The organism is Planctellipticum variicoloris (assembly GCF_030622045.1).
Classification (GTDB): Bacteria; Planctomycetota; Planctomycetia; order Planctomycetales; family Planctomycetaceae; genus Planctellipticum; species Planctellipticum variicoloris.
In genome coordinates this window covers 5,708,201-5,765,871 of the sequence record NZ_CP130886.1, presented here as the reverse complement: position 1 = coordinate 5,765,871, position 57,671 = coordinate 5,708,201, and the positions used below count along the sequence as shown (strand labels likewise).

Below are 57,671 nucleotides of genomic sequence, written 5' to 3'. Positions count from 1 at the left end.
CGCCTGATTTTGGCCTCGCTCGTTTTTCCGGAACGCCCCCGACACTTCGGGGGCGTTTTCATTCAAACCGGCGACTGGCTGCTGGCGGCCCGCTTCAGGGCCGCCAGTTGGACCCACAGGTCGCCGCTGAAGAGGTCGATCAGCTTCGCCAGACCGGCTTCCGCAAGATCCGCTCCCGTGACGAATCGTCCGGGACGGGACCATGTTGTAATCAGCTCGACGCTGCAGCCGAACAGCCGGGCGAGCAGCTCATCCTGGTCTCGCTCCATCACCCGAAAGTGCCGGGCCCACTCTTCCGCCTCTTCCAGCTTCACCTGCTCCTCGCTCTGCCAGCGGATCGGATGAAACAGCAGCGACGAATGAACTGTCGCATAACGCTCGTCGCAGGCCGCCAGGGGCATCAACGCGGCCGAACTGCATTCCCCGGTCACCACGCCGATCGCTTTCAGCCCGCGCAGCCGGATGATCGTCGCCAGCGCCAGCCCAATGAAGGCGCTCCCGCCGCAGGAGTCGAAGTAGATCACCCCGCGCGACGACCGCGGCACCTCGATCAGCCTCTGGTGCAGCTCTCCCTGCCGATCCGTCAGTTCGCCGCTCAGGATCAGCTCCCACTGTCGGGCGTCGCCCGGCTCAAACTCACCCGGCGACTTGCCACCCCCCGGAGCCGGGTAAGGCCGCACCGGTCGCGGCGCCGGCCCCGCAGGCTTCTTCTTGGCGAATCGATCCGGGGCACGACGAATGGGGCGGGACATGAAGTGTTCCAGCACGAATGGCGAATGAGCGTGAATCTCTTTTCCTGAGGCCGACGCCTTTTATCCCGCCGGAGGCTCCACGGCAATCGTCCGACGCGGTTACAATCTCAATCATCGAAATCGGCCGATGTCACCGGGCGTCGGCCGACCACATTGCCCTTAAGGCCTCGGCCAGCAGGAGAACGCATCGTGCAGCGCAGCTCGTGGACGTCGTGGATGGGTCGGTGTCTCGTCGGTGTCGGTCTTCTTTTCGCCGCAGGGGCGACTCAAGCACAAGTAACGCTTGAACGGCAGGACCAGACCGTCGCGGTCAAAATCGACGGCAAGGACTTTACGACCTACCACTTTTCCAGCGATCTGCCGAAGCCGTACTTTTCCCCGGTGATGGCCGCCGACGGCGCCGTCGTCACCCGGCCGATCAATGATCCGGCCGACAAGGACCACCCCCACCACAAGGGGATCTGGACCTCGGTCGACGAGGTCAACAAAATCAAGTTCTGGGCCGAGAAAGGGAAGATCGTCAACGCCGGCGTCGAACTGGTCACGCCCTCCGGCAACCCCGCGGTCATGAAGGTCGTCAACCACTGGCTCGGCGAAGACGGCAAACCGGTGCTCGTCGAAACCACGAAAATCTCCATCCACGCCAACCGCCTGATGGTCTTCGAGATCGCGCTCGCCAAGGGCGAGGCGCCGGTCGAATTCGAAGACACCAAAGAAGGCCTGTTCGGCGTCCGCGTCGCGACCAGCATGCGGGAAAAAGTCGGCGGCACAATCCTCAACGCCGCCGGCGAAACGACGATGAAAAACTGCTGGGGCAAACCCAGCCCGTGGGTCGACTACAGTGGTCCCGTCGCGGAGAAGACCTACGGCGTGGCGATCTTCGATTCGCCGAAGAACTTCCGTCCGTCCCGCCACCACGTCCGCGACTACGGCCTGTTCAGCGTCAGCCCGTTCGGCGAAGGCGCCTACCAGAACGACGCCTCCAAGAAGCAGCTCGTCCATCTCGACGATCAGCACCCGTCACTGAAGCTGACCTACGGCATCTACATCCACTCCGGAGACGCCGCCGCCGGCAAGGTCGCCGAGACCTACGGCGAGTTCGTGAAGCTCCTCAAGTAGGGCCGGGCGCGCCCGGCCGTCTTCTTGTTTTAGATGGTTTTCCCATGAACGCCGACGAGCTCCGCGCCCTGCAGGCGCCCCTGAAGGAGCGGTACCGGGAAAATCCCGAGACCGCTCTGATCACCTTCCATGCCGTGGGCCGGCTGAGCGACGGCGTGCGCTGCCAGCTCAATACGCCGCATGGCACAGTCACCTCCGGCCTGCACCCTGCGGCCGGGGGCGACGGCCGCGACCTCTGCTCGGGCGATATGCTCCTGGAGGCCCTCGTCGGCTGCGCCGGGGTGACCCTCCTCGCCGTCGCAACCGCGATGGGAGTCACCCTGCGCGACGCGACCATCCGGGCGGAGGCCGACGCCGACTTCCGCGGCACGCTCGCGGTCAATCGCGATGTGCCCGTCGGCGTCCAGCGCCTCCGGCTCAGCTACGAACTCGACACCGACGCCACTCCCGAACAGATTTCCAAGCTGCTGCAGCTCACGGAACGCTACTGCGTCGTCTACCAGACGTTGATCAACCCTCCGCAGATCGAAGTCTCGCACCGCGTCGTCACGTGAATCGGTCCGGTCCTGCTGCGGGAGTTCGGCACAGTGGTCAGATCGCATCTGGAACGACACAACACCGAACGGATCGGCTGGCTGCGGGCCTCCGTTCTCGGAGCCAACGACGGCCTCGTTTCAACCGCCAGCCTGATCGTCGGCGTAGCCGCTGCAAGTTCTCCGACAAGCGAAATCCTCGTCGCCGGCGTGGCCGGGTTGATGGCCGGCGCCATGTCGATGGCCGCCGGCGAATACGTCTCCGTCAGCTCTCAGTCCGATACCGAACGGGCCGACCTCGACCGCGAGCGCCAGGAACTGACCGACAACGTCGAATTCGAACGGAACGAACTGGCGGCGATCTACGTCGGTCGAGGGCTGGATCAGTCCCTGGCGATTCAAGTCGCCGACCAGCTCATGGCGCACGACGCCCTCGGTGCGCACGCGCGCGACGAACTCGGCATTTCGGAACTGACGACAGCCCGTCCGGTCCAGGCGGCTTTCGCCTCGGCGGGATCGTTCACGCTCGGTGCGATTCTCCCGCTGCTGAGCGTGCTGGTCACCCCCCGATCGGCCGTCATTCCGGTCGTCGTGACGACGTCGATCGTACTTCTCGCAGTCTTGGGCGCACTCGGCGCTCACGCCGGCGGCGCTTCGGTGGTGAAAGCCGCCGTGCGAGTCACATTCTGGGGCGCCCTGGCAATGGCCGTCACCGCCGGCGTCGGAGCCCTGTTCGGGGCTGTGGTGTAGCCACCCGCCGTCAGACCTGTTCCGCCCAACTGGGCCGCTTCGCCTCATACCCCACGCGAAGCCTCGTCAGCGGATGCACAAACTCAATCGCCGCGGCATGCAGACACAACGGCGGATCGCCGACCGACAACGTCTGCGAAGCGCCAACCTGCCCGTCCCGCAGATAAATCGGGTCTCCCACGATTGGCAATCCGAGCTGCCACAGGTGCGCACGGATCTGGTTCGTCCGCCCGGTCAGCGGCGTGACTTCCAGCAGCGTCGTGTTGTCGTCGAACTCGCGAATCGCCCGAAACCGCGTAATGGCCGCCGAGCCGCAGTCGTCCGGCAACCGCACGCCCCCCGGACCCGGAGTCGCGCTCAGCGGCGCATGGCACTCGAACTCCGATTGTGCCGGCCGTCCATGCACTCGGGCCAGATACGTCTTGCCGACCTCGCCCGTCTCGAACTGCGGCTGCACCCGCCGGGCGACTTCGCGCGTCTTGCTGAAAACCACCACGCCCGAAGTGTCCGCGTCCAGGCGATGGGCCGGCCGCAAATGGATCGGTGCAAAGACCTGGTCGAGCAGCCACGACAGCGAATTCCGATGAAACCGCCCGCAGGGATGCATCGGCAGCGGAGCCGGCTTGTGCACGACGACCAGCGCGTCGTCCTCGTACAGGATCACAATGTCCGCCGAGACCTCCGGTTCGAGTGCCGCCGGCAGCTTGTGCAGCAGCCGTTCCCCCGCTCGCAGGATCCGTCCGGGCCGCACAACGTCACCCCGGCAGACCAGTCGGCCCTCCGCACACGCCCGCTCCCAGTCCGCACGCGACAGATGCGTCCGCATTGCGTCGAGGAAGTCGAGCAGCTCGGTCCCGTCCAGCCGCAGCGGCACGCTCAGCGGCCGCACGTTCTCATACGGCACGCTGCCAGGCAGGGGCGAAGTTGCCGCCCGAAGGGCTCCCTGCCGCCCCGCGAGCAGCGCCGCCTGCGCCTCGGCGTCTGGCCGATAGCAGTGCGGACACGAGATCCCCTCGACGTACGCGGACGACGCCTGATCCTCGGGCGTCAGAATCGCCTGGCAGGCGAAGCACTGTTCGAGATCCCCTTCCGACAGATCCGGCGTCACGGAGACCCGCCGGTCGAAGACGAAGCAGTCTCCCCGGTAATGCGCTCCGCCGCACTCTTCGAAATATTTCAGAATACCGCCGTCGAGCTGGTAGACATCCGCAAAGCCCGCCTGCTCCAGGTACGGCGCCGCCTTTTCACAGCGGATGCCCCCCGTGCAGAAGGTGACGACCGGCTGCTGTTTCAACTCCGCCGGCAGCCCCAGCACCGCCTGCGGGAAGTGCCGGAAGTCGTCCAGCGGCAGCGCCAGCGCTCCCTCGAACGTCCCCGCGTCGACCTCGAACTCGTTTCGCGTATCAAGCAGCGTGACCGGCCGCCCTTCGTCCAGCCACCGCTTCAGCGCGCGCGGCGGCAGTCGGCGCGACGTATATCGCCCCGGCTCGATCCCCGGCATTCCGAACGCAATGATCTCCGCCTTGATCTTCACCAGCATCCGGTTGAACGGCTGCTCGCGACTGAGGCTCTCCTTGACCGGCAGCTCCGCCAGCCCCGGAATCTGCCGGACCCGTTCCAGCAACGCTTCGATACCCGGACGCTCCCCGGCCACGAACAGATTGATCCCTTCCGGACTGAGCAGAATCGTCCCACGCAGCCGGTTCGCTTTGGCCAGCTCGCGCAGCTCAGTCCGCAGCTCCGCCAGGCTGGTCAGCGGAGCGAACTTGTAGGCGGCGATGTTGAGGATCGGGAGCGGGTCGGCGGGCATGGTCGTTCGGGGGGAGGTAAGTTGCGGAGAAAGAACGTCACACGCCTGTAAACTACCACACGCCGGTCAATCCGTCGTTGCTTGGCGAAGATGACCAGGCTGCCGTAGGGCCGGGCGCGCCCGGCCGTCTTCGTTACGGTACCCCTGACGCCCAACGTTGTGTGCACTCCGCCCTCTCCGCCTTCCGGCACGCTCCCTCTTGCCGGAATGTTCAGTTTGCGGGACACTTTGACACCAGTCCACAACGCGCCCGCCGATTACTGCCGTTGCCGGTGCAACTCCGCGAGGGAGGCCCCCCAATATGCTCGCACGCTTCATCGTGATGCTCTTCCTCGGGATGTGCGTTGCAATCGTTCCTGCGATCGCCGCGGAACCTGATACCGCGGAAGCCAAGATCGTCGTTCTGACGGAACTCAGTCGCCAGAACCGGGAGAACCGCCAGAAGCTGCGGACGTGGGAAGGGACGCTCGCCTACCGCATGGCGTTCCGCATCCCTCCGCTCGTCAACGTTGATCGCAAGGCCACCCGCGATCCGGATTCCGAGTTTGTCCGCGGCAGGGGAGAGGCTGATCAGGTCGACCGGTGTCGGACCGGCCGTGTGACGTTTCGCCGTGCCGTCGAACCGGATCGGCTTGCCGAGGAACTCAAGGACGACGGACCGATTGTGTTCGTCCGTTCGCCGAGCGGAACGAAGTTCTCCGAAAGTCGGACCGTCTACGAAGAGCGGATCGTCGCCTTGCCCGACGAACTGCTGTCGTTTCAGGCAAATCGCTACTACACGGTCGAGGGGGACGACCAGCGACTGAAGTCGGTCCTCGCCGTCCGGCATTCGCCCCGGACACGCGAGCGATACCTTCCTGTATGGTCGCTCGACACGAACCCCTGGACCGGCGAATTCATCGATCCCATGAGTTACTTCGGCCACGACCGTCCGACCGAAGATTACCTCGATCTCTATGTCGCGTCACTGCGCGGCGATCATGGTCCCGAGGACGCCGCGCAGGTCGATCGTGCTGTGAAGATCACTTCCCGCGTGGTCGACGGCGAAACGCTGCTGACGCTGGAAGGTGACTTGCTGGGACGGGTTGATCGGCTGGAGTTTCGCAAAAGGACCGGCCAGCTCGTTGCACAGCGCCGCTGGTTAAAGGAACCAGGCAAGACGCCGTGGATCGACTTCGAACTCACCTGGGAGTACGAAACGTCGGGAGACCTCTGGACGCCGAAGAAGATCGTCAATCTGCAGCACAGTCCGCGCGGGGCGGGCGTCTCCACGCGGATCGAATACGAGATGCTCGCGTCGAAGGTCAATTGCCCGCTGCCGGAGGACTCCTTCACCGAGTCCTTCCTGCGAGCCCCCGGCGACGCCTGGCGGGCGACTTCGGACGACAAGGGGATCCAGGTTGTTCGACCTGAGGCCTCGACGACTCCGTAGGGCCGGGCGCGCCCGGCCGTCTTCACGCTATTCGTCTTCGCCAGCCCATCGCCTCCTCCCCGCCAGGTAGCGGCGGCTCCCCGCTCCGAATATAGTTGCCGGGAGGGAGTTTGCGTCGTTTTCCGCCCGCCCTCGGCGCCGCAGGCGATTCCCCGCTCGGAGGCACACATGGTTTCCGGACCCGCTCAGGACCGTTCGAATCTGGCGATCATCGCGAAGCTCCGTAGCGCCCTCCTCTGCGGACTGCTGGCGGGCCTTACTGCTGCCGTTTTCGCCGACCGGGTCGCGGCGCAGGATCAAGCGCAGCCTGCGGAGGCCGCGGAAGTTCCCGCCGACAAGGAAGCACCGGCCAAACCTCCGGCGCAGGCGCGGCCGGCCCCCGGCGGCGGGCTGTTGAACAACCTGCTGAAAGGCATGCTCCGACCAAATCCGCGCGGCGGTCGAGCGCCCGACCAGGCGGGCGATCCTGCGACCGCCGAACAGCCCGGAAGTCTCGATCCGGTCGACTCGCGAGCCGCCCGCGACGCCCGCAACGAAAACATGCTCAAGATGGCCGAGCAATCGGTCCGCCGTAACGACTACAAAGCGGGCATCGAATTCCTGCAGCGATTGCTCGACGAACCCGGCGATTCTTTGCATCGCGCCGGGAGAGACCGCTGGCAATCTCTCCGTCAGACCGCCCAGGAAACTCTGGGGAGAATGCCCGCGGAAGGACGTGCGCTTTACCGGGAACAGTACGAAGGTCTGGCGCGTCAGGAATGGGATGCCGCCCGCCAGCAGGGAGATGCCCAGGCTGTTGCCCGTGTGGCCGATCGCTTCCTGCACACCGCTGCCGGCCAGGAAGCCGCCGACTGGCTCGGCGCCCTGCACGCCGACCGTGGAGAATTTGGCCTGGCGGATCACTGGTACCAGCAACTCCAGCGCGACAACGCCCCCGTCACACGCTCGGCCGCGTGGAAGTGGAAAGCCGCCTTCGTCGCCCGCCAGTCCGGTCGCTCGGCGGAATCCGCGCCTTGGCCGATGGAGCTTCCTCCCGGTCGCACAGGAGACCGGTACGCGAGACTCAAAGACCTCGCTCCAGCCGCCGAATTCACCGCAACTCCGCAGTCGGACTGGCGGCAGAACTACGGTTCCGAGCGACGACTGGGGGTCTCTGCGGCGGGCGATCCGTTGCTGATCCCCCGCTGGGAGAACCCGTTGACCGACAGTCCCGCAGTCGCTCGCCGCATCGAGCATCTGCAGCTCGATCTGCGGGATCAGGGACTGGCGCCGATTCTCGCCTGGCAGCCGCTGGCCACGCACGGCGTCGCCCTGTTTCGCGGCCTGCGGGGCGTGCGCGCGGTCGACATCGCCACCGGCAGCACCCTCTGGGAAACCGAAGCGACAATGACTCCCGAGGGGATGATCGCCGGACTCCCGCCCGCCGGCGTCGATCCGCAGCAGGCCTGGCGGTTCCGCATGAACAATCTCCAGCAGGACGGCGAATACGCCGGACCTTCCGCCGAATACCACCCCGTCGCCAGCCTGCTCTTTCGCGACGGCGTCTACGGCAGCATCAGCAGCGACGGCGAGCACGTGTTTCTGCTGGAAGATCAAGCGGTTCTCTCCCGCTCTCAGCCCGGCTGGCAATGGGGCGAACAGGAAAATCAGGATCTCTACGGACTCGACTGGACTTCCAACCGGCTTTCAGCCTACGACCTCCGCAGCGGTCGCCTGCGCTGGACGGTCGGCGGCTCTGCCGCGGACGAGTCGCTTCAGCTTCCACTCAGCGATGTCTGTTTCCTGGGCTCTCCGGCGGTCGATGGCGACGAGCTGTTTGCCATCGGCGCGCGCGGAGACGAAGTTCGGCTCTGGTGTCTGGAAACCATCAGCGGCCGGCTCCTCTGGTCGCAGCTTCTCTGCTATCAGGATGCGAAGATCGACAAGGACATCGGCCGCCGCTGGCTGATGTTGCAGCCGTCGCTCGCCGAGGGACTGGTCGTCTGCCCGACGGCTCTGGGCTGGCTGGTTGCCATCGACCGCCTGAGGCATTCCGTGTTGTGGGCCCAGAGATATGCGGAACCCGATGCGTCGGAAAGCCGCGAGAACGGCGGCAATCTTGTCCCGCAACGCAGCCTTGCCGCCACCTGGGGACCCTCCGCGCCGGTCATCGCCGGACGCTCAATTGTCTATGCGGCTCCGGAAGAACCGTTGCTGCATTGCAGCGACCTGCTGACCGGCGAGGTGCAATGGCGCGTCCCCCAGGACGACATGCTCTATCTCGCGGGAGTTTTCGACAAGCGCGTCCTCCTGGTGGGCAGCCACCAGATCAAGGCCGTCAATCTGACCGACGGCGCCGATCTCTGGCTGCAGCCGCTGGAACTGGACGACAATGGGAAGTCGTTTCGAAGGTCTCAGGTTGACGAACCGGCCGGTTCGCTCAATCCCGATCCGGCCCATGCCGATGGGGCTGTTGATCGATCCTCCACCAGCCCGGCGCCGGCCGGTCGCGGTCTGGCCGTCCCGGGAGAGTATTATCTGCCTCTCACGACGGGCGAGTTGCGCGTGATCAAGCTCGACGACGGCGCCACGCAGAGGCGATTCTTTACCGGTCCGAGTGCGTTTCCGCTGGGAAACCTGGTCTGGCACGACGGCACGCTCGTGTCTCTGTCGAGTGCCGGCGCGACCGGTTTTGGTCTGCGGAGCGGCGTGCTGGCCGAGGTCCAGCAGCGTCTCGAAAAGAACCCCCGCGACTCCTGGGCGCTGTTGCGAGAAGGCGAAATGCTCGCCATGAGCCGGAATTTTGCCGAAGCCTGGCAGAAACTCAAAGACGTTGAACTGGAAGGACTGAGCTCAGCCGATCGGCAGCGCTGGCGGGGACTGGGGCTCGAAACGCTGGAGCAACTGGTTCGCCAGGATCCCCGGCAAGCCGAGCCCTGGTTGGCCGAATTGCGAACGCTCGCCGCCACGGAGTCCAACCGGTCGCTCCTCGCCGAACTTGAAGTGACCCGACTGCAGGCGATCGGAAACTCGGTGGAAGCGTTCGAGCGGGCCTGGCACGATGCCGAGCGTGACGGGAGTCGCGTCCCCCGCACCCGGACCGAGAACCGCAAGATCGAGGTCCAGCCGGGCGCCTGGCATCGCGGCCGGCTCCAGGATCTGTGGGAATCGTCAGTCGAATCGGAACGGACGAAGATCGACGAGTTCGTCGCGGAACTGCTGAAGGACTTGCCTGATCGCGATCCGGCCTCGCAACAGGCGATGCGCCGCTTGCTGGCGTTTCACCCGGCGATTGTCGAGATCACACTGCATCACGCCGTCGAATTGTCCGATCAAGGCCATCTGGCCGGAGCGGAACTCGAACTGCTGCCCGTGATCGATCTGTCTCCGCGGAATTCCTCGGCCCGTTGTCTGCTGGAGCTGGCGCAGCGTTGCGCAGCGGCCGGACGCATTGACGACGCCCGGCTGCTGGCGCGTCGTCTGACGTCTCGCTTCGGTCCGGAACTGCTGCCGGATGGTCGGACCGTCGCCTCCGTTGCCGAAACGATCGCGCCGACCGCTGCGGCGGAACCTCCCCGACCGGGTGAGAAGCCGGCGGCGCTGAAGGTCGAGCAGGGCATGGTGGAATTCTCGACGCCGGAGCAGGAAATTCCGACCGACAGTGCGTGGCCGTCTCTGCAGTCGCTGGACCTGGTGATCCAGACCGGGGAACGACGGCTGGTCGTCTCCGAGCGTCAGACCGGCCGTCGGCTGTGGCTCGCGCCGCTGCGCAGCGGCCCGCACGAGCAGGGCGACGGCTATATCACGACAGCGTACTGCGGCAGCACGTTGTATCTGGTCCATCAGGGAATCCTGCATGCCATTGCGCCGCTGGAACAGCGAGTCCTCTGGACTCAACCGGTCTCCCCCGAACAGGCGGATGCCGGGCATTGGCGGACGGCGGAACGGGAACCGCTGTCGCCGCTGGTTCGGGCCGAGGAGCTGCGGGGATATGGCTCCCCCGTGCTGGGACGCGGCCTGCGATCGGGATCGCTGGCCGCCGTGACCGCGCACTATGTCGCCGTTGCCAGCCGACGGACGTTGCGGGTTCTGAGCCCGGAGACCGGCGAGGAACTCTGGCAGTACCACGGTCTGTCTCCCGAAGATGTCGTCCTGCCGCTCGCAAGTCGCCTGGTCGTCATGGACCTGGATGGCGGGATCAACGCCGTCCTGCGCGCCTGCGACGGCCGGCCGCTCGACTGGGACGACGTGACCGACGATCTCGCGGAGCGGGCCATTGCCGTTCAGGGAGACGCGGTGCTCGTGTCGAGCTCCCGCCAGAAACCCGGCCTGTTCTCGTTTCTGACCAGCACCACGACGACTCTGCAACTGCGCGATGCCATCACCGGAGCAGATCGCTGGTCCTGCAAGTTCGATGGGCCGGGGCTGTTGGGCCTGCTGTCTCCCGACGAAGCGGTCTTTGCGCAGTCCAGCGGCAAACTGCAGCTCGTCGATGTGGCGACGGGGGCGATGCGGACCTTTGAAGCAGGCGTGAAGTTCTCGCTGATGGAAGCCTCCGAAGTCCACGCTCTCGCGGACGGAGAACGACTCTATCTGCTGATCAACAGCGGCGACGGCCGGCGGTTCGATCACTATTCCGAAAGCGTCCCTTCCGTCGAAATGCACGGCGTCGTCGTCTGCTGGGACCGCGCCTCCGGCAAACTCCTCTGGAAACGCGACGTCAAGAAGCAGCACCTGGTGGTCGAGCACTTCCGCTCCTCGCCAGTCCTGATGTTCGTCGCCAGAAGCTGGGTGACGAAAGAGAATCTGAATTACACGCTGCTCAATCTGCTGGCGGTCGATAAAGCCACCGGCGACATCGTGCATCAGTCCAGCCTGCCGACCATGTTCAATGGCTTCCATTCCATGAAGGTTCTGCCACAAGGCCGGTCCGTCGAATTGCGGTCTTACAACTATCGCATCCGCCTGGTTCCCGATGCCGGCGCTGATGCTGACGCCGCAGCCGTCCAGGCAGTCGCCGCACCTCCCCAACCCTGATCTCGACGCTCCGAATTTGGATTCCTCTCAGCGCGACACCATGCTCAACCACATTCCCTCCGTCATTTCACCCGATCTGCTCGCCGTGATGATGCGCATGGGCCACGGCGACACGATCGTCTTTGCCGACGCTCATTTTCCGGCGGATTCCCATGCGCAGCGCATCGTCCGCGCCGACGGCATCGCCGCCCCGCAGCTCCTGGAAGCCGTGCTGCGGCTGCTGCCGGTCGACGATTTCGTCCCCGACCCGATCAATGTCATGCAGCCCGTCGATCCCCAGACCCCCGAACCGCCGATCTGGTCCGACTACCGCGCCGTCGTTCGCCGCTCGACGGGCCGGACGATCCCGCTGACCCCCGTCGATCGCTTCGCCTTCTACGACCTCGCCCGCCGGGCCTACGCCATCGTCGCCACCGGCGAGACCGCCATCTACGCGAACATCCTGATCAAAAAGGGCATCGCCACGCTGACGGACTGACGGAAGTGGTCAGTTGTCAGTGGCCCGTGGTCAGTGGTCAGTGGGGTGAAGTCGCTGCCTGCGTTTGTTTTTCGCAACTGACAACTGACCAATAGTAATTCCCCCGGATGTCCCCCATGCCGACCGCGACTGCTCTCGCCGATCTGCAGGCCCGTCTGCTCGCCGGGTATCCGCTGCTGTTCCTGCGGACCCACGAAGAAGACCGCTGGGAGCGGGCGATTTCCGATCTGTCGCTCGAAATCGAGCGCGGGCTGGTCACCTGGACCGTGACCCGCGGACTGGAACCACCCCCTTCCACGGAGTCCGCCGGTCCGCTGACGCCGATTGAAATGCTGCGCTGTCTCGAAAGCTACCCTCCCGATCACGTCTTTCTGCTGAAAGACCTGCAACCCTATCTCGACGATCCCGAGCTGCTCCGCAAACTTCGGGACCTCGCCCCGCTGCTCGAAGCGTCGCGTCAGACGTTGCTGCTGATGAGCCCCGTCGCCGCAGTTCCCCCCGACCTGGAAAAGGCGTCCGTCCGCATCGACCTCCCGATGCCGGACTACGAAGACCTGAAGGCCGAACTCGACGACGTCGTCACACAGCTCGGCGAAGATGTCGAAACGCCGCTGTTTCTGTCAGCCGACGACGAAGATCGCCTTCTGAAGGCCGCGATGGGCCTGACCGTGGCCGAGGCGGGGAAGGCCTGGCGGCGGGCGCTGATGGGCAAAGCCGTGCTTGACGAGGAAGTCTTCACCACGCTCATCGCCGAGAAGCGGGCGCTCGCTTCGGGGTCGGATCTGCTCGACTTCTACGATCTCGACGAAGGAGTCGCCGACGTCGGCGGCCTCGATCAGCTCAAAGACTGGCTCCGACGCAGGTCCGAAGCCTATTCCCCTCGCGCCCGAGAACAAGGAATCCCCCTCCCCAAAGGCGTCATGCTCCTCGGCGTCCAGGGCTGCGGCAAAAGCCTCACCGCTCGCGCCACGGCCCGGTTGTTGAGTTTTCCCCTGATCCGGCTCGACATCGCCAATCTGCTCAGCAGCGGCCGGGGCGAGTCCGAACGTAACCTGCGCCAGGTGCTGGCGCTCGTCGAATCGATCGCTCCCATCGTCCTCTGGCTCGACGAACTCGAAAAGGGCTTTGCAGGGCTCGAAGGGGACCAGAGCGCCGACGCCACCATGTCCCGGCTCATTGGCGGCTTCCTGACCTGGATGAGCGAGATCAGCAAGCCGGTGTTCGTCGTCGCCACGGCCAACTCGGTCCACCAGCTTCCCCCCGAACTCCTCCGGCGCGGCCGGTTCGACGAGCTCTTCTTCATCGACCTGCCGAACTATCACGAACGCCGCAACATCCTGGAGATTCACCTCAGCAAGCGGGGTTGGAAGCCGGATCTGTTCGACCTGCCCGCCCTCGCCCAGCAGACGGAAGGCTTCAGCGGCGCCGAACTGGAACAGATCGTCGTGACCGCCCTCATCGAAGCCTTCGGCCACGGCCGCGTGGTCGCCCAGGAAGACCTCGAACGCGCGCGACGCAGCACCGTGCCCCTGTCGGTCACGATGGAAGAAAAGGTCTTCGAGCTGCGGCAGTGGGCGGAAGCCCGTTGCCGTCGGGCGACCTCAGACAGCCGCGTCACCGAAATGCTTGACGAAGAAAAGCGGATCTTCGGCGACGACGAAGAAGCCGTCGCGCCGAAGGATCTGCCCCCCTGGGCCCAGCTCGCCGTCCACGGTCAGCTCAAAGGGGCTCTTGTCGAGTTCGTTCGCAGCAACGGAGAAACTCTGCTGCCCGAACTGCAGCGGGCGCTGGAGCCCTACATGCCCGTCGCCGCCGATTTCGGCCTGGCCCTTCGCAGCAACCCGAATACCGTCCTCTGGACCGGTATGAGCCAGGACCTGTGCGAGCTGATCAAGGATCTGGTCGCCTCAAAACGGCTCTACTTTCACCCGGTCGACATCGAACGCTACCAGGCGATCCCCGCCGGACTCAAGCTCCCGCCGATCGTCGAGCCGACCGACGAAAAACTCCCCCGCCCCTGCTGGCTCCCGGTCTCGCTCCGCACGGCCCCGCACCCGGTCCACCATCACCGCCTGGCCCGCATCGGCCGCATCAAGCTCGCGGGAGCCGCGGAGTAAGGGGGGCATCGTTGATCGTCAGATAACCGGAAGTCTTCCTCCCGTCTTTCCATCAACGATCAACCATCAACGCACCTACAGCACAATCGTCTGTTCGCGATCCGGGCCGATTGAGATGAAAGCCACCGGCTTGCCGATCAGTTCGGAAACCGTATCGACATACTGGCGAGCCCCGGTCGGCAGGTCCGACAGCTTGCGGGCGCCGGTAATGTCCTGCTTCCAGCCGGGGACCGTCCGATAAACGGGCTTCGCGGCCTCCAGATCGTCCACGTGGCTGGGAAAATCGGTCGTCCGTTCGCCCCGGATCTCGTAGGCCTCGCAGATCTTCAGCTCGTCGAGCTGCGCGAGCACATCCAGCAGCATGACCGAAATCTGGTCGACGCCGCTGATCCGTGCCCCGTAGCCGCACGCGACCGCATCGAACCAGCCGCAGCGTCGCGGCCGGCCGGTCACCGTGCCGTATTCGTGGCCGACGTCGCGAATGTGCTGGCCGATGGGGTCGTCCAGTTCGGTCGGGAAGGGACCGCCGCCGACGCGCGTCGTATACGCCTTCACGACGCCGATCATCCGGCCGATCGCCCGCTCGGGGACGCCGCTGCCGGAGTGAATCCCGGCGGCAGAGCTGTTCGAAGATGTCACGTACGGGAACGTGCCGTGATCGATATCCAGCAGGCTCCCCTGAGCTCCTTCGAACAGAATGTTCTTGTTCGCCGCCAGCGCTTTGTGCAGCCAGGCGGTCGTGTCGACGACGTGCGGACGGAGCCTGTCCGCCGCGGCGATCGCATTGGCGTAGATCTCGTCGGAATTCAGCGGCGTCGCCGACGGATCAAACGCCTGAATCACGGTGTTCTTCTGGGAGACGATTTCCGCCAGCCGGGACTTGAGCGTCTCCCGCCGGTACAGGTCGCCAACGCGGATCGCGTGCGTCCGCCCCGCCTTGTCCCTGTAGCAGGTCCCGATCCCGCGCATCGTCGTGCCGATCGCCTCGCCCTTCCGGCTCTTCTCCAGCACAGCCTCTTCGGCCATGTGATAGGGCAGAATGACGTGCGCCCGGTCGCTGACCAGCAGGTTGTCCCCGGAAACCGGCAGGCCCCGATCGGTCAGCCCCTGCATCTCCTTGAGCAGCGCTTCCGGATTGACCACCACGCCGTTGCCGATCACGGCGGTCACGCCCGGCCGGAGAATGCCGGTCGGCAGCAGCGACAGTTTGTAGGTCTGCCCCTCGAACTTGACGGTGTGGCCGGCGTTGTTCCCTCCCTGATAGCGGACGGCAATCTGGTGCTCGTCCGTAAGAAGGTCGACAATCTTGCCCTTGGCTTCATCACCCCACTGGAGCCCGACGACGGCAGTCACTGACACGGAAAACGCTTTCTGCAAGAAGCCAACCAGGGATGCACTCGCACGAGCGCGCAACCGAACGACTATAACCGATCGGCCGGCGGGACGGGAGCGTCACGTTCGCGCAAAATGGTCTGGATCCCGACAGACTCGGCCCCGGCGATTTCTCCCGATTGTCGCAAGTGCCGCAGCGACCACGCGGCTCATACCGCGCCTGACAGAACGTCTGGCTCGGTTGCGGCCCGCTGGCTGAGTCTGCGGAATCGTTCCGAGCTGCCGACCGTATCGGCTGCGAAAACTCTTCGCCCCGCGGCGCACTTCGTGATCGCCGATCATGGCCCTCCCCTCAGGGCTGAAATCGCCCAGCTTGAATCAATCTCGATCCGACCGCAGGCCGCACAACTTCGGCGCGTCGCGTAGAGGCCGCAGTGTGCCGGCCACGTTTTCGGGGAACAGCCACAGATTGTCGCGGCGAGTCAGTTGGCAGCGGGTAGACTTTCCTCACACACCCGGGACTTGTCCCCTGCAGTCCCGCAGTTTCCTGACTCGAAATGGAGCAAACGACATGAAGCATGTGACTCTTGCCCTGACAGCAACCGTCGTGCTGGCCAGCACGACCCTGTGCGAAGCCGGCCTCCGGGCGCGAGCGAGCCGCCAGGCCACCTCTCAGCAACAGCCCGTTGCACCGCAGTACAGCCCGCAGCAGGCCGCCGTGCAGCCGCAGGAAGTCCAGTCCCAGGGCTTCTTCCAACGGCTCATGGAAATGGAGCGCCGCAAGAACGAACGCCTCCGCCAGATGTTCTTCGGACGCTAAGACGATCGGAACCGACAGACCAGCCAACACTTTTATGGGCCGGCGGAACCTGTTTCCGCCGGCCCTTTGGCATTCCCCTTTTCCCACCCCCATTCGTCCGCTAGACTTCAGTAACGCATCAAAATTCGCTTACGAGACCGGGCGTCGTTCCTATGCTGACTCTCCGCGACCGCGGCCCCCGACTGTGCGACGGCCTCACTCGCCGGGACGTGCTCCAGGCTGGCGGTCTCGGCGCACTCGGGCTGTCGCTGCCGCAACTGCTGGCCCGGGAAGCCCTCGCCAAAACCACCGAGTCGGCTCCCCGCTCCGCAAAGTCCTGCATCGTCCTCTTCCTGATGGGGGGCTCCCCACAGCATTCGACCTTCGACCCCAAGCCCGAAGCCCCGCCGGAAATCCGCGGCATCTTCTCCCCGATTGCAGCCGCCGTCCCCGGCACATATTACAGCGAGCTGCTGCCGGGGCTGGCCCAACGCGCCGACCACCTGGCCGTTCTGCGGGCCGTTTCGACGACCGACAACGCCCATTCGTCCAGCGGCTACTACATGCTCACGGGGCATCCGCACGTTCCCATGAATGCGGAAAACGCCAACCCCGGCGCTCCGAACGACTGGCCGTTTCTCGGCACGCTCGTTCAGCAGGCCGCTCCGCCGCGCGGCGATCTCCCCGGCTGCGTCCGCCTGCCGTGCCACATCTTCAATACGGACAACTCGGTCTGGCCCGGACAGGACGGCGGTTTCCTGGGGCCTTCGGCCGATCCCTGGCTCTTCCGCTGCCGACCGGCTGACCCGGATTTCCGGATTCCCGAATTCAGCCTCCCGGTCGAAATCACCTCCGACCGCCTGCTCCGCCGGGGCTCGCTCCTGGAAAGTGTCAACCAGCGGTTCGAGCAGGTCGAACGGGCCGGCCTCGCCGCACGCTACAGCGAATTGTCCGGCCGGGCCTTCAATCTGCTGGCGACGCAACGTTCCCGCAGCGCATTCCGCCTCGATCTGGAGACGCCCCAGGTCCGCGAGCAATACGGAATGAGCGAGTTCGGCCAGAGCACGTTGCTGGCTCGCCGGCTTATCGAGGCCGGCGTCCGCCTGGTCCAGGTCAACTGGTATCGCGGCCCCGACGAGCCCTCCGACGCCCCCTGCTGGGATTCCCACGCCGGCGAAGCCAACCGACTGAAGAATGTCCTCTGTCCCCCGATGGACCAGGCGTTCTCGGCGTTGCTCGACGACCTGTCGCAGCGCGGCATTCTCGATGAAACGCTGGTCGTCTGTCTGACCGAATTCGGCCGGACGCCCCGTATGAACGCCCGCGGCGGCCGCGATCACTGGGGCTCGGTCTTCTCCGTCGCTCTTGCCGGCGGGGGCATCCGTGGCGGCGTCGTTCACGGCGAATCCGACGAAATCGGCGCCTTTCCCAAGTCCGGGCTCGTACGACCCGAAGACATCACCGCCACAATCTTTCAGTGTCTGGGACTGCCTCCCGGAACCGAGTACCACGATCCCTTCGGACGTCCGCTGCCCCTCAGCCGCGGCCGAGTTCTCAGCGAGATCCTCGCCTGACCGGGCTGGTGCCTCGCTCTGCGTGTCCGATATCGTGTCGCGAGACGCGAGGAATCGGACATTGCCGCTTGCAACCATGCCCGCGAGAAACCGCGAGGATGGGGATCACGTCATTCTGGAGAATCAACATGGATCAGCGCCTCTATCGTCCGGCGGTCATGGGCATTCTGCTGCTGTTCGGACTTGCTGCGGCGACGCGGGCGGAAGACCTGAAGACTCGCAACATCGTCCTGATCACGACCGATGGCTTGCGCTGGCAGGAAGTCTTCACCGGCGCGGAGAAAGAGCTGATCAGCAAAGAACACGGCGGCGTGGCCGATGCGAAGGCGCTGGAGGAAGCCTACTGGCGCGAAACCCCGGAGGAACGACGGGCTGCGCTCATGCCGTTTCTGTGGAGTAAATTCGGCGGCGAGGGGCAGATTTACGGCAACCGGCTGCGGGGAAGTTCTTCCCAGATCACGAACACAATGAAGTTTTCGTATCCGGGTTACAACGAGATTCTGACCGGGTTTGCCGACCCCCGGATCGACAGCAACGCCAAGAAACCGAACGAGAACTTCACCGTCCTGGAGTGGCTGCATCGCAAACCCGCCTATGACGGCAAAGTCGCCGCCTTCAGTGCCTGGGACGTCACGCCATTCATCATCAACCGCGAGCGATGTGGGTTTCCCGTAATGGGCGGCTGGGAATCGGTCCCGGAACTCGATCCAAACCCTCGTCAAATGCTGTTGAACGAACTGATCACCGATACGACCCGTCCGAACGCGGCCGAGGTCATCGATTCCATGCTCTATCAGGCGGCCCGCGAGCATCTGCTGCGACACAAACCCCGCGTCCTTTTCGTGGGGTTCCTGGAGACGGACGCCTGGGGACACGCTGGACGCTACGACAATCTGCTCCACTCGGCCAATGCCGTCGACCGCTACATTCAGCGGCTCTGGGAACAGATGCAGTCGATGGACGAATACCGGGATCGGACAACGTTCATCCTGACCACCGATCACGGACGCGGAACCGGCCCGGTCAACTGGCGCAACCACGGTAAAACAATCGAGGGCGCCGAGGAGATGTGGATGGCGTTTCTCGGCCCCGACACGCCGCCGCTGGGAGAACGCAAAGAGTGCGAGCCGGTCACTCAAAGCCAGGTCGCAGCGACTCTCGCCGCCTTGCTCGGCGAAGATTACTCCGCGCATGAGCCGCGCGCCGGAACAGCGATTCGGGATGTCCTTCCGCAATCCCGATAGCACGCACTCCCCAGGGCTGAGTCCTGCTGTAGACTCGGCCGGCGTACTGACGACGCACGCATAATTCTGCCAGATTCCAGGCTGTTGACGAGGCCGGCCGATGCGCGACACCGGACAGTCGGAGAACTCCACGCCAATCTCGCTGCGCACACTCCGTTTCACGGGTCAAGCGCTGCTCCGCTTGCTCCTCGTCGGGGCGATCAGCGCCGCGGCCTGCAGCGACGAACCGCCGGCCGACGCCTCGGCTCCCGTCAAGACCGAGCCGAAATTGACACTGATCCTCGAAGGCCCGGTCGACGCCGAGTTCGCTCCGATCGCCGGCCGCTTGACCACGCTGTACTACGAGTGCTACCCGAAGCTGCTCACACGGTTCGAGCACCCGACCCGGAAGGCTCCGCGCAAGATCCGGCTGACCTTCGATCCGAAACTCGACATCCCCGCCCATTGCAGCGGCGATCGCGTCACGGTCAGCATCAAATGGCTCAAAGCCCACCCGGACGACATCGGCCTGCTGACGCACGAATTGACCCACGCCGTCCAGGCCTATCCGGATTCCAATCCCGGCTGGCTCACCGAAGGGATCGCCGACTACGCTCGCAAGCAGTATGGACCGGAGAAGCAACCCGGCTGGAATTTCCCCGATCGACTGTCATCCCGGCAGAGCTACACCAACAGCTACGGCGTCACCGCCCGCTTCCTCGTCTGGATCGAGGAAAAGCATCCGGGAACCGTCGACACGCTCCACCGCCACATGCAGGACCGGGAGTTCCGGCTGGAGGACTTCCAGACGGCAACCGGCAAGACGGTGGATGAACTGTGGGAGGCTTGCGTCGAAGAGCTGAGCCAGTAGGGTAGGCTCCCGCCCACCATCTTCTGACGATCCGGTTCTTGCGATCCCACACGGCTGCCCTACAGAATCCCCGAACTCTTCACGTCGATCCCCTTGAGCATCATCTTCAGCTCTTCCGCGTTGGGCGAGATTTCAAACGCGTCGGCCCGGCTGATGTATTCCAGCTTGAGGAAGTGGTGCAGGCTGTCGTTAAACTGCTGCATGCCGTCCGCCTTGCCGATCCGCATCGCCGCCGGCAGCTTCTCGTCTTCGTGCTCCAGAATCAGCTTTTTGACGATGCCGGTAAAGAGCATGATTTCGCAGATCGGCACGCGTTTCGGCTTGTCGACGATCGTCTTCAGCAGCTTCTGGGCCACGATGGCCTTCATGTTGAAGCCCATCGACGACCGCAGGGCGTTGTGCATGCTCTGCGGGAAGAGGTCGAGAATACGTCCGATCGTCGATGGCGCGCTCGAAGCGTGAATCGTTCCATACACGAGGTGCCCCGTTTCGGCGGCGTGCATGGCCGTTTCGAACGTCTCCCGGTCGCGCATTTCGCCCACGAGCATGATGTCGGGGTCCTGACGCACGGCGTGCTTCATCGCCGTGTGGAAGTCGCTCACGTCGGGCCCGATCTCGCGCTGGTTGATCAGAGACTTGTCGGGCGTGTAGACGAATTCGACCGGATCTTCAATCGTCAGAATGTGCTTGCCGTAGTTGTGGTTGATCCAGTCGAGCATCGACGCGATCGTCGTCGACTTGCCCGATCCGGTTACGCCCGCCAGCAGCACCATCCCCTGATCGTAAATGCACAAATCCTGCATGATCGGGGGAAGGTAAAGTCCCTCGAAGTTGGGAATCGACCGTTCGACCTTTCGGCTCACCATGCCCATCTTGCCGGTCTGGATGAACATGTTCACGCGGAAACGCCACGTTTCGCCCTTGTGCTCCACGACGTGCGCATAGTCCGCCCCCCCCGTCGTGAAGAAAATCTCCTTGTTGCGTTCGTCCAGCATCGGCAGGCAGAGCTCTTTCATCTGCTCTTCGGTGATCGGAGGCATGTTCAGAGCTTTGAGGTCGCCCCGCGCACGCAGAATCGCCGGCTTTCCCACCTGCAGGTGCAAGTCGGAGCCGTTGTTCTCAATCAATGCCCGGAAAAGCTTGTTGACCGGCAGGTCGTTGTTGGCGGTCGAACCGAGACGGATCGTGCTGAACTTCGACGCGACAGGAGCTGGAGAACCACTCATCGACGAATGCCCCGGGAATTGGACGGAAAAGAAGTCGAGCGCCGTCGGCGGAATCCGACGACTCTCTCCAAAGATTGAACCACATCCGCTCGGCAATCAGCAAGGTCGGGTGAACGCCGCCTCAAGGCCCTTTCCAAATTCACCCTGCATAAGCTGCAGGGTGAACTCGGACAGTGCCCCGTCTTCTCACGCCCGCGGCCTTTACGGCCCCCCGGTGACGCATCAAAATGGATTGTTGCGATTTTCGTCGGGAAACCGGCGGTCGATCGCACGTCGTCACGTCCGCGCCTCGGGGATTCGCCGTCATGCTGCGCCTGGTCGGAATGCTTGCAGTCGTCTTGTTGAGTTCTTCCGGTAGAGCGTTCGCCGCTGACCCACTGGACTACAACCGCGACATCAAGCCGATCCTGTCGAACAACTGCTTCCAGTGCCACGGCCCGGACGCCGCCGAGCGCAAAGGAGGAACGGACGGATTGCGGCTGGATACGGCCGAAGGGGCGACCGCCGACCAGGGGGGCTCTTTCGCCATCGTGCCGCGGCATCCGGAACAGAGCGCACTGGTGGCCCGGGTGCTGTCGCGCGATCCGGACGAGGTGATGCCGCCGGCGGCAACCGGGAAGAAGCTGACCGAGCGGGAAAAGGAATTGCTGGAGCGCTGGGTCCGTGAAGGGGGAGCCTACGCGACTCACTGGTCGTACGCCGCGCCGGTCCGGCCGGCGATTCCTGCAGTGAAGAACGCCAAGTGGCCGCGGAATGACATCGACCGCTTTCTGCTGGCCCGGCTGGAACGCGAGGGGCTGCAGCCGATGCCGGAGGCGGACAAAGCGACGCTGATCCGCCGGGTGTCGCTGGATCTGACGGGGCTGCCGCCCACGATTGCCGAGGTCGACGCCTTCCTGCAGGACGAGAGTCAAAACGCCTACGAAAAACTGGTCGACCGGCTGCTGGAGAAGCCTGCGTATGGCGAGCACTGGGCGCATCAGTGGCTGGATCTGGCCCGGTATGCGGACTCGGCGGGGTATGCCGATGACCCGCCGCGGACGATCTGGCTGTATCGCGACTACGTCATCAAGGCGTTCAACGAGAACAAGCCGTTCGACCAGTTCACGGTCGAGCAGATCGCGGGCGACCTGCTGCCGAGCCCGACGAACGACCAGCTCATCGCCACGGCGTTCCATCGCAACACGCTGACCAACAGCGAGGGTGGGACGAACGATGAGGAGTTCCGCAACGTCGCGATCGTCGATCGCGTCAACACGACGATGGCGGTCTGGATGGGAACGACGATCGCCTGCGCCCAGTGCCACAGTCACAAGTACGACCCGCTGTCGCAGGAGGAGTTCTTCAAGCTGTTCGCGTTCTTCAACCATTCGGAGGACGCGGACCGGCGCGACGAGAGCCCGCTGCTGTCGATCTTTACGCCCGAGCAGCAGCAGCAGCGGCAGGCGTGGGAGGCTGAGATCGCCGGGCTGCAGCAGACGCTGCAGACGTTGACGCCGGAGCTGGCAATCGAGCAGCAGAAGTGGATGGAGCGACTGTCGGCGGAATTCACCTGGATCGGGCTGATTCCTTCCCAGGCGAAGCGGGAATCCGGGAAGCCGATCGAGATCAACAGCGATGCTGTGGTGTCTGCGTCCGAGAAGGCGGACACGGACGTCTATCGACTGGAGCTGCCGGCGCTCGAAGGGACGCTGCGGGCGCTGAAGCTGGAAACGGCGAGCAATTCGGGGCTGGCCGGCGGAAACTTTGTGTTGACGGGCGTGAAAGTGAACCTGGTTCCGCCGGGCGGAACCGCCGCAATCGGGCGTTACGTGCGTGTCGAGCTGCCGGGCAAACAGCGGATTCTGCACCTGGCGGAAGTTCAGGCGTTCCGCGGTGACGAAAACCTGGCCCTGAAGGGGCAGGCGTCGCAGAGTTCGACCGACTTTGGTGGCGACGCCGGGCGGGGCATCGACGGGAACACGGACGGAGATTACGCGAAGAACTCGGTCACGCACTGCGCGATTACGGATGATCCATGGTGGGAAGTCGATCTGAAGGCTGATCAGCCGCTGGAGCGGATTGTGATCTGGAACCGGACCGATGGCGACACGGAGAGTCGGATCAAAGGATTCAAAGTCTCCGTGCTGAATGCGGCGCGGGAGACGATCTGGCAGCAGATGGTCGACGAGATCCCGAATCCGCAACAGGCGTTGTCGGTCAGCGGCGTGCGCGAAGTGGCCTTTACGTCGGCCATCGCGGACTACATGCAGCCGGGCTTCAATGCCCAGGAAGTGCTGAAGAACGACAAGCCGGCTGAGAAGGGCTGGGCCGTCGGCGGGGCAATCGACGCTCCGCATGTTCTGACCCTGCTGACATCGACTCCGGTGTCCGTCCCGGCGGGAGCGACCCTGCAGGTGACGCTGGAGCAGCAGTCGAAGCATGCGGGGCATCTGCTGGGTTCGTTCCGGCTGTCGGTGACCGATGACGAACGGGCCGGCGAACGGGCGGCCACGCCGGCGGCCGTCCTGCACGCGATCACGGCGAGGTCGGAGGCCGACCGGACGGCCGAGGAGCGGGCGGCGATCACGAAACAATTCCTGGCGGTGACGCCGGCGCTGGCGACGCAACGGTCGCGGGTGGCGGAGTTGCAGAAGTCGCTCAACGACATGCCGCCGGTCACGGTGCCGATCATGCGGGATCTGCCGGCGGACAAGCACCGCGTCACGAAGCTGCAGCACCGCGGCAACTTCATGGATCTGGGGCAGGAAGTATCTGAGGGGACGCCGGCGGTCTTTCCGTCGCCACCTGCGGGCGAACCGCTCAACCGGCTGGCGCTGGCGAAGTGGCTGGTGACCGAGCAGAACCCGCTCACGGCCCGGGTGATCGCCAACCGGTACTGGGAGTCGATCTTCGGGACAGGGATCGTGGCGACGAGCGAGGAGTTCGGCTCACAGGGAGATCAGCCGTCCCATCCCGAATTGCTCGACTGGCTGGCCACCGAACTGCATGCGATGCACTGGGATTTGAAGGCGTTCGTAAAACAGATCGTGACCTCTGCGGCGTATCGGCAGTCGTCCCGGGTGACGCCCGAACTCGTGCAACTCGATCCCGACAACCGGCTGCTGGCGCGCGGCCCGCGGTTCCGCATGTCGGCCGAGATGATTCGCGACCAGGCGCTCGCCGTCAGCGGGCTGCTGAGCCACAAATTGTATGGCCCGCCCGTGAAGCCGCCTCAGCCATCGCTGGGACTGTCTGCGGCGTTCGGGAGCGGGATCGACTGGCAGACGAGCGGCGGGGAAGACAAGTACCGGCGGGGGCTCTATACGACATGGCGGCGGTCGAGTCCGTATCCTTCGATGGCGACGTTCGACGCTCCAAACCGCGAGACGTGCACGCTCCGTCGGGTCCGGACGAATACGCCGCTGCAGGCGCTGGTGACTCTCAACGACCCGGTTTATATCGAAGCCTCTCAGGCACTGGCCCGGCTGGCGCTCGCTGAGGGGGGGGCGACGACGGAAGAGCGAATGCGATTCGCCTTCCGGCGTTGCACGTCGCGGGAGCCGCATCCCGCAGAGCTGGCACGGCTGGTTCGATTGCACGACGAGACCGCGGCCGGGTTCCGGGACCATCCGGACCTGGCGATGAAGATGGCGACCGAGCCGCTCGGCCCGTCCCCGGCGGGAGTGGATGTGGTCGACCTGGCGGCGTGGTCGGTAGTGGGGAACGTGCTGCTGAATCTGGATGAGATGCTGATGAAGCGGTGAGAGAAGAAATGTCGAATGTCGAATGTCGAAGGCGGAATGTCGAAAGAGAGGAAAGCTTCGGACCACAGTTTCGTACGATGGACGTCCTCGTCCGTCGACCTCTTCTCAGCGTCTCACAAGACCGACGGACGAGGACGTCCATCGTACGGGCCTCGAAGACTCGGCCTGCCGGACAACTGTCGGCTCCCGCGACAGACAACTGACCACGGACAACTGACAAACCACCAATAACCAATAACAGAGTTTCTCCCATGCATCCCTGCCTCGAACACTTGCAGCTCGGGACTCGTCGGCACTTCCTGCAGCGCTCTTCGATGGGGCTGGGGGCGCTGGCTCTGGCGACCCTGGGGGGCGAGACGGCCGTCCGCGGCGAGACTGGCGGGGTCATCAACCCGCTGGCGCCGAAGGATCCGCCGTTGCCGGCGAAGGCCAAGCGGGTGATTTATCTGCACCTGACCGGTTCGCCGCCCCACCTGGATCTATACGACTACAAGCCGGAGCTGGTGAAGCACAACGGCGAGGAGTGTCCGGAGCAGTTTCTGAAGGGGAAGCGGTTCGCGTTCACTTCGGGGACGCCGAAGCTGCTGGGGACGCCGCGGACGTTTACGCAATGCGGTCAAGGGGGCGTCTGGCTGTCGGACGCGATTCCGCACCTGCAGACGGTCGCTGACGAGATGTGCGTGATCCGTTCGATGACGACGGACCAGTTCAACCATGCGCCGGCGGAGCTGCTGCTGTATACGGGTTCGCCCCGTTCGGGCCGGCCTTCGCTGGGAGCCTGGGCGACGTATGGCCTGGGTTCGGAGAACGAAAATCTTCCGGGATTCGTGGTGCTGATTTCCAGCGGCGTGCAGCCGAACGGCGGCAAGAACTCGTTCGGGAGCGGGTTTCTGCCGTCGGTCTACCAGGGGGTGCAGTGCCGGTCGAAGGGGGATCCGGTGCTGTATGCGTCGGACCCGGCGGGGATGGATCGGGACCTCCGGCGGAAGAGTCTGGATGCGCTGCGGGATCTGAACCAATTGCAGGCGGAAGAGCTGGGGCATCCCGAGACGCTGACCCGGATTGCGCAGTACGAGCTGGCGTACCGGATGCAGATGTCGGTTCCCGAGGTGATGGACATCACGAAGGAGTCGACCGAGACGCTGGAGGCCTACGGAGCGCAGCCGGGCGGAGCAAGTTTTGCGAACAACTGCCTGCTGGCCCGCCGGCTGGTGGAACAGGGGGTGCGGTACGTGCAGCTCTTCGACTGGGGCTGGGACTTCCACGGAACCGGCCCCAACGAGGACATCCGGGACGGCCTGACCCGCAAGTGCGCGACGATGGACAAGCCGGTCGCGGCCCTGATCAAGGATCTGAAGCAGCGGGGGCTGCTGGACGAGACGCTGATTATCTGCGGCGGCGAATTCGGGCGGACGCCGTTCCGGGAAGGCCGGACCGCGGGGGGGAACATTCTGGGTCGGGACCATTACCCTGACGTGTACTCGATGTGGATGGCGGGGGGCGGGATCAAGGGAGGCTATACGCACGGAGCTTCGGACGATCTCGGGTTCTCGGTGGCGGAGAACAAGGTCCACATTCACGACCTGCAGGCGACGATTCTGAACCAGTTGGGCTTCGATCACACGAAGCTGGTCTACCGGTTCCAGGGCCGGGATTACCGGCTGACCGATGTGCATGGGAAGGTGGTGCGGGAGGTTGTGAGCTAAGGACTTTCCTCGTTCCCAGGCGGAGCCTGGGAACGCCCTCTTCCGAGGCTCCGCCTCGTCTGCTGCGAGTGAACGAGCGATGAAGAGAACGCAGAGCGTCCAAAGAGGCATTCCCAGGCGGAGTCTGGGAACGAGATGTGCAATGAACCTCTCTTGCACTTCGGCGGTCAAAACCCTGCCAGGCGGCCGAAGTTTGGAGTCCGAGGAAATCCGCCATGCGAGTCAAATTGTTCTGGAAGAACCGTCCTGAGCATTCTTTGAATCCCAAGGGCGGGGTGGACAAACTTCAGTCGTTTGGAAACGCGCAGGAGCTGGAGGACGAGATCAACGTCTGGTTGTCGCAGAACCCCAAGATCAAGATCGTTGACGTCCGACAATCCGCGAGCGGCGACATGGGGCTGTCCCTGTGGCTGATTTCAGTCTGGTATGAAGAAGTCGCCTGACAAGACGCTCGATGGTCAGGTAAACGGGGACGTCTTCTCATTCCCAGGCCCCGCCTGGGAATGAGAAGAAAAGTTACGGACGGACGAGGACGTCCGTCCTGCGGAAGTCGCCCTGCGTACGGTGGACGTCCTCGTCCGCGGATGGAATCGTTTCCCGCGGGTGGGATTTGTATTGGAACGGCGTGAATGATTCGGGCTAATCTTCATCCGGCAGCGGGATTGCGCCGGGGGCAGGTTTCCCTTTGCCGGCTTTGATGTAGGCGGCACGCTGCCTGGCGTACTCGGCGGGAGTCAGGCCAGCGGCGTCGGGAGCGATCCCGGCCTGGGACTCGGCAAAATAGCGCTTCAGATAGGCGACGCACCAGCCGCAGCCGGTTCCCGCGCCGCCGCATTCGCTGAGCTGGCTGGCCACGCGCGGCTTATGCACGCGGATAAAATTGACGATCTTCCGCTTCGAAATGTGGAAGCAGTAACAGATCGTATCGTCGAGTTCCACGTCGTCTCTTCCTGGAGGGAGCAGCACGAACTCCGAAACTCGAAATCCGAACACGCGCCCGGAGATCGAGTCCCGTCGGCCGGCTCTCTTGCAGTGCCGCTGAACCGCGAGAGCATACTGTGGGGTGGCCGGGGTCGAGTCTTCGAGCCCCCGGTATTTCGCGATTTTGCTGGGGGCGGCCTAAAGCTGCCGACCCCGGCCACCCCGATATAAGATCTCATCTGCTTGAATTGCTGCACGAGTCTAGGGTTTACCGACCGAATCGGTTGGATTCGCAATCTTGAGCCGTAGACCCTCGGCTTCGACTTCATAGCGCACGCCGGCTTCCTGCAGCACTTGGGCGAGAAGATCGCCGACGGTCACTTCGGTCAGCGAGATCGCGAGGAGTTTGTCGAGCAGCGGGGCGATGTCCGGGTCGTCGACGCCGCGGATGGGAGCGCCGACCAGCTCTTCGAGCAGGAAGACGAGTTCGCGGGCAGCGACCGGCTGCGCCTGCTCGAACTGCAGCAAGGGCTGAGCGAGAGCCGCCTGGAGGTCGAAGACTTTGACGGGCTGAATCATCTGCCGGGAAGGCGTCAGCGCGTCGGCGGGGGGGGACTCGGGGTTGCCGGCGTAAGCGATCGCCCATTGGAGATCGTGCGTCAGCCGTTTCCGATCGCCGGGTTCGCCAGGGACCGCGAGATCGAGCGGCAGGCCGTCGCCGATCGCCGCCATCCGCCGGAGCAGTCCGGGTTCCATGTTGCGGGAGACGGTTTTGACGCTGCCGTCGGCGAGCAGAATCAGCATCGACTCGGCCTGGCCGGTCCCGAGTCCGTCGGGGCCGTTGACGTAGGGTTCCTGGGTCAGGCTGCGGAGCGTCGCATTTCCGGCGGCGGCCCACGAACCGAGCTGCCGGGTGGCGCCGGCCACCATCCAGGTATTCGCGGCGCCATCGACGAGATCATCCTGCGTCACGCGCCGGTCGTAGCCGAACATGCCGGCCCGCGGATCGACCAGCGGCAGTTCGGCGGCATCGGGGCCGATGCCGGTCATGCCGACGAAGTGCGTTACGGGCCGGCGATCGCCATCGACCACTTCGCTCACATCGGGATTGAGAAAGTCGGGGATCTGCCGACGGACAAACGGATCGTTGGCGGGATCCGACCATTCGGTTGATGGGTGCGGGGCGGCGATCCGGGGGGATTGCTGAAGCTCAAGCTGCGCCAGCCAACTGAATCCTGCTTGCGGCGGTCGATTGTCGGTCTTGCGCGTCGCCAGAGGATAACTGCCGGTCTGATCGACGTAGCTCGTGACACGGGACAGTAAATGTCGCAGCCGCCCGGCGGCCGCGGGTTCCGCGAACTCGGAAACCACAGGTTGATCGGGCTCGGGCGCGATTTTGGGAGCCTGCGGCCCGGCGAGCGGGGGGGCGACGGCGACGACCGTCGGGCGGCTCTGCAGGACGACGACCGTCACGGCGACCCCGGCGACGAGAAGCGCCGAGAGCCAGGCGACAACGATCGGGCGATCACCGATCCAACCCAGTCCCCGTCTCAAGGATTGCCGCGAGCTGGCGAGGGGGGCGAGGACGACGGCGGGAGTCATCGCCGCTGTCGGCGTTTTCACGTGCAGGTCGGCTGCAAGGCGGACATCCCAGCCCTGTGAGGAAAGGCCAAGGACCGCCAGTCGGGTTTTGCATTCCGGGCAGTCGATTTCGCGCCCGACCCACGACCGATCCCGCACGCGGAGCACCGCATGGCAGGCGGGACAGGGAAATGTCGGGATGGTCATGGCGAGCGAGCCTGGCGTGATGCCGCGGGAGTTACGGTTCCAGCGGGAATTCCTTGAGTCCCTTGTCGGCGGCGAACGTCCGTGTCGTCAGAGTCACCTGCTTCTGTTCTTCATCGACGACAATGCAGATCAGCGGCGCGTCGTTCTGCTTTGCAATCTCCAGAATCGCGGCCATCGGGGTCGCCTGATCCATTTTGAACGTGGCAGGCATGTTCTGCGTATACCCGGCAGCCTTCAACGCGTCGCCGTCGATGCGGAACTCCACCTTGATCTCGTCGGCGATGAAGGCGATCGCATCCTGCAGCGGCGACCGGCGGTAGTCGAAGTCCATTTTGAGCTTCAGCCGGTCGGCGACTTTGTCGGGGAGCTTCTTTTCGACAAACGCCGGGGGAGCCGACATCGTCCGGCTGAAGTCGGTGCGGGTCGATTCGTCCCAGGCCAGCAGCGTCCCCAGCGCGAGGTTAGGACCCGCCTTGGCGGGCAGCGATGTAATCAGCTCAACGTGTCGCGGTCCGATGTCCGTCTGGGTCGCCAGCGCCACGACCTTGGTCATGGCCGGGACGCGACCGATGACCGTCCGCGGGCCGGCCTCGCGCGGCTGCATGTAGCGGATCAGCGTGACAAGTTCGTGCGGCAACTCGTCGAGCCGACCTTTGAGAATCGTTTCCAGCTTGCGGGGCTGGATGACGGTGCGATTGCGTGCGAGCAACTGACTGTAAAAGACGTTTTCCGCCTGGTGGACGCTCCACGCGACCGTTTCGACGTCGTCCCCGAACCAGTCGAGGACGCGCTCAAACAGCGGATTCAGGTTGCCCGGGGCCAGAAACCGGGAGTCGAGCCGGGCCTGCATGACGTCGCCGACCACCGTGATCAGCCGGGTGTGGTCGGTCATCGGCAGCAGTTCGTCGATGCCCGCGGCGGCGGGATGCATGCGTCCCGCCGCGTCGACCATTTCGCCGGCGACTTTCGCCGGGCACATCGCAAACGTCTTCTCATCCTGGATGAACCAGGCGCGGTCGCCCGTCACATAAACCGGCGGGCCGAAGTCCTCAACCCGCTCGCCGCCGAACTGCTCGATCAGATCGCTGCGTCTGGCCGGTTCCTTCAGGTGGACCACCATGCAGAAATCGGGAGGGGTTTCCCGCTCGTTGGGAATGAGGCAGAACAGAACCTCTTCAATCAGTTCCGGATCCCGGCCCGTCAGCGCCTTCAGTTGCTGCTGGAGATAGTCGGCGAGCGGGCCGAGGGAGAGGCGAAATTCCTGCTGCCATCCTTTGTCCACCCACAGCTCGGCCGGTCGCAGGTGAATGACGACCCGGGCTCCGAAGGGAATCAGCTTGAGATCGATCGGTTCCCCCTGGGTGGGGCTCGCCGTAACGGCGACAGCCGCGGGCGCAGCGGGGGCTGCCGGAAGAGCCGCCGGTTCCGCGGGCGGGGGGGCCGGGGCATTCGTGACCGCGGCCTTCGGATTCAAATAGACGTACGCCCCCGCGCCACCCGCCGCGAGGAGGACGACGGCGGTCAAAATCCATCCGGCCGGGCTGCCGTGCTTCTTCTTACGGACCAGGCTGCTGCCGGCCGCCGAGGCGGGGATTGCGAGGGCCGGTATCAGCGGCGGCTGATCGAGGGTCGGAAATGCGGGGGCCGGCGATGAAATCGAGGCCGTCGGCTGATCGGGGACCCATTGTGCCGCGGTTCCGACGGCAGGCGCGGATTCGACGGGAGCGAGCTCCAGTTCCACTTCTTCGGGTTCTTCGAGAACGAAGGCGTGTCCGCACTTGGGGCATTTCCCCTTGCGGCCGAGGAGGCTGCGGTCGCGGAGCTTGAGTTCGCTGCCGCACTGGGGGCAGGGGATCTGAAGGCTGGACATGGTTCCATCGCCTGAGCGGAAATCTGGGTGTCGGGAGAGCGCATCTCACGACTGCCATTGATGGTACGGCGAATTCGGGCGGATTGCCAAGAGTGCTCAGCGGGAAAGCAGGCGGTTCGAGCATTCCGAAACTGGAACCGGCAATAGTAACTACTTCACATGCCTCCAGTCGGAAATTTTGGAGCGGACTTGCGTCTCGATTTTAAAGGCCCTCAAAGCACGTGCAGTCACTGCGGAGATGTGCAGAGGAATTTCGGTTGGACTTGGCGATCCCATTTGATAGTGTGTGTGGAAGCAAGATTGAATTTCGCTCGTTCTTCGACCATTTCCCCTCGTCATGTTTTCCTGTCTCGGAAGAGAGTTCTTCGGGGACGTTCTTGTCCAATCCTCTGGGAGATTGCCTCATGTCAGCGAATTCACGAATCCGACGCGGGTTCACCCTCATCGAACTGTTGGTGGTCATTGCCATCATTGCCATCCTGATTGCGCTGCTGCTGCCGGCCGTCCAGCAGGCGCGAGAAGCCGCCCGACGGACCCAGTGCCGAAACAACCTGAAGCAACTCGGACTGGCGCTGCACAACTACCACGATACATTTCTGGTGTTCCCGCCCCGGCAGGGGGGAAGCGGCGCTCCGAACAGTTCGACCGGGTGGCACCGTCAGCGGATGAGCGCCGCGGTCAGCTTGCTGCCGTACTACGATCAGGCGCCGCTGTACAATTCCATCATGGGCCTGATCCCCAATCAGTCCCCTTGGAGCGACATTTCCCAGTGGAACACAGTCGTCCCGGGGCTCAACTGTCCGACGGATTCCGTCGGAGCTCCTCCGGCCGGGACGCGGCGAGGACTCAATAATTACGTCTTCTGCGGAGGTGACTCGGGCGTCAGCGGGGGCGATCCGGGAAATTCATCGACGCCAGTTACCGTACCGTCCCGCGGGCTGTTCGGAATGGGACTGTGCTATGGAATCCGCGATTGCACGGACGGCACGAGCAATACCGTCGCGATGTCGGAGCGAGTCCGGCCGATTGGCGGCAATTCGTTCGGAATTGTTTCCTCGGCATCAGGCGTAGCGACGCCGATCGCCTGTGCCGCGCTCTTCAACAAAGCGACGCTGACCTATCCTGGCGGCGGTTACACGTCCGATACGTCGCCTGGTTTTCGCTGGGGCGACGGGGCGGCGTATTTCTACGCGTTTTCGACCAATATTCCGCCCAACTCGGCGTCGTGCTTTGCGACGGCGACCGTCAATCACTGGGGAACGCTGATCCATTCGGCGACGAGCCGGCATACCGGCGGCGTTCATTGCCTCATGACCGACGGCGCCGTCAAGTTCGTCAGCGAGAACATCAACACCGGCAATCAGGCGTCCGCCCTGCCTGCCGCGAACGGTGGAGGCGTCAGTCCATACGGCGTGTGGGGAGCCTTGGGAACTCGTGCAGGTGGCGAGACGGTGTCGGACTTCTAACCGGCAGACGAGGGGCGCATACCTCAGAGATTTTCAGCGCCGCGATGAGCGCGAGCCTGACCCGTCGTAATGTGGTCGGGCTCGCGCAGTTTCCTTCCCGTGATTGACCTGTTTGGAAAGGTTGGTTCTGTGTTTCGTTTCGCGATCATACCAGTTCTCGGGCTGACGATGCTTTCGTTCACAGGTTGCGGCGGCAGCTTTGACAAATTCAAACGATCTCGTCCAAAGACGGTTGCCGCCAGCGGCACCGTGATCTACCGCAACCAGCCCCTCGCCGATGCCATTATAGTCTGCTTTCCAACCGCAACGGGTGACAAGGCAGTGGCTGCGTCCGCCTACAGCGGTGCGGATGGAAGCTTCAGCCTGCAGGCTTACCCGCCCGACAAAGGGGCGGTGCCTGGAAATTATCAGGTAACGATTCAGAAGTCCGAGGAAGCGCCGGCGGCTCCGACGGGTCCTGATGCCCACGATGCTCCGCCGCCCCCAAAGCCAAAATCGCTGATTCCCGCCAAGTACGGGCAGATCGAGACGTCCGGCCTGACGCTCACGATCCCCGAGGGGGGGATTTCCGACATCAAGTTCGAGTTGAAAGACTAGGGATCGCGGTTTGCCAGTCGCTCGAGAAGTCGTAATGAGGTCCGAATGCCCGATTACACGAGGTTCGATCGTCGCGTCGACTCCATCGTTGCTGAACTGCGGACCGAGTGGAGTCCCGAGGTGCCGGATCTGTCCGCCGATCGACGCCGAGAGATCGCACGGTGGCTCCACGCGCATGCGGACCAGGCGGCGCAGGTGGCTTACGACCGGACCCCGACCGGGTTCTGCCGGACGATTACCGTGACGGCGGAGGATGTGGAGCGGGTGGCGGAGGGCGAAGTGCCGAGTGAAAGACGGCCGGGCGCGCCCGGCCCTACTTGAAGAACCTGGCGAAGTCCTGTTTGACCGCGTTGATGCCTGCGAGGACGAGGCGGGTGTCGTTGGTGGGAGAGAGGAGTCGGCAGCCTTTGCTGACGAGCATTTCGGCGTGCTGAGGCGAGAAGGAGACGGCTCCCCAGGGTTTGTTGTGCTTCGCGCAGGCGGCGGCGACGCGGTCGATGGCGGCCAGACATTTCTCGTGGAAGAATTCGCCGGTGACGCCCAGCGCCTGGCTGAGATCTGCGGGACCGACGAAGAGCAGATCGACGCCGTCGATGGCGGCGATGGCGTCGACTTCTTCCAGAGACTGCAGCGTTTCGATCTGAATCGCCACCATGTGCTCGTCGTTCGCTTTGCGACAGAACTCGGCGGCGGGAATAGTCGTGAAGCGGGCGTCCCAGCCCCCGGTATTGAGGCCGCGGTTGCCGCGGGGGGCGAACTTGGCCCAGCGGACGAATTCCTCCGCCTGGGCGGCGGTGAAGATCTGGGCGGCCATCACGCCGCCCGCCCCGGCTTCGTAGCAGCGGGTGACGGTTGCGTAGTCGGTGGGGGGGATGCGGCAGAAGGTGTCGAGACCGTGCGCGCGGGCGGCGAGCGTGGTGATTTCGAGCTGCTCGTTCGTGATGCCCACGTGCTCCATGTCGATCCAGAGCCCGTCGAAGCCGCCGGCGACGCCGATGAGCTGGATGAAATTGTGCTGGAGGACGCGACCGACGGCGCAGACGACGACGCTTTCACCGGCGGCAAGACGTTGCTTGAGGGTGGGCATGGAGTGGGCTCGGAAGGGGGGGGAGTGGTCCGTGGCGAGTGAGAAGACACGGACCCTACGCCGGGCGCTTCGGATCCTTCGCCAGCGGCAGCTTGACCGTTTTGCCGGTCCAGGCGGCCTGATAGATGGCGAGAATGATTTCGACCGATTTCCGGCCTTCGGCGCCGGTGACGCGGGGCGACTTGCCGGTCTGAATGGCTTTGACGAAGTCCTTGAGTTGCTCCATGTGGCCGACGTAGGAGATGGCCTTGGGGTCGCTGGCGCCGCCGGTGCCGCCGACCTTCTTGGCAAACTTCTCCAGGATCACCGCGTCTTTGGCCCGGGGTTTTTCGAACTGCCACGACAGGATGTCGTCCTGTTCGACGATGACCGAGCCGGCGGTGCCGTGGATCTCGGTCTTCTTGAGGTGTCCGGGCCAGGCGCTGGTGGTGGCTTCCATGACGCCAAGGGCGCCGTTCTTGAACTTGAGGCAGGCGACGCCGACGTCTTCGACTTCGATCCGTTCGTGGGCGAGGGTGGCGGTCTGGGCGGAGACCTCGGCGACGTCCCCCATGAACCAGTAGAGCAGGTCGACGTTGTGGATCGCCTGGTTCATGTAGGCGCCGCCGCCGTCGAGAGCCCAGGTGCCGCGCCAGCCCCCCTGATCGTAATACTCCTGAGTCCGCCACCACTTGACGTAGGTGTCGCCCAGCGTGAGCCGGCCGAAGCGGCCGTCGTCGATGGCGTCTTTAAGGGCGATGTTGGCAGGGCTGAAGCGGGAGGGGAAGATCGGGCAGAGCAGGACGCCGTTTTTTGCACAGGCGTCGAGGATGGCGTCGCACCGCTTGAGAGTGATCTCCATCGGCTTTTCGACGACGACGTGCTTGCCGGCCTTCGCCGCTTTGACGGCGGGCTCCATGTGGGAACCGCTGGGGGTGCAGATGGTGACGATCTGCACGTTGGGGTCGGCGAGCATCGCGTCGAGGTCGTAGTAGGCCTTCACGCCCGGGTTGGCGGCGGCGAAGCGGTCGGCGGATTCGGGGCGGTTGTCGAAGCAGGCGACGATTTTCGTGCCGCGGATGTGCTTGACGGCCTCGGCATGGAAGTTGGCGATCATGCCGCAGCCGATGATGGCGAAACCCGTCTGAGCCATTGCGGGGACTTTCCTGGCAGGGGGAGCGGAGGGACTGTTGGGAGCAGATTAGCGGGGGAACGAGCGAGGCGAAAGCGCCAAGTGCTGAGTGCCCAGCGCCGAGTGAGAGAAACGGGAATTCGACGGCAACCGCGGGCGGCTATTTGATTCGTCTCAGTCCAGCGAACCAGCATCCTGCCGAACAGTGATTTTATGTGGGCTGTGGTTTGCTGTGTGACGAGAGATGACGAGGCATCCTGAGGCCTCCTAACTTCTTGTTGTGAATTAATGTTCCGATGCTGCTTCTCGCTTTGAATGGATTGTTGCCGCGCCCGGATCGTTTCCGCTTGATTGAAGGGCGAGGGAGTTTCATAATGTCGGCATATGACGCAAAAGCCGACGATACGAAACTCGGTGGGCAGCTATGCAAACCGGCTCATCGAGCTGGCTCGGCGGCGGGGAGTCCTCCGCGCCGCCGACCTGGCAGAGTGTTCCATTCCTCGCGTCTACCTCACCCGCCTCGTCGCCGACGGCGTGCTGGAGCGGCCGTCCCGAGGCCTGTATGTCCTTGCGGGGGACGGCGTGACAGAGAACCGCAGTCTGGCCGAAGCCGGCCGCAGGGTTCCGCACGGCGTCGTCTGCCTCCTCTCCGCGCTCCAGTTTCACGGCCTCACCACCCAATTCCCGTTTGAAGTCTGGCTAGCCATCGACCGGAAGGCGCGACGGCCGAAGGTCGAGTCTCCGCCCCTGCGCATCGTCCGCTTCTCCGGTTCCGATCTGACGAACGGCGTCGCCGCTCACAACGTCGAAGGGGTCACGGTGAAGGTGACCGATCCGGCGCGGACGGTCGTGGACTGCTTTGTCTATCGCAAGAAGATCGGAATCGACGTGGCGCTGGAAGCGCTTCGCGATTGCCTGCGGAAGAAAAAAGCGTCCGCCGACGACCTGTATCGCGCCGCCAGGGCCCGTCGGATGGCGAACGTCATGCGGCCCTATCTGGAGGCGATGTTCGCGTGAACAAAGGGAATCCCAAAGACATCGCGGCGTCGGTTCGGGCGCGGCTGACCGAGTTCGCACGGAAACACGCGGAGGAACTCCAGGCCATTCTGACCCGGTACGCGATCGAACGGTTCCTCTACCGGTTGAGCGTTTCCACTCACGCGGAAAGCTTCGTCCTGAAGGGTGCGATGCTCTTTCAACTCTGGACGACCGAACCGCACCGGGCCACGAAAGACGTGGATCTGCTGGGAACCGGGGAAAGCTCGCTCGAGCGGCTCGCCGAGGTGATGAGCGCCGTCTGTGCGATGGACGTCCCGGACGACGGCCTCACGTTCGATCCGTCCGCCGTGTCGGCCAGCCGGATCAAGGAAGACCAGGAATACGAAGGGGTGCGAGTGACCTGCCCGGTTCGTCTCGGGAATGCCCGGCTCCGGCTTCAGATTGATGTGGGGTTTGGCGACGCCATCACGCCTTCTCCTATTCGCGTGAACTTTCCGACGATCCTCGACTTTCCTGCGCCAGTCCTCCAAGCGTACCCCAGGGAAACGGTTATCGCCGAGAAATTCCAGGCGATGACAGTCCTTGGGATGCAGAACAGCCGGATGAAGGACTTTTTCGACCTGTGGATTCTCTCTCGGGACTTCGCGTTCGATGGCGAAACGCTGGTTCGAGCAATCACCGCCACTTTCCGCCGCAGGGGATCGATTCCGTCGACTTCAACGCCGCTGGCACTCACCGCTGAATTTGGCGCTGATCCCACGAAAATCACGCAGTGGGAAGCCTTTGTCCGCAAAGGAAAGCTCTCCACCGACTCGACGAAGTTGGATGCGGTGATCGCCTCTCTCAACAGCTTTCTCATGCCCCTTTCGCGAGCGGCAGCGACAGGAGAAAAGTACTTTGCAACCTGGACGCCAGGAGGACCGTGGGAAACTCGCTGCGAGTGAGAGTAGTTCCGAACTCTTCTCTACGATCGACGCTCAACCCTCAACGCCTCTTCAGCCCACGCGCCGGCGGGAGTCGGCCAGCATTGTGTCGAACAGCTCGCGCTGGCGGACAAGTTCCGCCGCGGGGTCGGCGGGGACCTGGCCTTCTTCGAGCATCAGCCAGCCGGTGTAGTCGGTGCCGACGAAGAGGTCGAGAAGCTGCTGGTGCGGATACGTCTTCGAATCCAGCAGGTGAATATGGGCTGTCGAGCCGAAGCGATCGCAGACCAGCTTGAAGTTCTGTTCGAGTCCCGACCCTTGCAGATCCTGCGGGTTGGAGTTCCAGCAGACGGCGACCCCCGGGTGCGTCGCGACGTCGAGAATGGCTTTGATGGTCGGCAGTTCGGCGCACTGGCCGTGGACTTCGAGGCGGATCTGCTGGCCGAAGCCTTCGGCGTACTCGGCGACTTCGTTCAAGGCGCGGCCGATCTGGGCGATCGTCTGCTCGCGGGGAACGTCCTTATGAAAGGAGTCGGGCTTCACCTTCACGCCCGACGCCCCGATATCGTGGCTCAACGAGACAAACTGCTTCGTGGCTTCGATCGCCTGCTTGAGGACTGCCTGATCGGGGCTGTCGAAGCGCTCGTTGCTGCCGATCCCCACGCATTGCACGCGACCGGCCTCAAATCTCCGGCGGACGGCGGTTCGGTCTGCCGCCGAGAGCGCGGGCTCGACGGCGTGCTTGTGGGTAGTCCGCAATTCGACGCCCAGAACGCCGGCTTTGTCGCAGTTGGCGATCAGGGTGGGCAGGTCCCAGTCCTTGCCCCACTGATAGGTAACGAGACCGAAGGCGATTCCGGCTCCCTTCTTCTCCTGGGCCGCGGCAACCTGGCCCACGGGAAGCAAGGCGGTCGTTCCCGCGAGAGCGAGGGCGCCGAGGAAGTCGCGTCGGTGGAAGTGGACCATTTCGGACTCCGGAAATAGGGCGAAAGGGGCGTTGAGAGTTCGTCATCTTCCGTCGCTGGGGAGTCGGTCGCAAGGTGGATTGTGAGACTGTGCGGCCTGTGCCGGATGGAGGGGCGGGGGACGCTCTGGCTCCGGAGCCTCGCCACGATCAAGGCGGGGGGCCTGCGACGCGGATTGTCGTTACCAGACGGGCGACTGGTGCATCCGGGAATGCCACAGACGGTTTACGGAATCGCGTGTAAATTGCGCAGTTTCACACTCGCTTGAGTCTCTACCTGGAGTTCGGGATGGCAAAGTCGCATGCAGTTTGACTGACCGTCATGCGTGGTACAACCGCGCCAGGAATCGACGTAAGAACCTTGGGAAATAACACTTTGAGACATTCAAGGCGTTCTCTCGCCCCGACCGATCATTGAGGCTAGTCCCGCCGAACTCAGTGACCTCGCGGTCGAGTGTCGACGGGAAGAGAACCAAGTGGGGGGCTGCAGCGCCTGAGTGCGTTGCCGGACGAAGTCAATGTCCGTACGGACGTGCCTCTTGTCGGTCGTGGGAACCGGAACGTTGTGAACGGATTCAGACTCTAGAAGTCGACGCGCGTCGCGGGCGGTTGCCCTTTCCGACGCCGACGGAAATGTGCCGCCCGAATTCTCCCGGCTGGCCGTTCACTGCTTTCGCGGGTTGGGACGACCCTGTTTCGTGATTCCCTAGGGAAGGAGACGTTGATCTATGCGTTGGATCAAGTTCTGTGGAGCTGTGCTCACCACGCTGAGTATGACGACGCTGGCGAATGCCGGCCTGTTCAACCTGGGTGGCTGCGGCGCGGCGAAGAGCTGTGGTTGTGCCCCGACTCATCAGCCGGTTTGTTGCAAGCCGGTGATCGTCAAGCCGTGCCATCGCACGGTCCATAACTATCAGCGTCAGTGTGTTGGTGTTAAGCCGCTGTGCAGCGACAATTGTGCGCCGTCCAGCTGCTGTGCTCCCGCTCCGGCCGCCTGTGCACCGGCTCCGGCCTGCTGTGCACCGGCTCCGAAGCCCGCCTGCTGTGCTCCGGCTCCGGCTGCAGCGGCTCCGGCCTGCTGTGCTCCGGCTCCGAAGCCCGCCTGCTGTGCTCCGGCCCCGGCCGCCGCTGCTCCAGCTTGCTGTGCTCCGGCTCCGATGGCAGCGGCTCCGGCCTGCTGTGCACCGGCTCCGAAGCCTGCTTGTTGTGCTCCGGCCCCGGCTCCGGCTGCTCCGGCCTGTTGTGCTCCGGCTCCGGCCCCGTCGGCCTGTGCTCCGGCTCCCGCTGCGGCCACCTGTGCCGCTCCGTGTGCTCCGGCTGCAACGGCCTGCGAACCGGCGAAGACCTGCTGTGCCGACCCCTGCAAGGTCGCCGCGCTGATCTACGAAAGCCAGACCGCTTGCTACGCTCGTCAGCGTCGTGCTGCGATCCACAAGCTGGGCGACAAGTATGACTGCGTCTGCAATCCCGAAATCATGGCCGCCTTCATCTATGCTCTGAACGATGCTGACGAAAGCGTTCGGACGAAGGCTGCTGACGAAATCGGCGATCAGATCCGCAAGCATGGTTGCTGCTGCCCGGACGTGGTTGCCGCTCTGACCTGTGCCCTGGCCGACTGCCACCGCGGCGTCCGTCGTGAAGCTCAGCAGGCTCTCAAGCTCTGCGGCTACGACGTCGTCGACGGTGACTGCTGCAAGACCGCTTGCAACACCGGCTGCAACTCGGGTTGTGCCCCGGCCGCTTCGAACTGCGGTCCGTCGTCCGCTCCCGCCGCTCCGGCTCCGATGCCGGCGACGGAAGGGGCTCCGGCTCCGGTTCCTCCGGCCACCGGCTTGTTCAAGGGCCGTTCGCTGTCCACGCTGCTCGGAATGCGTTAATCGCAGACCGACAGACGGCCAGCAGGCTGACTGATTGAAAATGCGACGGCCTCCGGATTTCCGGGGGCCGTCGCTGCATTCATTGGGTGTCAGTTGTCCGTTGTCAGTGGCAAAGAACGAAACGCCAAACGCCAGATTCCAACTGACAACTGACAACTGGCCACTGACAACTGACAAAAAACCGACTACCGTTTTGCCGACAACTCCTTTGAAAGCAGCCATTCATAAAACTTCGGATCCTCATACGTCTGCGTCCAACTGTCGTGACCGACGCCGGGATAGACGGTGAGCCGGACGTCCCCGCCGGCGGCCTTGATGGCGTCCACCATCTCCTGCGACCGCTCAACTTTGACCCCCTCGTCTTTCTCGCCATGGTAGACCGAAATCGGCAGGTTCTTGAGCTGATACGACCACTCCGGCCGACCGCCGCCGCAGATCGGAGCCACGGCCGCAAAGCGGAACGGCGTGCTGGCGGCGAGCGACCAGGTCGCAAAGCCTCCCATGCTCAGACCCGTGACGTAGATCCGTTGCCGGTCGACGGCATGGTCCTTCTCCAGGTCGTCCAGCAGACGGCTCAGGATGTCGATGTTCCAGAACTGGTTTTCCGGGCACTGAGGCGAGACCACGATGAACGGAAACTCCTTGCCCCCGGCGATCAGTTTGGGAGGGCCGTGAATCAGGACCTTGTCCAGGTCGCTGCCCCGTTCGCCGCTGCCGTGCAGGAACAGCACGAGCGGAAATTCTTTCTCCCCTCCGGCCTGGTAGTCCTTCGGCAGATACAGCCAGTAACCCAGTTGCGGAGAGTCCTCGCGTTTTCCAAGGACAAAACTTCGAGCGACCTGTTTGCCCGGGGCAGGATCATCGGCCTGCGCTTGCGACCAGGCCGCACCGGCAGTTATCAGTGCCAGCAGAACGATGCGTAACATGGACGTGAACCTTTGCAGGAGTGTCGCGGAGCGGAATTCGATCCTGAGATGATGCGAAATCCGGCTCCGGCTCGCCACCGGCCCGCCCCGCCGCCAACATTCCGGGACTTCCGGCCCCCAGGAAACAGCCATGAACGTAGAACTCTGCCGCGTGACGACCAGCGACGGCCTGCAGCTCGACGGGGCATTCCATCCGTCTGCCGCCGAGAAGAGTTCTACGCCCGTTGAAGCATTTCTGCTGGTCCACGGGACCGGCGGCAATTTTTATGCGGGCGGAGTCTTCGAGACCTGGGCGCGACTGAGTCTCGCGGCGGGAATCCCGATGCTGCGGATCAACACACGGGGCCATGACGGCTTGGCGGGCCGCGAATGTGTCGCGGACTGCGCGCAGGATCTCACCGCATGGCTGGACTGGCTCGCGGACCGCGGCCTCCGCCGCATCGCCATCGTCGGGCACAGTATGGGGGCGGTCAAAACGCTGTTTACCGAGGCCCATCGGCCGCATGACAGCGTCGTAGCCTGCATCGCGTTGTCGCCGCCGCGATTCTGCCACACGATGCTGATGGCCGACCCGCGCTACACCAGTTTTCGCGAGGCCTGGCGACGGTCCGTCGAACTGGTGGCCGCAGGCCGCGGTGACGAGTGGCTGAGCGTCACCCAGCCTTTGCCGCTGGTGATCACCGCCGCCGGCTTCGTTGAGAAGTACGGTCCGGAGGACCGTTACGACTTCGTGCCGTGGCTCGAACGGCTCTCGAAGCCGACGCTGTTTGTCGTCGGCGAGCAGACCGTCGCCACGTCACCGCCGTTCGCCGGTCTTCCGGAAGCGATCGAACGAGAACTGTCACGGATGCCTGACGGCAGCGGACTGCACGTGGTGCCCGGCGGCGATATGGCCTATCGGCCGTCGCCGGAAGAGCCGTTTCGGCGGGCGATGGAATGGTTGAGCGCCTTGTCCGGGCGCGCATGAGCCATTCAAATGGCCGGGGCAGGAGCGACTCTGCGAAGCCCCGGCCTTATGCAAGAGGCGCAAAAACCGGGGCTTCCCTTCGGTCCAGCCTCGGCGACCCGCCTGTTCTCGTCCCCGGATTCCGCATCCCGCTTCGGTTCCTGCCGGATCAGGAGCGAGGCGAAGCCTCGCGAAGAGCCGGTTCCCAGGCAGGAGCCCGGGAACCAGTGATTTTCCCACGCGCAGCAACAAACGGAGCGCGAACTCCCATCCGCGCTCCGTCGTGATTTTGATCAACCTTCTCCTGCAGTTACGGCAGGAGCGAGGCCAGGTCGGCATGCGGGCGGGCGATCACGTCGGCGAGAATCAGCTTGCCGCCGAGGCGCTCGACCGTCTGCTTGCCGACTTCGATCGCCGTCTGCACCGCGGCAACGTCGCCGCGAATCATGATCGTCACGTAGGCGGCGCCGATCTTTTCCTTGCCGGCGAGCGTCACGTTCGACGCCTTCAGCATGTCGTCGGTGGCGTGCAGCGCCGCGACCAGTCCCTGCGTTTCCAGCAGCCCCAGAGCGTTCGTCATTGCCATAGCGTTCTCTCGCGGTTTGCGATTATCGGATGACCCCAGCAGCGGACTGATGACCGGCTTGGGATCGGCGAGCTGCAGGGTCACTTCCAGCGGCGCCGCCATGATCGAATAAAGTCCGAACGAACCCATCCGGCGTGCCAGTTCCACGCCCCGTTCCGCGGCCGCGGTTACCGCAGCCACGTTGCCGACCAGCTTGATGCACTGCCCCTGTCCGTCGGCGCTTTCAATGCCCAGAATCCGCACGTCGGCGGTCTTGGAACACTGGTCGGCGACCATGAAGGACGGAGCCAGATTGTTGATTTCCAGCAGGGCCAGGCTCAGTCGAGAAGTCATGCAGCAGCCTCTGCGGCGATCCGGATTCAGAAAATGGACTCTTTCCGGCACAACAAAGCCGGCCCACGTACGCCAGTGTGGCGGTTTGGCGAAAACAACGCAACTTTGCCGGTTCCGCAAAGTTCGCGGAATTCAGGCGAGTCGCGAGGACTTCGACACGCTGATTATCGGCAAGTGCCCGGTATGGAAAATCCGAAATCTGCAGCCGGCCAGAAAACCGAACCGGCCGGTTCGCCTGGCCGTTCAGCGATTGTGCAGACTGGGTCGTCGAAGACTCCGACACCAGACACCCGCCCGCCAATGCAATGATTAACAACTTACCGCAACTGACTTCTGACAACGGGCAACTGACAATTCCCGCTCAATTCGCCTCAAGGGCCTCGATGATCTTCTGCAGATCGTTCTCGACCACCACCGGCTGATTGCCGAACGGTGCGTTTTTCACGCCATTGGCAGCCAGTTTCTTGTCGAAGAGGGCTTTGTCGCCCGAATGGTAGGCGACGGTTGCATCAGGATCCTTGAGTTGGTGGCCCGTCAGGATGCAGACGACGCGGTCGCTGGGGGCGATCACCCCTTCGCGCCGCAGCAGCCGGGCGCCGGCCACGCTGGCGGCGCTGGCCGGCTCGCAGCCGAAGCCTCCCGCACCGACCTGGGCCTTGGCGTCGAGAATTTCCTGGTCGGAGACCTGGCGCACGATGCCGTCGCATGCCTCCAGCGCCCGCAGACACTTCTTCAAATTGACCGGACGGTTGATCTCGATCGCGCTCGCCAGCGTATTCGCGCGGCGCTGCTCCGCGTCCATGTCCGCGAAAAACTGGTCGATGATGGCGTCGTCGGGACTGCCGCCATTCCAGCGGACGCCGCGCTCCTCGTAGAGCTGGTACAGCGTGTTCGCCCCCTCGGCGTTGATCACCGCCAGTCGGGGAATCCGGTCGATCAGCCCCAGATCGCGCAGTTCAGTGAAGGCTTTGCCGAACGCGCTGCTGTTGCCGAGGTTGCCGCCCGGGACGACGATCCAGTCGGGGACTTCCCAGTTCAAGGATTCCAGCACGCGGAACATGATCGACTTCTGCCCTTCCAGCCGGAAAGGGTTCACGCTGTTGCAGAGGTAGATTCCCCGGTCGCCGGCCACTTCCTGAACCCGGGCCAGGGCGTCGTCGAAATCCCCGAGCACCTGCAGCGTCAGCGCGTTGTAATCCAGGGCCTGCGACAGCTTTCCGTAAGCAATCTTCCCGCTGCCGACAAACACCACGACGCGGAACAGCCCCGTGGTGCTGGCATAGATCGCCAGCGAAGCGCTGGTATTCCCCGTCGAGGCGCACGCGGCAATCTTGGCGCCGACCATCCGGGCGTGCGTGCTGGCGGCGGTCATCCCGTTGTCTTTGAAGCTGCCGGAGGGATTCAGCCCCTCATATTGCAGAAACAGGCTGCCGGCATTGAGTCCGACATAGTTTCCAACGGTCGTCGATGGCTGCAGAATCGTCTGGCCTTCGCCGATCGTGACGATCTGCGATTCCGGAGCGAAGGGCAGCAGGTCGCGGAAACGCCACACGCCGCTGTAGTCGAGCGGATTTCGACGATTGCTCCAGCGGCTCTCGAAGAAGCTCAACGAGTCCGGAACGGGCAGCCGGTCCCATTCGTAGGCGATATCGAGCAGCGAGCCGCAGTCGGGGCACGCGGTCAGCGTCTGATCGACAGCAAACGTGGATCCACAGACGGGGTTGATACAGCGCTGGCAGGCAAGATCGGCGGAAGTCGAAAGCATCAACGGGTCTCAAGTCGGAAAATCGAAGGCAAAACCGTGGTTGGAAAGTTCCAATTCACAAACGCCAAATCTCAAACAAGTCCGGAATCGCGAGTCTGAAAGGACTAATTCACCCAGACCCCGCTCTCACCAACCTCATTGGAACTTGGTGTTTGGAGTTTGTTGTTGGGAAGTTCTCCCAGATTACCCTCTCTCCTCGGGAGAGAGGTAGCGTCTCGGCGGAGGGCCGATGTACCGGGCTCGGGGACGGACCGGGCGGGTATTCCGGGTCTGCTCCAGGTAATGCCCCGCCCAGCCAGTCATCCGGGAGAGACAGAACAGCGGCACGGCGAGTTCGGCGTCGAATTCCAGATGTTTCAGAATCCGCATCGCCGGCCAGATCACCGCAGGATGCATCTGCTGCTCGTCCCACACGACGTGCTCGATCGCGGCCGCGACTTCTTCCACCCCCGACTGGCCGGTCTCCTCGGCCAGCTCGTGACACAGCGGCGCCAGGATTTCCGAGCGCGGGTCCGTGGTGCGGTACACGCGGTGCCAGAAACCCGGGAGACGAGCCTGCTTCTCCAGCGTGGCCTGCGCCCACATCTCGGCCGCCGCCGGCGACTGCAGCAGTTCGTACACGCCGGCGACCTGTTGTGACAGGCCCCCGTGCAACGCCCCGCGAATGACCGCCAGGCCGGCCGGAATCGACGCCGAAAAATCCGAACGGACCGACGCCGCCAGTCGAACGGCGTACGTCGCCGGACTGAATTCGTGCTCGGCACAGCAGATCAGCAGGGCGTCGAGCGCCTGCTCGGCGGCGACCGTTGGCTCGCGTTCCTTGAGCAGCCAATACAGGTTGCCGGCGTAGGTCAGGTCGTCGCGCAGCGGCAGCAGCGTGCGTCCCTGCAAAATCCGGAGTCGGCCGGCGATCAGCAATGGCAACTGCGCCTGGAGCCGGAGCAGCGTCTGCCAGATGGCGATCGGGGTCGCTTCTCCGCGTCGCGGGTCGTCCTGCGTCAGGAGACTCAGGCCCGTCCGCAGAACGTCGGCCAGCGGAACGTGGATTGGGACGTTTTCCAGCCACCCGGCGACTTCCCCCTCAAGTTCGGGGTGCTCCAGCCAGCTCGCCTGCGTGTCGGCGAGCTGCTCCCGATTGGGGAGATCTCCGTGCACCAGCAGATGCGCAATTTCTAGAAACGATGCGTCTGCGACGAGATCTTCGAGCGGATAGCCGCAGTAATGCAGCCCGGCGTCGAGCGACGAAATCGCCGTTTCACCGACGGGCGGGCGATCCGAAGCGGTGAGTCGGGGCGTCAGTTCAGACATGAAGTCTCCCACCTGCGGGCCGACCATGAACCGGGCGCCGCGAGACACGATTGATCGGGCCATTGTATCGCTGGCCGGCGTCAGTTCAGCGCGAAACGGGGCAATCCCCGAGCGGGGACTGAGAAATTCACCGCCTCCGGCGCTTCCGTCCGAACCACGACCGCCAGTGTGGCCAGGCGAACATGTGCCGAGGCGCGACGTGATTTGGAGCCGATCGAGCCGTGCGTGAAACATCCCGATTGAATCCAGCGTGACCACGGGCTAGACTCGCATTCGAGTCAAATCGTGACGATTGCGCTGATTCGGCGAATTGCCAAAGGACGGAGGTTTCAGCGTCCCGCAACCGTTGTATGGTTGAATTCGATTCCCATGAGGCTGCGGAGCCGGTCTCGGGAATGGCCGATACACTGAGCATCCAGGACGACGCGGGCCTGTCGGTTTCGTGTTGTCCCTCAGCAAATCGTCTTTCCACGATCTCTGATCGCAGCTTCTTGAAGTTCCAACGGAGTGGCCTCATGCATCACCCGGCATCTCAAACGCGTCTCTCGATCGAACTTGCGGCCCAGCGACGGTCCCGTCCGCAGCGTTTCTTCCGCAGCGTCGCGGCGCTGGGGCTGCTGGCCGGTGTGGCTTCGGGAACGTCCGGCTTCGAAAACAACGGCAATCCCGTGGGGCTGCAGGGGATCTTCTCTGCCGAAGTGCCCGCCGATCTGACGGCCGAGGGGCTTGCGGCTCTCGATGGCAACTGGGAGCAATGGTCTAAGGACACCGCCGCCGCGATTCAGGACGTCTACCAGAAGCTCGGCTCGGCGGATCTCGCCGCACAACGGGCCGGAATTGCGACGCTGAAGTCGAAGCTGGCCGTCGTCGACAAGGCGCTGGAAGACCCGCGTTACGCATCGCTCAACGTTCCGCTGACGGACGTGCATGGCGGCCTGTCGCGACGCATCGATCTTGCCGAGGCAGTGCTGGCGACGCTGGAGCTGGACGGTCCGGCCGTCTACGCCAAACAGGTCGAAAAGAAAGGGCAGGCCGTATCGAGTTCGATTTCCGGGCTCGAAGCGTACCTCGCGACGATCAGCGGCGGATCCGCCTGGATTCCGTATGCCAAGGTCGATGCCGCGAAAGCGGGCCTCGCCAAGTCTGCGACCGAGGCCGCGACGATCGAGGCGCTGAAGACGACGCATGCCAAGCTGGCCAAGCGATCCGAACTGACGGACGAAACGCAGAAGGAATTCCTGGGCCGCCCGGCGTTCGTCAAAGTCGAGCAGGCCATTGAGGCCTATCTCAAGGTCGCCGAAACTCCCTATAACCCCGAAACCGTGACGGCGCTGCGGGCCTCGCTCGCCGAACTGGTCGCGGCCGTCGAAGACGTTCAGGCGGCGGGAACGACTGGCAGCGAAGCGAAGACGCGGGAATCGTTCTCCAAAGTGCGAGCGCAGTCTCCGGATGGGGGCGATCTGATCGCCGCGGCGCTGCAGAAGCACTTCTTCAATTACAACCTGCGGTTTTCGGCGACGGAGACCTTCCTGAGCCGGCTGCTGTCCGACGCCCGCGTCGAGCAGGGGGCCGTGAATGACTACGTGCTGGGAGCGGCCGTCGGCGGCAACCAGACCACCACGACCAGCCTGGACGTCGATATGAAGCCGTCGGCCAGCGGACTGAAGTTCGATCTGGTCCTGAACGGCACGGTTCAATCCAGCACCGCCGGTGCAACGCCCGACGCGACCATCTACACCTCGGGCTACCACACGTTCCGGGCCGCCAAGCCGCTGACGTTCGACGGCGATCGATTCACGACCGGCCCCGCCACGATCGGCGTGAACGCCAGCAACACGACCACGGGAGCGTCGACCCGCTTCAGCGGCGGACTGCTGGGCGGTTTCGCCGAGCGGATCGCCGTCCGCGAAGCAACCGCGCGTCGTCCGGAGTCGGAAGCGATTGCGGCCAGCCGGATTCAGCAGCAGGTCCTGCCGCGGTTCAACAACGAAGTCAACACGGAGTTCAACAAGGTCAACGAGACGCTCGACAAAGAGCTGTTCGCCGGCCTGAAGTCCAAGGGGCTGTTCCCGGATGCCCGGGCCCTGCAGTCGACCGAAACGGACGTGCGGGTCAGCACCCGATTGATGGGGGCGACGGAACTGGGCGGCGGAGACCCGCGATATGTCTTCACGCCGGCTGGAACGGCGGCGGTGATGATTCATCAGTCGCTGATCAACAACAGCCTGGCGCGAATGGGCCTGGCGGGGCAGACGCTGACCGAAGACGAATTGAGCGACAAGATCGCGTCGTTCCTGAGCGAAGCGTTTGACCGCAAGGTCGAGTTCCCGAAGAAGCCGGCGAAGCCCGCGGCCGATGGGGAAAGCGACGACGCCGGGATTACGACGTTCATGTTCGCCAAGGAAGATCCGATTCGGATTCGCGTCAGCGACGGCGTGGTCTACATCACGCTGAAGTCCGGTTTCCGCCGGGAAGGCAAGGACGACGTTCCCGAATTGAGCGTCACTGTGCCGTTGCAGTTCACGCTGAAGGGTCAGGAGATTCTCGTCGAACTTCCGGAACCGGTCATGGTCGAAGGTTCGGCGGGCCTGGCGACGCGGAAGGAAATCTCCCGCCGGGTCGAGCGGGGCATTCCCGAGAAGCCCCTGACGGCTGTCGTGGACATCCAGGGGGCGAAGAAGACCGTCCAGGCGGTCATTACGCAACTCAAGCTGGCGGACGGCTGGATCGCTCTGTCGGTCAAGTAACGACGATGCGGCTGGTTGATGGTTGAAACGCAAGAGCCCGCAGGAGCAATCCTGCGGGCTCTTTGCATTTCGCATTCTCTTCTCGATCCCGGGCCGAAGTCGCGGGCGTTCTTCCGACGCCGGTGTCGCCCTCGTAGACCTTACAAGGCACCCCCAGCGCCCTGGTCGCTCATCGCACAGGGAAGTCTGCTGCGTTCCGCCCCCGCGGGAGCACTCGTCGGGGAGGAACTCTGGCTCAGCGGGGGACGGGTGGCTGGGGTCGGGCGTCTGCGACCGCCCCCAGCGAATGCAAACTGGCTTCAATCCTGGGGGCTCGAAGACTCGACACCCGCCACCTGCTGGCAACGGATCTCTCCAAACAAAAAAATGGCGTGTCCCTCAGGAGCGAGTCTGTGGTTTGAGCGACAAACGGCTCAGCGACGAACCGTCAAAGCTCTCGATGGTCGCTCGGCCTCTCCCCGGGCTTTCTGGATTTCCAACTTTCACACCCAGCAATTCTCCGTGCCGCGTCGTACTCCTCAGGGGGCGATCGCCCGCGCCGGACTTTTTCACGTCTTCGTAGATTCCTCTTTCCGTTGCCTTTCTGCGAGAGATCCGCTCGCTGACGATTCCTGCGTCGTTCCGCGTATTCGGGCCAATCACATGTCCTCATGGTTCCGAGCCGGCCGCAATCGGCCGCCGCGCTGGCGCGTCCTCCTCTGGATTGGGGTCGCCACTCTCTCGACGGGAGCCGGCCTGCTGGCCCGCAGCGAAATCGAACGCCGGGTCGCCCGCTGGACCTACTCCGCCGCCGCAGACGGCCGACGCGAAGGAGGGACCCTGCTCATCGCCGGCGGCGGACGACTCCCCGACGGCGTCAAACGGCACTTCCTCGAACTGGCGGGAGGCGACAAAGCCCGGCTGGTCATCATCCCCGCCGCCAATGAAGACGCCGCGGGCCTCCGCGAATACCGCGAAGACTGGAGCCAGTTCACCCCGCAGTCCGTCGAAGTCCTCCATGCCGACTCACGCAGCACCTCGGAAACCCCCGAGTTCTCCCGCTGCCTCGATGAAGCCACCGGCGTCTGGCTCGGCGGCGGACAACAGACCTGGCTCGCCGGCTGGTATCGCGACACGCCCGTCCAGGAACGACTGCTGGGCGTCCTCGCACGGGGCGGCGTCATCGGCGGCACTTCCGCAGGCGCCTCCGCCATGTCCGATCCCATGATCGCCGGCGGCCGCGAATCACCTCACCGCGGTCGGGGCCTGGGGCTGATTCAGGGAGTGATCATCGATCAGCACTTCGTCCGCCGGAACCGGATCGGACGACTCCTCAAGATGCTTGACGACTACCCCGATCACGTCGGCCTCGGCGTCGACGAACGGACCGCCGTTATCCTTTCCGTCCGGTCGGGCCGGTTCCGCATCGTCGGCGACTCGTGCGCTGTCGCCTGCTGCAATTCGCCCGGCAGCCCCCGACCGCGGATCGAGTTCTTCGACGCCGGCGACGAGTTCGATCTCGCCAGCCTGAGAAACGGCGCCCCGACGCCACCCTCAGCCGGCTTTGACCTGGAAGACATTCTGGGCGAGTAGCGAGAAAACGTTACTGGTTCTTTGAGGTTTGTGATTCGTCAGTTGCCAGCCCGGCGGGCCGCTCTTCAAATTGCCCCGGGGCGATCAGCGATGAGCAACAGGCGGCAGGCTTTATTCCGCTTCTCTGGCTTTCCGCTCACGCCTTCTTCTTACTTCCTCGCCGCAATCGCCCGCTGGACCGCCGCTCCCATGTCCGCCGGGCTGGCCGCGACGACGACTCCCGCAGCTTCCAGAGCCGCGACTTTCTCGGCAGCCGTCCCGGCGCCGCCGGAGATGATCGCCCCGGCATGTCCCATCCGCTTGCCCGGAGGAGCCGTACTTCCCGCGATGAACGCGGCGACCGGCTTCGTGACGTGCTCCTTGATGTATTCCGCGGCCTGGATCTCCGCGTTCCCTCCGATCTCGCCGATCATCAGAATCGATTCGGTCTGCGGATCGTTCTGGAACATTTCCAGCAGTTCGATGTACATCGTCCCGACGATCGGATCGCCGCCGATGCCGATCGCCGTCGACTGCCCCAGCCCGACATTGCCGAGCTGCCAGGCGGCCTCGTAGGTGAGGGTGCCGCTCTTGCTGATCAGTCCCACCGGACCCGGCTTGTGAATGTACCCCGGCATGATCCCGATCTTGGCGATGCCCGGAGTGATGATTCCGGGACAGTTCGGGCCGATCAGTCGCGACTTCGGGTAGTTCACCATCTGCCGCTTGACGCGGGCCATGTCCAGGACCGGAATTCCCTCGGTAATTGCGACGATCAGTTCGATCCCCGCATCGAAGGCCTCCAGAATCGAATCCGCGGCGGCCGGAGGCGGCACGAAGATCAGCGAACAGTTCGCCCCCGTCTTCGCCCGAGCATCGGCCACGGTATTGAACACCGGGAAACCGTCGACTTCAGTCCCCCCCTTGCCCGGCGTCACGCCGCCGACCATCGGGGTGCCGTAGGCCCGGCACTGCTGACTGTGAAACAGCCCCGCCTTACCGGTGATGCCCTGACAGATCACGCGCGTCTGCTTGTCAACGAGAATGCTCATACCGTGTATTCACTCTTTTCTGGAGGGGTCCGAATCCAGTTCAAGGATCTCAAAGACGCCAAATACCTCAAAGTGTCAGCATTGTACGATCAGCCAGGTGCTCTCTCAGCGTCGATCGAGTCACTCTCATCGCCTTGGCTCAACATCTCTTCAAGAATCTCTGCTTGTGTCCCGATGGGCTTCAGCATTTTGCCGAGCGACAGCGGCTGAATCTGAAGCGAGCTTCGGATTGCCGTTTCCGTCGGCCTGGATCCATCGCAGAGAATTGACCGACCAGCACGATTGTCACCGGCAGCGCTTTGCGAGCTGCCGTCTCCACCGTTGGTTGGTCCTGGCTCCTGCATTTCTCCGCGTCCTCCGCGTCTCGTATGTTGAATCCATCTACCCCGTGTGGTGTCATGGGACACGCGGCGGGGGCCGCTTCGGAGCGTAGCGACGAAGCGGCCCCCGCCGCGGCCGGCGACAGATCGATCGCGTCTGGGGCCTCAGAGCCCGCCGCGGAGCTGGATCGTCGTCGGCATGGTCGTACCAGCCCGAACAGCCGTTTGAGCCGGAAGCGTTCTCGAAACTCTCCGAGCTCGCATTTACGAGATTGGGAACACGCCATCGACCCCCGCATCCACATCGGCATCGACGTCTCCAAGGCACGACTCGATGTCGCCATGTCCGACTCCTCTTCCCTCCTGGCCGTCGACAACGACCTCAAGGGCTTCCTGAAACTCCTCAAGCAGCTCCCCCCACCCGACCGCTGCCAGGTCGTCATGGAGGCCACCGGCACCTATCACTTCGACGCCTTCCTCTGTCTCAACGATCACGGGTATCACGTCGCCGTCGTGCCCCCCATCCGCGTCCGCGCCTTTGCCACAGGGGCCGGATGGATCGCCAAAACCGACGCCATCGACGCACGCGTCCTCGTTCGTTACTCCAAGGTCGCCGAACTCCAGATCACCGAAAAACCCTCCGATTTCCAGCTCAAACTCCACGCACTCGTCACTCGCCGACGGCAGCTCGTCGACCTCCACGTCCAGGAGTCCAATCACTTCGAAGCCGCTCGCGACAAGGCCGTCAAAGACGACATCGAGCAAACCCGAAACATGCTCAAAATACGCATCACTGCCATCGAAAAACAGATCGACGATCTCTGCGACTCCGACCCCGATGCCAAACGCCGCGTCGAACTCATGACCTCCGTCCCAGGCATCGCCAAACGGACAGCCGCCGTGCTCCTCGGAGAACTCCCCGAACTCGGCGACGCCAACCGCCAGCAGGTCGGAGCACTCGTCGGCGTCGCCCCCTACAACCGCGACAGCGGCAAGTCCTCCAAACTCAGATCCATCCGCGGCGGCAGAGCCTCCGTCCGTTCCGCTCTCTACATGGCGGCACTCACCGCCTCACGCTGCAACCCCGTCATCAGACCGTTCTATCGCAGACTCAAAGACGCCGGTAAGCCAAGCAAGGTCTGCCTCACCGCCTGCATCCGCAAACTCCTGACCATCCTCAACGCGATGATCAAATCCGACACCGCCTGGAACCACGGACTCCAAAATGCGTAAATCTCACAAATCCACCTTGACCAACAACACAGCCGCTCCGCGGTGAATCCTCTTCATTCCGCTTCAATCGCCGTCAGATCGCCGCCACGGCTTTCTTCGCCGCGTCCGTCAGATCCGTACCGGTGACAATGTTCCGACCGCTTACCGCCAGCATTTTGCGGGCGATCTCCACATTCGTCCCTTCCAGCCGGACTACCAGCGGAACCTTGATGCCGATCTTGTCGTAGGCGGTCATCAGCGCGGTCACGATCGTGTCGCACTTCATAATGCCGCCGAAAATATTGACCAGCACGCCCTTCACATTGGGATCGGCAAGAATGATCCGGAACGCCTCCGTCACCTGATCGACGTTAGCCCCGCCCCCGACGTCGAGGAAGTTCGCCGGCTCGCCGCCGTGCAGCTTGATGATGTCCATCGTGCTCATCGCCAGGCCGGCGCCGTTCACCAGACAGCCCAGATTCCCATCGAGCTTCACGTAGCTGAGCCCTGCCTTCTGGGCCTGGACTTCCATCGGCTCCTCTTCGTTCAGGTCCCGCAGCTCGGCGAACTCGGGATGGCGGAACAGGGCGTTGTCGTCAAACGTGACTTTGGCATCCAGCGCGATCAGCTCTCCGTCAGCCGTCACGACCAGCGGGTTGATTTCCGCCATGCTGCAGTCATTGTCGACGAAGAACTGGCATGTCTTCTGGAAGAACCCGACCGCATTCTTGAGTGCCGCCCCTTCCAGACCGAGTGCGAACGCCAGTTTGCGCGCCTGAAAGGCCTGCAGACCGGCGGAGACGTCGAAGGCCTCCTTGAGAATCTTCTCCGGAGAGTCGTGCGCGACGACTTCAATCTCCATGCCTCCTTCGGAGGAGACGATCAATACCGGACCGCCCGCTTCGCGGTCGACCACCACGCCCAGGTAGAGCTCGCGGGCGATCTTCAGCCCGGCTTCGACCAGCAGCGTGCTGACCTGTTTTCCCTCAGGACCGGTCTGGATCGTCACCAGCGTCGAACCCAGCATGCGGGCCGCATGGGCCTTCGCCTCGTCCGCGGAACGGACGAGCACCACTCCCGGCTGTTCCGGATGCTCGTTGAACCGGCCCTTGCCGCGGCCGCCGGCGTGAATTTGAGACTTCACGACGGCGAGCTCCCCTCCCAGTTCCTGAAAGGCTCGGGCGGCCTCGTCCGGGGTCCTGGCGACAATGTTGCGTGGAACCGGAACTCCTGCCTTCACAAGCAGTTGCTTCGCCTGATATTCGTGAATCTTCATCGAGCATCCCGCGGTCTGAGGGGGCATCTGCAGGGGACCACCACCGGCCCATTCCCTGCTTCGAAGCCATCATACCGGTGAGCCGGAACCCACGCTAACCATCGGACAGTTCTGTTCCGAGAACGCCCTCAGTCATCTCCTCAAGGCTCTGGAGGACTGCGTTGAATTTGACGGCAGAGCCCCGCGATCGAGGCGGCGGCTGGCCTCAGTCGTGCGATAAACTTTTCCGGCTGTAACGAATGTAGCAGCCAGCCTCTCCGTGCCTGTTGTAACGACCCCATTCGCGCTGCCCGCGGGCCGGCTCGTGCGCCGATATGGAAGAGCAGCGGTCGGACTGTCTGCCAGCGCCTGCGCCGTGGACGGTGCAACTTTCACGCGCCGGCAGACCCCGCAGTCCCCCCGCCAGTACAGGGAGGTGTCGGTATGGGTCTTACGTCCGCGATGAACACATCGCTCAACGGGCTGCAGCTTAACGAAGTCAGCATCGACGTCCTCGGCAACAACATTGCCAACGCCGGCACCAACGGCTTCAAGGCTTCGACGGTCCGCTTCCAGACCCAGCTCGCCCGGACGCTGAGCGTCGGCTCGCGTCCCACCGCCACCCAGGGCGGCACCAACCCCCGACAGGTCGGCCTGGGGGCGTCGGTGTCGGTGATTTCCAAAGACTTCACCCAGGGGAGCGTCACCAACAGCAGCAGCCCCTCCGACCTGGCGATCCAGGGGAACGGCTTCTTTATTCTCAACGGCCCGAACGGACGGGTTTATTCGCGCAACGGCAACTTCTCACTCAACAGCGACAGCAAACTCGTCAACGATCAGGGCATGTTCGTCATGGGCTACGGGGTCGACCGCGACTTCAACGTGGTGAAGACCCAGCTCGTGCCGATGTCGATTCCCATCGGCAACCTGAACATCGCCCAGCAGACCACGTCGCTGGCGCTGACGGGAGCGCTGTTTCCGGCCGGTGCGCTGGCGACACAGGGCAGCGTCTCCACGACCGGCGTCATGACTGATACCAGCACGTCTGCGGCCGCCACCGGGACTTCGCTCCTCTCCGACCTGGAGAACGCCAACGGCGATACGCTGTTCACCGTCGGGCAGGAGCTGTCGCTCGCACCCCGGAAGGGGGGACGGACGGTCGAAGCGGGGCATCTGACGGTGACCGCCACGACGACCGTCGACGATCTGATGCAGTTCTATTCCGACACGCTCGGCATTCAGTCCGGCGGCACGATTCCCAATGACGGAGTCACCGGGACCCAGCCGGGCGTCACGCTGGCGGGGGGGCAGATTACGATCGTCGGCAACGCGGGCACCGTCAACGACATCGACGTCACCGTCGGCGACCTCGTCAGCGGCACCTCGGTCGTGCCGCTGAGTTTCAACAAGACGCAGACGGCCAATGGCGAGAGCACCGGCACCGACTTTGTGATTTACGACTCGCTCGGCCAGCCGGTCAACGTACGGGTTTCCGCTATCCTCGAAGGGACAAATCCGAGCAAAACCACTTACCGCTACTACATCGAAAGCCCCGACAACTCCGGCAGCAACGTCGCCCTGTCCACGGGGACGGTCGATTTCGACAGTCTGGGGCGGGTCTCCAACGGCGGCATTTCGACCTTCTCGCTCGATCGGTCCGACACCGCCGCCGTCAGCCCGATGCAGGTGACGATCGACTTCACCGGGATCACCGGCATTTCGACCGCCGCGGCGGGGAGCAAACTCGACCTGTCGGCACAAAACGGGGCTCCTCCCGGCACGCTGCAGAACTTCATCATCGACGAGTCGGGCGTGGTGAACGGCGTCTTCGACAACGGGCTGATTCGACCGCTCGGCCAGGTGGTTCTGGCCCGGTTCGCGAACCCGGACGGATTGATCGAAGACGGCTCCACGACGTTCAAGGAGGGGGTCAGTTCGGGAACGCCGGCGCTGGTGGAACCCGCCACGTTCGGCGTGGGGACGATCCGCGCGGGCGCCATCGAGCTGTCGAACACGGACATCGGCAAGAGTCTCGTCGATCTGATCGTCGCCTCGACGAACTATCGGGCGAATTCGCGCGTGATCCAGTCGGTGACGCAGCTCGTCGACGAACTGCTGCAGCTCGCTCGCTAGTCCGACGTGCAGAGGGGCCGCCATGATCAAGCTCACCCGCATCAACGGCGAGGAATTCGTCGTCAATGCCGACCTGATCCGCTTCGTCGAAAGCCGTCCGGACACGTACGTCACGCTCACGACCGACGAGCGGCTGATCGTTCTGGAACCGGTCGACGAAGTGATCCGCAGATCCATCGAATACGCCCGCGCCATCCGGCTCGTTCCAGGTCTGGCGCGGTGATTTGGCCGAATGACGGCAGGAGCAGGAGTTCATGGACAAGGCGACGCTGATCGGCGTGCTTGCAGCGAACGGCGCAATGCTTTACGGCATCATCGTCGCCGGCGCCAGCCTCAAGGCGTTCTGGGATACGCCGTCGGTCATCATGGTGTTCGGCGGCGCCATCGCCGTTCTGCTGATTGCCTTCCCATTTGCGAGCGTGATGAAGTTCTTTGCGATCTCGAAGAAGGTGTTTTTCCCCAAGGTGCAGCCGGTCACGCCGGTCATCACGCAGCTCGTGGAGTTCGCCGAAATCGCCCGCCGGGACGGAATTCTGGCGCTGGAGAACAAGACGGCTTCCATCCAGGATCCATTCGTTCTGATGGGGCTGCAGATGGCGATTGACGGCACCGAAGCCGAAGTCATGGAAGCCATTATGCGTTCGGAAGTGGAATCCATGGCGACCCGCCACAAGTTCGGTAAGACGTTGATGGAGACCACTGCCCGTTACGCGCCGGCGTTCGGCATGATCGGTACGCTGATCGGCCTGATCATCATGCTCGGCAACATGTCCAACCCCGACGCCATCGGCCCCGGTATGGCGGTCGCGCTGCTCACGACGCTCTACGGCGCGTATATCGCGAACGCCTTCTGCCTCCCGGTTGCCGACAAACTGGCGTTTTACAGCCGCAAAGAAATCGAGATTCGCGAAATCGCGATCCGCGGGCTGCTGTCGATCCAGAACGGCGACAATCCGCGCGTCATCGAGCAGAAGCTGCTGACGTTTCTGCCGGCGAAAGAGCGTGCGGCGTTCGCCCGTAATAAAGCGGCCGCCTGACGTTTCGTCGAGACTTTCGGCCCTTGTCCGGCAGGCCACACTCCAACCGTCGCGACTGCAACCATGGCGATGCCACCCGATGATCCGCCGCCCGGAGTTCCCGAGTGGGTCGTCACGTACGGTGACATGATGTCGCTGCTGCTGACATTCTTCATCATGCTCGTCTCAATGGCGGAGATGAAGAGTGCCGGCAAGATGAAGGCGATGCTCAACTCCATGAAGGAGCAATTCGGGCCGCTGGACGGAATCTTCGGCGCGCCTGGCGATTCGCTGCAGACGACCGGCGCGATGGAAACGGCCGCATCGCACGGGAATGCCTCGAAAGGCGGCACCAAGAAGGGCGGGTACAAGAGCAAAGGGCTTGCCGGCCCTTCGGCGTCCGTGAAACGCCTGGCGCATGGAACGGTCATCAC

Annotated in this window: 44 protein-coding genes (1 of these 44 cut by a window edge); 28 read left to right on the top strand and 16 right to left on the bottom strand. The window is 63.8% G+C overall.

Annotation, left to right across the window (positions count from 1 at the left end; translation table 11 throughout):
- Window positions 1-62 precede the first annotated feature (62 nt).
- On the bottom strand, window positions 63-752 hold the full coding sequence (locus SH412_RS22460; RefSeq protein WP_336520267.1) for a ClpP family protease: 690 nt from the start codon (window positions 750-752) through the stop codon (window positions 63-65).
- A gap of 189 nt (window positions 753-941) precedes the next feature.
- On the opposite strand from SH412_RS22460, the gene SH412_RS22455 reads away from it, so the two are divergent.
- Genes SH412_RS22455 through SH412_RS22445 form a run of 3 tightly spaced genes read left to right on the top strand, consistent with a single transcriptional unit; the run spans window position 942 to window position 3,154 of the window.
- A complete protein-coding gene (locus SH412_RS22455) occupies window positions 942-1,871 on the top strand; it encodes a DUF6807 domain-containing protein (protein ID WP_336520266.1) in 930 nt (309 codons plus the stop codon).
- A gap of 44 nt (window positions 1,872-1,915) precedes the next feature.
- Window positions 1,916-2,425 (top strand): OsmC family protein, encoded by a 510-nt coding sequence (locus SH412_RS22450; protein WP_336520265.1) that lies wholly within the window; start codon window positions 1,916-1,918, stop codon window positions 2,423-2,425.
- Window positions 2,426-2,458: 33 nt separating this feature from the next.
- Window positions 2,459-3,154 (top strand): VIT1/CCC1 transporter family protein, encoded by a 696-nt coding sequence (locus tag SH412_RS22445; protein ID WP_336520264.1) that lies wholly within the window; start codon window positions 2,459-2,461, stop codon window positions 3,152-3,154.
- Between the two features lie 10 nt (window positions 3,155-3,164).
- Here the strand turns inward: SH412_RS22445 and SH412_RS22440 are convergent, their stop codons facing one another.
- Window positions 3,165-4,964, bottom strand: coding sequence for a sulfurtransferase (locus tag SH412_RS22440; RefSeq protein WP_336520263.1), 1,800 nt, complete (start codon window positions 4,962-4,964; stop codon window positions 3,165-3,167).
- A gap of 301 nt (window positions 4,965-5,265) precedes the next feature.
- Between SH412_RS22440 and SH412_RS22435 the strand changes: the two genes are divergently transcribed.
- The 4 genes from SH412_RS22435 to SH412_RS22420 all read left to right on the top strand — a co-directional run bounded on the left by SH412_RS22435 (window position 5,266) and on the right by SH412_RS22420 (window position 14,007).
- Entirely contained in the window at window positions 5,266-6,396 is a 1,131-nt protein-coding gene (locus tag SH412_RS22435; protein WP_336520262.1) for a hypothetical protein, read from the top strand.
- Between the two features lie 168 nt (window positions 6,397-6,564).
- The gene (locus SH412_RS22430) at window positions 6,565-11,412 is read left to right on the top strand and encodes an outer membrane protein assembly factor BamB family protein (RefSeq protein ID WP_336520261.1); all 4,848 of its coding nucleotides are present in this window, start codon (window positions 6,565-6,567) and stop codon (window positions 11,410-11,412) included.
- 40 nt (window positions 11,413-11,452) lie between these two features.
- Window positions 11,453-11,890: an RbsD/FucU family protein gene (locus SH412_RS22425; protein WP_336520260.1), complete on the top strand. Its 438-nt coding sequence runs from the start codon at window positions 11,453-11,455 to the stop codon at window positions 11,888-11,890.
- Between the two features lie 116 nt (window positions 11,891-12,006).
- The gene (locus tag SH412_RS22420) at window positions 12,007-14,007 is read left to right on the top strand and encodes an AAA family ATPase (RefSeq protein ID WP_336520259.1); all 2,001 of its coding nucleotides are present in this window, start codon (window positions 12,007-12,009) and stop codon (window positions 14,005-14,007) included.
- A 75-nt stretch (window positions 14,008-14,082) separates the two neighbouring features.
- On the opposite strand, the gene SH412_RS22415 is transcribed toward SH412_RS22420, so the two are convergent.
- On the bottom strand, window positions 14,083-15,366 hold the full coding sequence (locus SH412_RS22415; RefSeq protein ID WP_336520258.1) for an adenylosuccinate synthase: 1,284 nt from the start codon (window positions 15,364-15,366) through the stop codon (window positions 14,083-14,085).
- A 544-nt stretch (window positions 15,367-15,910) separates the two neighbouring features.
- Between SH412_RS22415 and SH412_RS22410 the strand changes: the two genes are divergently transcribed.
- The 4 genes from SH412_RS22410 (at window position 15,911) to SH412_RS22395 (ending at window position 19,806) form a co-directional block, all read left to right on the top strand.
- Window positions 15,911-16,159 carry a hypothetical protein gene (locus SH412_RS22410; protein ID WP_336520257.1) on the top strand — a complete coding sequence of 83 codons (249 nt, stop codon included), beginning with the start codon at window positions 15,911-15,913 and terminating at the stop codon, window positions 16,157-16,159.
- A 152-nt stretch (window positions 16,160-16,311) separates the two neighbouring features.
- Window positions 16,312-17,712 carry a DUF1501 domain-containing protein gene (locus SH412_RS22405; RefSeq protein WP_336520256.1) on the top strand — a complete coding sequence of 467 codons (1,401 nt, stop codon included), beginning with the start codon at window positions 16,312-16,314 and terminating at the stop codon, window positions 17,710-17,712.
- A gap of 128 nt (window positions 17,713-17,840) precedes the next feature.
- A complete protein-coding gene (locus SH412_RS22400; protein WP_336520255.1) occupies window positions 17,841-18,956 on the top strand; it encodes an alkaline phosphatase family protein in 1,116 nt (371 codons plus the stop codon).
- Between the two features lie 100 nt (window positions 18,957-19,056).
- Window positions 19,057-19,806, top strand: coding sequence for a basic secretory protein-like protein (locus SH412_RS22395; RefSeq protein ID WP_336520254.1), 750 nt, complete (start codon window positions 19,057-19,059; stop codon window positions 19,804-19,806).
- A gap of 59 nt (window positions 19,807-19,865) precedes the next feature.
- Here the strand turns inward: SH412_RS22395 and SH412_RS22390 are convergent, their stop codons facing one another.
- On the bottom strand, window positions 19,866-21,032 hold the full coding sequence (locus SH412_RS22390; protein ID WP_336520253.1) for a type IV pilus twitching motility protein PilT: 1,167 nt from the start codon (window positions 21,030-21,032) through the stop codon (window positions 19,866-19,868).
- Window positions 21,033-21,337: 305 nt separating this feature from the next.
- Between SH412_RS22390 and SH412_RS22385 the strand changes: the two genes are divergently transcribed.
- The 3 genes from SH412_RS22385 (at window position 21,338) to SH412_RS22375 (ending at window position 26,927) form a co-directional block, all read left to right on the top strand.
- Window positions 21,338-24,778, top strand: coding sequence for a DUF1553 domain-containing protein (locus SH412_RS22385; RefSeq protein WP_336520252.1), 3,441 nt, complete (start codon window positions 21,338-21,340; stop codon window positions 24,776-24,778).
- Between the two features lie 251 nt (window positions 24,779-25,029).
- Window positions 25,030-26,484: a DUF1501 domain-containing protein gene (locus tag SH412_RS22380; RefSeq protein ID WP_336520251.1), complete on the top strand. Its 1,455-nt coding sequence runs from the start codon at window positions 25,030-25,032 to the stop codon at window positions 26,482-26,484.
- A 215-nt stretch (window positions 26,485-26,699) separates the two neighbouring features.
- Window positions 26,700-26,927: a hypothetical protein gene (locus SH412_RS22375; protein WP_336520250.1), complete on the top strand. Its 228-nt coding sequence runs from the start codon at window positions 26,700-26,702 to the stop codon at window positions 26,925-26,927.
- Between the two features lie 196 nt (window positions 26,928-27,123).
- Here the strand turns inward: SH412_RS22375 and SH412_RS22370 are convergent, their stop codons facing one another.
- The 3 genes from SH412_RS22370 to SH412_RS22360 form a co-directional block, all read right to left on the bottom strand.
- Window positions 27,124-27,423, bottom strand: a complete 300-nt coding sequence (locus SH412_RS22370; RefSeq protein ID WP_336520249.1) for a (2Fe-2S)-binding protein — start codon at window positions 27,421-27,423, stop codon at window positions 27,124-27,126.
- Window positions 27,424-27,666: 243 nt separating this feature from the next.
- The gene (locus SH412_RS22365) at window positions 27,667-29,193 is read right to left on the bottom strand and encodes a hypothetical protein (protein WP_336520248.1); all 1,527 of its coding nucleotides are present in this window, start codon (window positions 29,191-29,193) and stop codon (window positions 27,667-27,669) included.
- 31 nt (window positions 29,194-29,224) lie between these two features.
- Window positions 29,225-31,063, bottom strand: a complete 1,839-nt coding sequence (locus SH412_RS22360; protein ID WP_336520247.1) for a hypothetical protein — start codon at window positions 31,061-31,063, stop codon at window positions 29,225-29,227.
- A gap of 404 nt (window positions 31,064-31,467) precedes the next feature.
- Here SH412_RS22360 and SH412_RS22355 point away from each other — a divergent pair, with 404 nt between their 5' ends.
- The 3 genes from SH412_RS22355 to SH412_RS22345 all read left to right on the top strand — a co-directional run bounded on the left by SH412_RS22355 (window position 31,468) and on the right by SH412_RS22345 (window position 33,447).
- On the top strand, window positions 31,468-32,529 hold the full coding sequence (locus tag SH412_RS22355; protein ID WP_336520246.1) for a DUF1559 domain-containing protein: 1,062 nt from the start codon (window positions 31,468-31,470) through the stop codon (window positions 32,527-32,529).
- 168 nt (window positions 32,530-32,697) lie between these two features.
- Window positions 32,698-33,126, top strand: a complete 429-nt coding sequence (locus SH412_RS22350; protein ID WP_336520245.1) for a carboxypeptidase-like regulatory domain-containing protein — start codon at window positions 32,698-32,700, stop codon at window positions 33,124-33,126.
- A 45-nt stretch (window positions 33,127-33,171) separates the two neighbouring features.
- Complete coding sequence (locus tag SH412_RS22345) at window positions 33,172-33,447, top strand: hypothetical protein (RefSeq protein WP_336520244.1); 276 nt, start codon at window positions 33,172-33,174, stop codon at window positions 33,445-33,447.
- Here SH412_RS22345 and SH412_RS22340 read toward each other — a convergent pair.
- Together SH412_RS22340 and SH412_RS22335 are read right to left on the bottom strand one after the other, a co-directional pair.
- The gene (locus SH412_RS22340) at window positions 33,440-34,213 is read right to left on the bottom strand and encodes an HpcH/HpaI aldolase family protein (protein ID WP_336520243.1); all 774 of its coding nucleotides are present in this window, start codon (window positions 34,211-34,213) and stop codon (window positions 33,440-33,442) included. The genes SH412_RS22345 and SH412_RS22340 overlap by 8 nt on opposite strands.
- 55 nt (window positions 34,214-34,268) lie before the next feature.
- Entirely contained in the window at window positions 34,269-35,345 is a 1,077-nt protein-coding gene (locus tag SH412_RS22335) for a Gfo/Idh/MocA family protein (protein WP_336520242.1), read from the bottom strand.
- Window positions 35,346-35,738: 393 nt separating this feature from the next.
- Between SH412_RS22335 and SH412_RS22330 the strand changes: the two genes are divergently transcribed.
- Both SH412_RS22330 and SH412_RS22325 read left to right on the top strand, forming a co-directional pair.
- Entirely contained in the window at window positions 35,739-36,341 is a 603-nt protein-coding gene (locus tag SH412_RS22330) for a type IV toxin-antitoxin system AbiEi family antitoxin domain-containing protein (RefSeq protein ID WP_336520241.1), read from the top strand.
- Window positions 36,338-37,267: a nucleotidyl transferase AbiEii/AbiGii toxin family protein gene (locus tag SH412_RS22325; protein ID WP_336520240.1), complete on the top strand. Its 930-nt coding sequence runs from the start codon at window positions 36,338-36,340 to the stop codon at window positions 37,265-37,267. The genes SH412_RS22330 and SH412_RS22325 overlap by 4 nt, the downstream gene beginning before the upstream one ends.
- Window positions 37,268-37,318: 51 nt before the next feature.
- On the opposite strand, the gene SH412_RS22320 is transcribed toward SH412_RS22325, so the two are convergent.
- A complete protein-coding gene (locus SH412_RS22320; RefSeq protein WP_336520239.1) occupies window positions 37,319-38,212 on the bottom strand; it encodes a sugar phosphate isomerase/epimerase family protein in 894 nt (297 codons plus the stop codon).
- A gap of 726 nt (window positions 38,213-38,938) precedes the next feature.
- Here SH412_RS22320 and SH412_RS22315 point away from each other — a divergent pair.
- Window positions 38,939-40,087, top strand: coding sequence for a HEAT repeat domain-containing protein (locus SH412_RS22315; RefSeq protein ID WP_336520238.1), 1,149 nt, complete (start codon window positions 38,939-38,941; stop codon window positions 40,085-40,087).
- 185 nt (window positions 40,088-40,272) lie between these two features.
- On the opposite strand, the gene SH412_RS22310 is transcribed toward SH412_RS22315, so the two are convergent.
- On the bottom strand, window positions 40,273-41,013 hold the full coding sequence (locus SH412_RS22310; RefSeq protein ID WP_336520237.1) for a carboxylesterase family protein: 741 nt from the start codon (window positions 41,011-41,013) through the stop codon (window positions 40,273-40,275).
- 130 nt (window positions 41,014-41,143) lie between these two features.
- Between SH412_RS22310 and SH412_RS22305 the strand changes: the two genes are divergently transcribed.
- The gene (locus SH412_RS22305; protein ID WP_336520236.1) at window positions 41,144-41,980 is read left to right on the top strand and encodes an alpha/beta hydrolase family protein; all 837 of its coding nucleotides are present in this window, start codon (window positions 41,144-41,146) and stop codon (window positions 41,978-41,980) included.
- Between the two features lie 289 nt (window positions 41,981-42,269).
- Here SH412_RS22305 and SH412_RS22300 read toward each other — a convergent pair whose 3' ends face one another.
- The 3 genes from SH412_RS22300 to SH412_RS22290 form a co-directional block, all read right to left on the bottom strand.
- Window positions 42,270-42,878: a BMC domain-containing protein gene (locus SH412_RS22300; protein ID WP_336520235.1), complete on the bottom strand. Its 609-nt coding sequence runs from the start codon at window positions 42,876-42,878 to the stop codon at window positions 42,270-42,272.
- Window positions 42,879-43,239: 361 nt separating this feature from the next.
- Window positions 43,240-44,643 (bottom strand): threonine synthase, encoded by a 1,404-nt coding sequence (thrC, locus tag SH412_RS22295; protein ID WP_336520234.1) that lies wholly within the window; start codon window positions 44,641-44,643, stop codon window positions 43,240-43,242.
- A 183-nt stretch (window positions 44,644-44,826) separates the two neighbouring features.
- Window positions 44,827-45,999 carry a citrate/2-methylcitrate synthase gene (locus tag SH412_RS22290; RefSeq protein ID WP_336520233.1) on the bottom strand — a complete coding sequence of 391 codons (1,173 nt, stop codon included), beginning with the start codon at window positions 45,997-45,999 and terminating at the stop codon, window positions 44,827-44,829.
- A 467-nt stretch (window positions 46,000-46,466) separates the two neighbouring features.
- Between SH412_RS22290 and SH412_RS22285 the strand changes: the two genes are divergently transcribed.
- Both SH412_RS22285 and SH412_RS22280 read left to right on the top strand, forming a co-directional pair.
- Window positions 46,467-48,698: a hypothetical protein gene (locus SH412_RS22285; protein WP_336520232.1), complete on the top strand. Its 2,232-nt coding sequence runs from the start codon at window positions 46,467-46,469 to the stop codon at window positions 48,696-48,698.
- A 642-nt stretch (window positions 48,699-49,340) separates the two neighbouring features.
- Entirely contained in the window at window positions 49,341-50,270 is a 930-nt protein-coding gene (locus SH412_RS22280) for a cyanophycinase (protein ID WP_336520231.1), read from the top strand.
- Window positions 50,271-50,419: 149 nt separating this feature from the next.
- Here SH412_RS22280 and sucD read toward each other — a convergent pair whose 3' ends face one another.
- A complete protein-coding gene (gene sucD, locus SH412_RS22275; RefSeq protein ID WP_336520230.1) occupies window positions 50,420-51,301 on the bottom strand; it encodes a succinate--CoA ligase subunit alpha in 882 nt (293 codons plus the stop codon).
- 368 nt (window positions 51,302-51,669) lie between these two features.
- On the opposite strand from sucD, the gene SH412_RS22270 reads away from it, so the two are divergent.
- Window positions 51,670-52,854, top strand: a complete 1,185-nt coding sequence (locus SH412_RS22270) for an IS110 family RNA-guided transposase (protein WP_336519166.1) — start codon at window positions 51,670-51,672, stop codon at window positions 52,852-52,854.
- A 73-nt stretch (window positions 52,855-52,927) separates the two neighbouring features.
- Here SH412_RS22270 and sucC read toward each other — a convergent pair whose 3' ends face one another.
- Complete coding sequence (gene sucC / locus SH412_RS22265) at window positions 52,928-54,109, bottom strand: ADP-forming succinate--CoA ligase subunit beta (protein ID WP_336520229.1); 1,182 nt, start codon at window positions 54,107-54,109, stop codon at window positions 52,928-52,930.
- Between the two features lie 423 nt (window positions 54,110-54,532).
- Here sucC and SH412_RS22260 point away from each other — a divergent pair, with 423 nt between their 5' ends.
- The 4 genes from SH412_RS22260 to SH412_RS22245 form a co-directional block, all read left to right on the top strand.
- Window positions 54,533-56,221 carry a flagellar hook protein FlgE gene (locus SH412_RS22260; RefSeq protein WP_336520228.1) on the top strand — a complete coding sequence of 563 codons (1,689 nt, stop codon included), beginning with the start codon at window positions 54,533-54,535 and terminating at the stop codon, window positions 56,219-56,221.
- Between the two features lie 22 nt (window positions 56,222-56,243).
- Window positions 56,244-56,444, top strand: a complete 201-nt coding sequence (locus SH412_RS22255; RefSeq protein WP_336520227.1) for a flagellar FlbD family protein — start codon at window positions 56,244-56,246, stop codon at window positions 56,442-56,444.
- A gap of 31 nt (window positions 56,445-56,475) precedes the next feature.
- Entirely contained in the window at window positions 56,476-57,258 is a 783-nt protein-coding gene (locus tag SH412_RS22250) for a motility protein A (RefSeq protein ID WP_336520226.1), read from the top strand.
- A 63-nt stretch (window positions 57,259-57,321) separates the two neighbouring features.
- Window positions 57,322-57,671, top strand: the 5' end (the start) of a protein-coding gene (locus SH412_RS22245) for an OmpA/MotB family protein (protein WP_336520225.1). The gene runs 433 nt beyond the window's last position; 350 of the gene's 783 nt are visible here — the first part of the coding sequence; it begins with the start codon at window positions 57,322-57,324; its stop codon lies off the right edge, out of view.

Coding starts and splice junctions, on each gene's coding strand:
- SH412_RS22285 (WP_336520232.1), top strand. CDS start 46,467: ATGCATCACCCGGCATCTCAAACGCGTCTCTCGATCGAACTTGCGGCC.
- SH412_RS22260 (WP_336520228.1), top strand. CDS start 54,533: ATGGGTCTTACGTCCGCGATGAACACATCGCTCAACGGGCTGCAGCTT.
- SH412_RS22345 (WP_336520244.1), top strand. CDS start 33,172: ATGCCCGATTACACGAGGTTCGATCGTCGCGTCGACTCCATCGTTGCT.
- SH412_RS22270 (WP_336519166.1), top strand. CDS start 51,670: ATGTTGAATCCATCTACCCCGTGTGGTGTCATGGGACACGCGGCGGGG.
- sucD (WP_336520230.1), bottom strand. CDS start 51,301: ATGAGCATTCTCGTTGACAAGCAGACGCGCGTGATCTGTCAGGGCATC.
- SH412_RS22420 (WP_336520259.1), top strand. CDS start 12,007: ATGCCGACCGCGACTGCTCTCGCCGATCTGCAGGCCCGTCTGCTCGCC.
- SH412_RS22435 (WP_336520262.1), top strand. CDS start 5,266: ATGCTCGCACGCTTCATCGTGATGCTCTTCCTCGGGATGTGCGTTGCA.
- SH412_RS22405 (WP_336520256.1), top strand. CDS start 16,312: ATGCTGACTCTCCGCGACCGCGGCCCCCGACTGTGCGACGGCCTCACT.
- SH412_RS22390 (WP_336520253.1), bottom strand. CDS start 21,032: ATGAGTGGTTCTCCAGCTCCTGTCGCGTCGAAGTTCAGCACGATCCGT.
- SH412_RS22440 (WP_336520263.1), bottom strand. CDS start 4,964: ATGCCCGCCGACCCGCTCCCGATCCTCAACATCGCCGCCTACAAGTTC.
- SH412_RS22340 (WP_336520243.1), bottom strand. CDS start 34,213: ATGCCCACCCTCAAGCAACGTCTTGCCGCCGGTGAAAGCGTCGTCGTC.
- SH412_RS22350 (WP_336520245.1), top strand. CDS start 32,698: ATGCTTTCGTTCACAGGTTGCGGCGGCAGCTTTGACAAATTCAAACGA.
- SH412_RS22315 (WP_336520238.1), top strand. CDS start 38,939: ATGCGTTGGATCAAGTTCTGTGGAGCTGTGCTCACCACGCTGAGTATG.
- SH412_RS22400 (WP_336520255.1), top strand. CDS start 17,841: ATGGATCAGCGCCTCTATCGTCCGGCGGTCATGGGCATTCTGCTGCTG.
- sucC (WP_336520229.1), bottom strand. CDS start 54,109: ATGAAGATTCACGAATATCAGGCGAAGCAACTGCTTGTGAAGGCAGGA.
- SH412_RS22410 (WP_336520257.1), top strand. CDS start 15,911: ATGAAGCATGTGACTCTTGCCCTGACAGCAACCGTCGTGCTGGCCAGC.
- SH412_RS22385 (WP_336520252.1), top strand. CDS start 21,338: ATGCTGCGCCTGGTCGGAATGCTTGCAGTCGTCTTGTTGAGTTCTTCC.
- SH412_RS22365 (WP_336520248.1), bottom strand. CDS start 29,193: ATGACCATCCCGACATTTCCCTGTCCCGCCTGCCATGCGGTGCTCCGC.
- SH412_RS22375 (WP_336520250.1), top strand. CDS start 26,700: ATGCGAGTCAAATTGTTCTGGAAGAACCGTCCTGAGCATTCTTTGAAT.
- SH412_RS22320 (WP_336520239.1), bottom strand. CDS start 38,212: ATGGTCCACTTCCACCGACGCGACTTCCTCGGCGCCCTCGCTCTCGCG.
- SH412_RS22360 (WP_336520247.1), bottom strand. CDS start 31,063: ATGTCCAGCCTTCAGATCCCCTGCCCCCAGTGCGGCAGCGAACTCAAG.
- SH412_RS22425 (WP_336520260.1), top strand. CDS start 11,453: ATGCTCAACCACATTCCCTCCGTCATTTCACCCGATCTGCTCGCCGTG.
- thrC (WP_336520234.1), bottom strand. CDS start 44,643: ATGCTTTCGACTTCCGCCGATCTTGCCTGCCAGCGCTGTATCAACCCC.
- SH412_RS22355 (WP_336520246.1), top strand. CDS start 31,468: ATGTCAGCGAATTCACGAATCCGACGCGGGTTCACCCTCATCGAACTG.
- SH412_RS22250 (WP_336520226.1), top strand. CDS start 56,476: ATGGACAAGGCGACGCTGATCGGCGTGCTTGCAGCGAACGGCGCAATG.
- SH412_RS22255 (WP_336520227.1), top strand. CDS start 56,244: ATGATCAAGCTCACCCGCATCAACGGCGAGGAATTCGTCGTCAATGCC.
- SH412_RS22395 (WP_336520254.1), top strand. CDS start 19,057: ATGCGCGACACCGGACAGTCGGAGAACTCCACGCCAATCTCGCTGCGC.
- SH412_RS22280 (WP_336520231.1), top strand. CDS start 49,341: ATGTCCTCATGGTTCCGAGCCGGCCGCAATCGGCCGCCGCGCTGGCGC.
- SH412_RS22430 (WP_336520261.1), top strand. CDS start 6,565: ATGGTTTCCGGACCCGCTCAGGACCGTTCGAATCTGGCGATCATCGCG.
- SH412_RS22305 (WP_336520236.1), top strand. CDS start 41,144: ATGAACGTAGAACTCTGCCGCGTGACGACCAGCGACGGCCTGCAGCTC.
- SH412_RS22380 (WP_336520251.1), top strand. CDS start 25,030: ATGCATCCCTGCCTCGAACACTTGCAGCTCGGGACTCGTCGGCACTTC.
- SH412_RS22310 (WP_336520237.1), bottom strand. CDS start 41,013: ATGTTACGCATCGTTCTGCTGGCACTGATAACTGCCGGTGCGGCCTGG.
- SH412_RS22450 (WP_336520265.1), top strand. CDS start 1,916: ATGAACGCCGACGAGCTCCGCGCCCTGCAGGCGCCCCTGAAGGAGCGG.
- SH412_RS22300 (WP_336520235.1), bottom strand. CDS start 42,878: ATGACTTCTCGACTGAGCCTGGCCCTGCTGGAAATCAACAATCTGGCT.
- SH412_RS22460 (WP_336520267.1), bottom strand. CDS start 752: ATGTCCCGCCCCATTCGTCGTGCCCCGGATCGATTCGCCAAGAAGAAG.
- SH412_RS22335 (WP_336520242.1), bottom strand. CDS start 35,345: ATGGCTCAGACGGGTTTCGCCATCATCGGCTGCGGCATGATCGCCAAC.